The 50198-nt window shown below is 68.5% G+C and carries 43 protein-coding genes and 2 pseudogenes; 16 read left to right on the top strand and 29 right to left on the bottom strand.

The features are described 5' to 3' along the window. The 18 genes and pseudogenes from JWP65_RS02880 to JWP65_RS02795 form a co-directional block, all read right to left on the bottom strand. The coding region (locus tag JWP65_RS02880) for an isovaleryl-CoA dehydrogenase (protein WP_299760161.1) at positions 1-1399 on the bottom strand (1399 nt) is incomplete at its 3' end. Positions 1400-1419: 20 nt separating this feature from the next. Next, a complete protein-coding gene (locus tag JWP65_RS02875) occupies positions 1420-2436 on the bottom strand; it encodes an NADP-dependent oxidoreductase (protein WP_299760159.1) in 1017 nt (338 codons plus the stop codon). Between the two features lie 15 nt (positions 2437-2451). Further along, on the bottom strand, positions 2452-2877 hold the full coding sequence (locus JWP65_RS02870) for a PaaI family thioesterase (protein ID WP_299760156.1): 426 nt from the start codon (positions 2875-2877) through the stop codon (positions 2452-2454). 4 nt (positions 2878-2881) lie between these two features. Then, entirely contained in the window at positions 2882-3673 is a 792-nt protein-coding gene (locus JWP65_RS02865; RefSeq protein WP_299760154.1) for an SDR family oxidoreductase, read from the bottom strand. 19 nt (positions 3674-3692) lie between these two features. Next, positions 3693-3848 (bottom strand): hypothetical protein, encoded by a 156-nt coding sequence (locus JWP65_RS02860; protein ID WP_367280466.1) that lies wholly within the window; start codon positions 3846-3848, stop codon positions 3693-3695. A gap of 77 nt (positions 3849-3925) precedes the next feature. Further along, positions 3926-5086 (bottom strand): annotated as a pseudogene (locus tag JWP65_RS02855) (acyl-CoA dehydrogenase). A gap of 13 nt (positions 5087-5099) precedes the next feature. Further along, positions 5100-6275, bottom strand: coding sequence for an acetyl-CoA C-acyltransferase (locus JWP65_RS02850; RefSeq protein WP_299760152.1), 1176 nt, complete (start codon positions 6273-6275; stop codon positions 5100-5102). Positions 6276-6303: 28 nt separating this feature from the next. Beyond that, a complete protein-coding gene (locus JWP65_RS02845; RefSeq protein ID WP_299760150.1) occupies positions 6304-6576 on the bottom strand; it encodes a hypothetical protein in 273 nt (90 codons plus the stop codon). A gap of 80 nt (positions 6577-6656) precedes the next feature. After that, positions 6657-8756 carry a 3-hydroxyacyl-CoA dehydrogenase NAD-binding domain-containing protein gene (locus JWP65_RS02840; protein WP_299760148.1) on the bottom strand — a complete coding sequence of 700 codons (2100 nt, stop codon included), beginning with the start codon at positions 8754-8756 and terminating at the stop codon, positions 6657-6659. A gap of 153 nt (positions 8757-8909) precedes the next feature. Then, positions 8910-9605, bottom strand: a complete 696-nt coding sequence (locus JWP65_RS02835) for an ABC transporter ATP-binding protein (protein ID WP_299760146.1) — start codon at positions 9603-9605, stop codon at positions 8910-8912. Beyond that, on the bottom strand, positions 9605-10384 hold the full coding sequence (locus JWP65_RS02830; RefSeq protein WP_299760144.1) for an ABC transporter ATP-binding protein: 780 nt from the start codon (positions 10382-10384) through the stop codon (positions 9605-9607). The genes JWP65_RS02835 and JWP65_RS02830 overlap by 1 nt, the downstream gene beginning before the upstream one ends. After that, positions 10381-11682 carry a branched-chain amino acid ABC transporter permease gene (locus tag JWP65_RS02825; protein ID WP_299760142.1) on the bottom strand — a complete coding sequence of 434 codons (1302 nt, stop codon included), beginning with the start codon at positions 11680-11682 and terminating at the stop codon, positions 10381-10383. The genes JWP65_RS02830 and JWP65_RS02825 overlap by 4 nt, the downstream gene beginning before the upstream one ends. 1 nt (position 11683) lies before the next feature. Beyond that, complete coding sequence (locus JWP65_RS02820) at positions 11684-12637, bottom strand: branched-chain amino acid ABC transporter permease (protein ID WP_299760140.1); 954 nt, start codon at positions 12635-12637, stop codon at positions 11684-11686. A 131-nt stretch (positions 12638-12768) separates the two neighbouring features. Next, positions 12769-14409: a 3-(methylthio)propionyl-CoA ligase gene (locus JWP65_RS02815; RefSeq protein ID WP_299760138.1), complete on the bottom strand. Its 1641-nt coding sequence runs from the start codon at positions 14407-14409 to the stop codon at positions 12769-12771. A 67-nt stretch (positions 14410-14476) separates the two neighbouring features. Beyond that, complete coding sequence (locus JWP65_RS02810; protein WP_299760136.1) at positions 14477-15655, bottom strand: hybrid sensor histidine kinase/response regulator; 1179 nt, start codon at positions 15653-15655, stop codon at positions 14477-14479. 8 nt (positions 15656-15663) lie between these two features. Beyond that, entirely contained in the window at positions 15664-18177 is a 2514-nt protein-coding gene (locus JWP65_RS02805) for a response regulator (RefSeq protein ID WP_299760134.1), read from the bottom strand. Beyond that, positions 18171-18578, bottom strand: a complete 408-nt coding sequence (locus JWP65_RS02800) for an N-acetyltransferase (protein WP_299760132.1) — start codon at positions 18576-18578, stop codon at positions 18171-18173. Before JWP65_RS02800 ends, JWP65_RS02805 begins: the two co-directional genes overlap by 7 nt. After that, on the bottom strand, positions 18575-18880 hold the full coding sequence (locus tag JWP65_RS02795) for a hypothetical protein (protein WP_299760130.1): 306 nt from the start codon (positions 18878-18880) through the stop codon (positions 18575-18577). Before JWP65_RS02795 ends, JWP65_RS02800 begins: the two co-directional genes overlap by 4 nt. Positions 18881-19012: 132 nt before the next feature. On the opposite strand from JWP65_RS02795, the gene JWP65_RS02790 reads away from it, so the two are divergent. Genes JWP65_RS02790 through JWP65_RS02770 form a run of 5 tightly spaced genes read left to right on the top strand, consistent with a single transcriptional unit; the run spans position 19013 to position 22549 of the window. After that, complete coding sequence (locus JWP65_RS02790) at positions 19013-20503, top strand: YdiU family protein (protein ID WP_299760128.1); 1491 nt, start codon at positions 19013-19015, stop codon at positions 20501-20503. Then, positions 20500-20919, top strand: a complete 420-nt coding sequence (msrB, locus tag JWP65_RS02785) for a peptide-methionine (R)-S-oxide reductase MsrB (RefSeq protein ID WP_299760126.1) — start codon at positions 20500-20502, stop codon at positions 20917-20919. The genes JWP65_RS02790 and msrB overlap by 4 nt, the downstream gene beginning before the upstream one ends. A 1-nt stretch (position 20920) precedes the next feature. Continuing rightward, positions 20921-21475 (top strand): septation protein A, encoded by a 555-nt coding sequence (locus JWP65_RS02780; protein ID WP_299760124.1) that lies wholly within the window; start codon positions 20921-20923, stop codon positions 21473-21475. Continuing rightward, positions 21472-21738 carry a BolA family transcriptional regulator gene (locus JWP65_RS02775; RefSeq protein WP_299760122.1) on the top strand — a complete coding sequence of 89 codons (267 nt, stop codon included), beginning with the start codon at positions 21472-21474 and terminating at the stop codon, positions 21736-21738. Before JWP65_RS02780 ends, JWP65_RS02775 begins: the two co-directional genes overlap by 4 nt. A 31-nt stretch (positions 21739-21769) precedes the next feature. Continuing rightward, positions 21770-22549, top strand: a complete 780-nt coding sequence (locus JWP65_RS02770) for a peptidylprolyl isomerase (protein ID WP_299760120.1) — start codon at positions 21770-21772, stop codon at positions 22547-22549. Between the two features lie 142 nt (positions 22550-22691). Here the strand turns inward: JWP65_RS02770 and JWP65_RS02765 are convergent, their stop codons facing one another. The 3 genes from JWP65_RS02765 to JWP65_RS02755 form a co-directional block, all read right to left on the bottom strand. Continuing rightward, positions 22692-23195 carry a hemerythrin domain-containing protein gene (locus tag JWP65_RS02765; RefSeq protein WP_299760118.1) on the bottom strand — a complete coding sequence of 168 codons (504 nt, stop codon included), beginning with the start codon at positions 23193-23195 and terminating at the stop codon, positions 22692-22694. A gap of 40 nt (positions 23196-23235) precedes the next feature. Then, positions 23236-25665 carry a catalase gene (locus tag JWP65_RS02760; RefSeq protein ID WP_299760116.1) on the bottom strand — a complete coding sequence of 810 codons (2430 nt, stop codon included), beginning with the start codon at positions 25663-25665 and terminating at the stop codon, positions 23236-23238. Between the two features lie 104 nt (positions 25666-25769). Beyond that, positions 25770-26507: a heparan-alpha-glucosaminide N-acetyltransferase gene (locus tag JWP65_RS02755; RefSeq protein ID WP_299760114.1), complete on the bottom strand. Its 738-nt coding sequence runs from the start codon at positions 26505-26507 to the stop codon at positions 25770-25772. A gap of 186 nt (positions 26508-26693) precedes the next feature. Between JWP65_RS02755 and JWP65_RS02750 the strand changes: the two genes are divergently transcribed. Next, complete coding sequence (locus JWP65_RS02750) at positions 26694-27494, top strand: metal-dependent hydrolase (RefSeq protein WP_299760163.1); 801 nt, start codon at positions 26694-26696, stop codon at positions 27492-27494. A gap of 3 nt (positions 27495-27497) precedes the next feature. Further along, positions 27498-27866 (top strand): annotated as a pseudogene (locus JWP65_RS02745) (ABC transporter substrate-binding protein); the annotation flags it as partial. On the opposite strand, the gene JWP65_RS02740 reads toward JWP65_RS02745, so the two are convergent. From JWP65_RS02740 to purL, 3 genes are read right to left on the bottom strand one after another with little or no spacing between them, the layout of a single operon-like run. Next, a complete protein-coding gene (locus tag JWP65_RS02740; protein ID WP_299760112.1) occupies positions 27853-28839 on the bottom strand; it encodes a tripartite tricarboxylate transporter substrate binding protein in 987 nt (328 codons plus the stop codon). The pseudogene JWP65_RS02745 and the gene JWP65_RS02740 sit on opposite strands and share 14 nt — an antisense overlap. Then, a complete protein-coding gene (locus JWP65_RS02735; protein ID WP_299760111.1) occupies positions 28836-29249 on the bottom strand; it encodes a chorismate mutase in 414 nt (137 codons plus the stop codon). The genes JWP65_RS02740 and JWP65_RS02735 overlap by 4 nt, the downstream gene beginning before the upstream one ends. Next, positions 29246-33274, bottom strand: a complete 4029-nt coding sequence (gene purL, locus JWP65_RS02730; RefSeq protein ID WP_299760110.1) for a phosphoribosylformylglycinamidine synthase — start codon at positions 33272-33274, stop codon at positions 29246-29248. Before purL ends, JWP65_RS02735 begins: the two co-directional genes overlap by 4 nt. A 107-nt stretch (positions 33275-33381) precedes the next feature. Here purL and map point away from each other — a divergent pair, with 107 nt between their 5' ends. Together map and JWP65_RS02720 are read left to right on the top strand one after the other, a co-directional pair. Further along, the gene (gene map, locus JWP65_RS02725) at positions 33382-34185 is read left to right on the top strand and encodes a type I methionyl aminopeptidase (protein ID WP_299760109.1); all 804 of its coding nucleotides are present in this window, start codon (positions 33382-33384) and stop codon (positions 34183-34185) included. 7 nt (positions 34186-34192) lie between these two features. Continuing rightward, the gene (locus tag JWP65_RS02720; protein WP_299760108.1) at positions 34193-36817 is read left to right on the top strand and encodes a [protein-PII] uridylyltransferase; all 2625 of its coding nucleotides are present in this window, start codon (positions 34193-34195) and stop codon (positions 36815-36817) included. A 23-nt stretch (positions 36818-36840) separates the two neighbouring features. Here JWP65_RS02720 and JWP65_RS02715 read toward each other — a convergent pair whose 3' ends face one another. Beyond that, a complete protein-coding gene (locus tag JWP65_RS02715) occupies positions 36841-37083 on the bottom strand; it encodes a hypothetical protein (RefSeq protein ID WP_299760106.1) in 243 nt (80 codons plus the stop codon). Positions 37084-37308: 225 nt separating this feature from the next. Between JWP65_RS02715 and JWP65_RS02710 the strand changes: the two genes are divergently transcribed. Continuing rightward, positions 37309-38298: a tripartite tricarboxylate transporter substrate binding protein gene (locus JWP65_RS02710; protein ID WP_299760104.1), complete on the top strand. Its 990-nt coding sequence runs from the start codon at positions 37309-37311 to the stop codon at positions 38296-38298. Between the two features lie 265 nt (positions 38299-38563). Next, positions 38564-38896 carry a hypothetical protein gene (locus JWP65_RS02705; protein WP_299760102.1) on the top strand — a complete coding sequence of 111 codons (333 nt, stop codon included), beginning with the start codon at positions 38564-38566 and terminating at the stop codon, positions 38894-38896. Here the strand turns inward: JWP65_RS02705 and def are convergent. Next, the gene (gene def, locus JWP65_RS02700) at positions 38812-39351 is read right to left on the bottom strand and encodes a peptide deformylase (RefSeq protein WP_299760100.1); all 540 of its coding nucleotides are present in this window, start codon (positions 39349-39351) and stop codon (positions 38812-38814) included. The genes JWP65_RS02705 and def overlap by 85 nt on opposite strands. A gap of 50 nt (positions 39352-39401) precedes the next feature. Here def and JWP65_RS02695 point away from each other — a divergent pair, with 50 nt between their 5' ends. After that, positions 39402-39812 (top strand): YbaN family protein, encoded by a 411-nt coding sequence (locus JWP65_RS02695; protein ID WP_299760098.1) that lies wholly within the window; start codon positions 39402-39404, stop codon positions 39810-39812. 51 nt (positions 39813-39863) lie between these two features. Here JWP65_RS02695 and ligA read toward each other — a convergent pair whose 3' ends face one another. From ligA to smc, 3 genes are all read right to left on the bottom strand, one after another. Next, on the bottom strand, positions 39864-41930 hold the full coding sequence (gene ligA, locus JWP65_RS02690) for an NAD-dependent DNA ligase LigA (RefSeq protein ID WP_299760096.1): 2067 nt from the start codon (positions 41928-41930) through the stop codon (positions 39864-39866). Between the two features lie 5 nt (positions 41931-41935). Beyond that, positions 41936-42961 (bottom strand): cell division protein ZipA C-terminal FtsZ-binding domain-containing protein, encoded by a 1026-nt coding sequence (locus JWP65_RS02685; protein WP_299760094.1) that lies wholly within the window; start codon positions 42959-42961, stop codon positions 41936-41938. Between the two features lie 94 nt (positions 42962-43055). After that, complete coding sequence (smc, locus tag JWP65_RS02680; protein ID WP_299760092.1) at positions 43056-46571, bottom strand: chromosome segregation protein SMC; 3516 nt, start codon at positions 46569-46571, stop codon at positions 43056-43058. Between the two features lie 168 nt (positions 46572-46739). Between smc and JWP65_RS02675 the strand changes: the two genes are divergently transcribed. From JWP65_RS02675 to dapD, 4 genes are all read left to right on the top strand, one after another. Then, a complete protein-coding gene (locus JWP65_RS02675) occupies positions 46740-47624 on the top strand; it encodes a DUF72 domain-containing protein (RefSeq protein WP_299760090.1) in 885 nt (294 codons plus the stop codon). A gap of 153 nt (positions 47625-47777) precedes the next feature. Beyond that, complete coding sequence (locus JWP65_RS02670) at positions 47778-48050, top strand: hypothetical protein (protein ID WP_299760088.1); 273 nt, start codon at positions 47778-47780, stop codon at positions 48048-48050. A 48-nt stretch (positions 48051-48098) separates the two neighbouring features. Beyond that, the gene (gene dapC, locus JWP65_RS02665; RefSeq protein WP_299760086.1) at positions 48099-49313 is read left to right on the top strand and encodes a succinyldiaminopimelate transaminase; all 1215 of its coding nucleotides are present in this window, start codon (positions 48099-48101) and stop codon (positions 49311-49313) included. Continuing rightward, a complete protein-coding gene (gene dapD, locus JWP65_RS02660; RefSeq protein WP_299760084.1) occupies positions 49310-50134 on the top strand; it encodes a 2,3,4,5-tetrahydropyridine-2,6-dicarboxylate N-succinyltransferase in 825 nt (274 codons plus the stop codon). Before dapC ends, dapD begins: the two co-directional genes overlap by 4 nt. Positions 50135-50198 lie beyond the last annotated feature (64 nt).

Genomic DNA, 50198 nt, shown 5'->3' with positions numbered 1-50198 from the left:
CCAGCGCCGGGTGCGCGCCGCGCGCCGGCGCCAGTTCCTGGGCCAGGGCCGCCGCCGCGTCGGCCTTGCGCAAGGCGCGCAGCAGGTCCAGCGCCATGATGTTGCCGGCGCCTTCCCAGATCGAGTTGAGCGGCATCTCGCGGTAGATGCGGGCCATGATGCCCTGCCCGCCCTCCTCCACGTAGCCGTTGCCGCCCAGGCATTCCATCGCCTCCTGGGCGAAGTGGCTGCCGCGCTTGCAGATCCAGAACTTGGCGACGGGCGTGAGCAAGCGCGCCATCGCGGCTTCGTGGGCGTCGCCGGTCCGGTCGAAGGCGCGCGCCAGGCGGATCGCCAGCGCAGTGGCGGCTTCGCTTTCCAGCGCCAGGTCGGCCAGCACGTTGCGCATCAGCGGCTGCTCGATCAGCCGCTTGCCGAAGGCGGCGCGCTGCCGCGTGTGGTTCAAGGCAATGGCCAGCGCCTGCCGCATCAGCCCGCTGGTGCCGAGCGCGCAGTCCAGCCGCGTCATGGTCCCCATCTCGAGGATTTGCGGCACGCCGCGGCCTTCCTCTCCCACCAGCCAGGCCGAGGCCTGGTGGAACTCGACTTCGGAGCTGGCATTGGCCTTGTTGCCCAGCTTGTCCTTGAGGCGCTGGATGCGGATGGCATTGCGCGCGCCATCCGGCAAGACGCGCGGCAGGAACAGGCAGCTCAGGCCCGAGGCGGTCTGGGCCAGCACCAGGAAGGCGTCGCACATCGGCGCCGAGAAGAACCACTTGTGGCCGGTGACGCTGTAGCGCGGGCCCCAGGCATCGGTGCCGTCCGGTTCGGCGCGGGTGGTGTTGGCCCGCACGTCGGAGCCGCCCTGCTTTTCCGTCATGCCCATGCCCATGGTGACGCCGGCCTTGGCGTGCCAGGGCTTCAAGGCAGGGTCGTAGTTGCGGCTGGTGAGCTTGGGGCCCCAGTCCGCGAACAGCGCCGGGTTGCCGCGCAGCGCCGGCGTGACCGCGTAAGTCATCGAGATCGGGCACAGCACGGACGGCTCCAGCTCGGTGAACAGCATGAAGCCTGCCGCCCGCTGCACGTGCGCGTGGCCGCCTGCCGCCCAGGGCGTGCCGTGCAGGCCAGCCTGCACCGCGGCCTGGATCAGCGCGTGGTAGCTCGGGTGGAACTCCACCTCGTCCAGGCGCCGGCCGAAGCGGTCGTGGGTCTGGAGCTGCGGGCCGTGGACGTTGGCCAGCCTGGCATGGGCCTGCATCTCCGCACTGCCCAGCAAGGCGCCGAGTCCGGACAGCGCGCCGGTGTCGAGCGCCGGCGCGTTGAACCGCAGCGCATCGCGCAGGGGGCGGTTGGTCTCAAGCAGGTTGTAGTCGACCAGCGGCTGCGGCTGGTTGAACACTTCGTGGGTGAGCTCTGGCACGGCGGCTGCTCCGGAAAAAATCAGCCGACCTTGACCAGCTGCTTGCCAAAGTTCTTGCCCTTGAGCATTCCGAGGAACGCCTCCGGCGCGGATTCCAGGCCTTGCGCGACCGACTCGCGCGGGCGCAGCTTGCCGGTGCCGACCAGCATGCCCAGTTCCTGCAGCGCTTGCGGCCAGACCTCCATGTGTTCGCTGACGATGAAGCCCTGCACCAGCAGCCGGTTGGTCAGGATCAGCTGCGGATAGGTCAGCGGGATCGGCTGGCCGTCGTAGCCGGCGATCATTCCGCACAAGGCGATGCGGCCGAAGGCGTTCATGCGCAACAGCACCGCATCCATCACCATGCCGCCGACGTTCTCGAAGTGGCCGTCCACGCCCTTGGGACAGGCTTCCTGGAGCGCCTTGGACAGCGAGTGCGCATCCTTGTGCAGCTTGTAGTCGACGCAGGCATCGAAGCCCAGTTCCTCGACCACGTAGCGGCACTTGTCGGGCCCGCCGGCGATGCCGACGGCGCGGCAGCCGCGGGCCTTGGCCAGTGCGCCCAATGCGCTGCCGACCGCGCCGGAGGCGGCGCTGACCACGACGGTCTGGCCGGCCTGCGGCTGGATGATTTTCTCCAACCCGTACCAGGCGGTCACGCCCGGCATGCCGACGGCGCCGAGATAGTGCGACAGCGGCACGTGCGTGGTGTCGACCTTGCGCAGCACGCCCGGCTGGTTGCCGTCGACCACGCTGTACTCCTGCCAGCCGCCGAAGCCCACCACCTGGTCGCCCGGCTTGAACTTCGGGTTGCGGCTCTCGACCACCTCGCCGGCCGTGCCGCCCTGCATCACCTGGCCCACGGGCTGCGGCGCCGTGTAGCTCTTGGCGTCGTTCATGCGCCCGCGCATGTACGGATCCAGGCTCAGGAACCGGTGGCGCACCAGCACCTGCCCCTCCTGCAGCGGCGCCGTCTGGCCGGTGACCAGCTTGAAGTTGCTTGCCGTGGCCTCGGCCTGGGGCCGGTTGTCCAGGTGGATCTGCTCGTTCTGGGGCATGGGGAACCTCGCCTGTCAGTCGGTGGAAATGGCGCTTTGCGGGCCGGTGGGCTGGCGCTTGACGTACTTGAAGGTGCCGGTGGCATGCGCGCAGGCGTTGCCCTGGGCGTCGTAGATCGTGCCTTCGGTGAACGCCATGGACCGGGTGCGGTGCAGCAGGCGGCCGCGCGAGACCAGCTGGCCGACGCAGGGCCGCATGAAGGACGTCTTCATCTCGATGGTGACCACGCCGATCTCCAGGTCGATGCTGCGCGCGGCGGTGGCCAGCGTCACGTCCAGCATGGTCATCACGGCGCCGCCGTGGGTGACCATGAAGGAGTTCATGTGCTCGGGTTTGGGCAGGTAGCGCAGCTCGGAGGCGCCGCCTTCCATCAGCACCAGCTCCAGGCCGAGGTGGCTGACGAAGGGAATCTCGACGCCGAACAGATTGGGGGCGGCCACGGCCTCAGCCCCCGCTGACCACGCTGACGCCGCCGTCCACCGCCAGCCACTGGCCGGTGATGTGCTTGCCGGCGTCGGAGGCCAGCAGCACCGCCGTGCCCTTGAGGTCCTCGTCGTCGCCCAGCCGTCCCAGCGGCGCGTGCTTCGCCATGTTCTCCTCGCCCATGCGCTCGAGCAGGCCCTGCGTCAGCTTGCTGGGAAAGAACCCCGGGCAGATCGCGTTGACTGTGATGCCGTAGCGGCCCCACTCGCAGGCCAGCGCCTGGGTGAAGGTGATGACCGCCCCCTTGGACGTGTTGTACGCCAGGGTCTGCATGCCTTGCGGGTTGCCGCCCAGCCCGGCGATGGAGGCGATGTTGATGATCCGGCCGCGCTGGCGCGGGATCATGCTTTTCTTGGCGACGCGCTGGCTCAGGATGAAGTAGCCGCGCACGTTGAGGTTCATCACCTTGTCCCAGCCGTCCAGCGGATGGTCTTCGGCCGGTGCGCCCCAGGCGGCCCCCGCGTTGTTGACGAGGATGTCGACGTCACCCATGCGCTCGAGCGTCTGGTCGGCCAGCTTGTGGATGTCGCCCTCGCGGCCACAGTCGGCGGCGATCCAGCGGGCGTCGATGCCGGCGGCCTGCAGGTCGGCCGTTGCCACTTCCAGGTCGTCCGCCTTGCGCGACGTCAGCATGATCCGGGCGCCGGCTTCGCCGAGCGCGTGCGCCATCTGCAGGCCGAGCCCGCGCGAGCCGCCCGTGACCAGCGCGGTCTTGCCTTCCAGGTTGAACAATTGCTGCACGGTGCGCGTCATGCGGGAAGTCTCCTTTGGGTCATGCGTCGGATTGTGCGCCTGGGGCCGCGGGCGCTTCGACCAGGCGCGCGCGCACCAGGATCAGCACCGCGCCGACTGCCGCGGCCAGGCCGCCGACGACCACCAGCGACCAGCCGACCGCGTCGTCGAATCGCTGCGTCGCCAGGCCCAGCACCAGGACGAACAGGCCGCCGAAGATCAGGCTCCAGATCAGCGCGTGCAGGCGCGCCAGGTTGCGGGCAGTGGTGGTTTTCAGAAAGCCTCCTCGGGCATGGTGGCGCAGGTCGGGTTACGGTCTCCACCACGCGCAGCCAGGCCGGGACCCGGGGCAACTCGTAGTGGAAGAAATAGCGGGCGCCGCGGCTGCGGCCTTCGTCGGCCGGCCGCGTGCTGTCGGCGGGCACCACCAGCAGCACGTCCAGCCAGGCCCAGGCGATCACCAGGTGCCTGAAGGCCTGCATGTAAGGCACGGCCTTGGCCAGCGCTTGGGCCAACTGGCCGCTGGCCCAGGCGGCCTGGGTGGCCGCGAGCACGCGCTGCAGCGCCTGAGCGAGCGCCTTGGCGTGCTCGGCCAGCTGCGGCTGCGGGATCGCGCGCTCGACGGTGGAGTCGATGCGGCCGGCCAGCAGTTGCAGGCCCTTGCCGTCCTCCATCACCACCTTGCGCCCCCAGCAGATCGGCCTTGGGAACGATGAACAGCGAGATGCCGCGCGTGCCCGCCACCAGCTTGCCGTCCGGCCCCGGGATCTCGGCCGGCACCAGGTGGACGATGTTCTCGGCCAGCTCGTGCTCGCCGGCCGAGAACCACATCTTGTCGCCCTCGAGGCGAAAGCGTGGGCCCAGCGGGTCGGCTGCGAAGCCGCGGCCGTCGGGCGTCGCGCCGGTCGTGATGCCCGACGGCGAGGAGCCGGCCTGCGGCTGCGGCAGGCACATCGTGCCGGCAAAGCGGCCGGCGAACTCAGGGCGGGCGAAGGCTGCCTTTTGCGCCCGGGTGCCGTGCACCAGCAGCAGGTTGGCATTGCCCTTGGTCAGCAGGCTGGCGTCGATGCTGACCGAAGCCGTGGCGAAGAAGGTGCCGGCCGCCGCCTCGATCGTGTAGGGCAGCTGCATGCCACCCTCCCCGTCGTCTTGCGCCGCGCCGATCATGCCGGACGCGACGTAGGCCAGGTGCGCCTCGTGCGTCGCCTGCGTCGCCTGCGGCAGGATGACTCTGTCACCGGCCAAGCGTGGCTCCTCGGTGTCGACCAGGAGATTGAACGGCGCGTATTTCTCGCGCGCGATCCGCTCGCAGGTGTCGAGAACCGCGTCGAAGGTCTCGCGCGAATGGTCGGCAAAGCGCGGCCCCTGGGCAAGGCGACCAGCCTGCAACCAGTCATTGAGCAGGAAGTCGAGGGTGGGACGAAGGCAAGACATACCTTCCCTGCGCTCACAGAACCTCGAAGACGCCCGCCGCGCCCATGCCGCCGCCGATGCACATCGTCACCACCACGCGCTTGGCGCCGCGCCGCCTGCCTTCGATCAGCGCATGGCCGGTCAGGCGCTGGCCCGACACGCCGTACGGGTGGCCCACCGCGATGGCGCCGCCGTTGACGTTCAGGCGATCCGCCGGGATGCCCAGCTTGTCGCGGCAGTACATGACCTGCACCGCGAAGGCTTCGTTCAGCTCCCACAGGTCGATGTCCTGCACCGTCAGGCCCAGCTTCTTGAGCACCTTGGGCACGGCGAACACCGGGCCGATGCCCATTTCGTCGGGCTCGCAGCCGGCCACGGCGAAACCCAGGAAGCGGCCCAGCGGCTTGAGGTTGTTGCGGGCGGCGTACTCTTCGCTCACCACCACGCAGGCGCCGGCGCCGTCGGAGAACTGGCTGGCATTGCCGGCGGTGATCACGCCGCCGGGCAGCGCCGGCTTGATGCCGCTGATGCCTTCCTTGGTGGTTCCTTCGCGCAGGCCTTCGTCCTTGCTGATGGTCAGGTCCTTGGTGACCAGGCCCAGCACGGCATCGGCGACGCCGGCCTTGACGGTGATCGGGGCGATCTCGTCGGTGAACTTGCCGGCAGCCTGGGCGGCCACGGCCTTCTGCTGGCTGGCCGCGCCGTATTCGTCCATCGCATCGCGGCCGATGTTGTAGCGTTTTGCCACCTGCTCCGCCGTCTGCAGCATCGACCAGTAGATCTCCGGCTTCTTGCGGTCCAGGTTCATGTCGCGCAGCATGTGCTGGTTCATTTCCTGCTGCACGCAGGAAATGCTTTCCACGCCGCCGGCCACGAACACTTCGCCTTCGCCGGCAACGATGCGTTGCGCCGCCATCGCGATGGTCTGCAGCCCCGACGAGCAGAAGCGGTTGACGGTCATGCCCGAGACGGTGACCGGCAGGTCCGCCATCAGCGCGATCTGGCGCGCGATGTTGGCGCCGGTGGCGCCTTCGGGGTTGGCGCAGCCCATGATGACGTCCTCGACGGCGTCGACCGGGATGCCGGCGCGCTGCACGGCGTGCTTGACGGCATGGCCGCCGAGCGTGGCGCCGTGCGTCATGTTGAAGGCGCCTTTCCAGCTCTTGGCCAGCGGCGTACGGGCGGTGGAGACGATGACGGCGTTGGTCATGGGAGGCCTTTCTGGGGGAAGTACGTGGTCAGGGCGCCGGCGCGTTCAGGTTGCGCAGCAGCTGGTGATAGAAGCGGACGATCCCGCCGAGGTCGGCGACCGCCAGCCCTCGTTGGTGCGGTGCGGCCGGGGCAGATCCTCGGCTTGACCCGCACCGGGGAGAACCAGTAGATGTTTGTCGGCGATAGGGCGCCGGCGCGACCCGCACCTGGCGCGAACCCTGGCGCCTGGTGTCGACAGCCACGGCTGCCAGCGGCAACCGCAGCAGGGCAGCGAGGGTGAGGAAGATGCGTTTGTCCATGGGGTGGAAAGGCGGGCCCTGGATCCCCGCCTGCGCGGGGATGACGGGCCATGGCGCCGCTGGTGCGAAGCCGGGGCCCGTCAGCTGAAGGTCTTGCCTTCGCTGGCCAGGCGCGCCAGCAGCGGCGCGGGTTCCCAAAATCCAGCGTCGTCGTTCGGGTTGCGCTGGAAGCGCTTCATGGCCTGCACCACATTGAACAGGCCGACCTGGTCCGCATACAGCATCGGGCCGCCGCGGTGGATCGGGAAGCCGTAGCCGGTGATGTAGACCATGTCGATGTCGCTGGCGCGGGCGGCAATGCCGTCTTCCAGGATGCGCGCCCCCTCGTTGACCAGCGAGAACACCAGCCGCTGCACGATCTCCTCGTCGGAGATCTTGCGCGGGGTGATGCCCAGCGACTTGCGGTGCTCGGCGATCATGTCCTCGACCAGCTTGGACGGGATCGCGTCGCGCTTGCCTTGCTGGTAGTCGTACCAGCCGGCGCCGGTTTTCTGGCCGAAGCGGCCCAACTCGCACAGCTTGTCGGCGCTGCGGCTGTACTTCATGTCGGCGCGCTCGGCGGCCCGGCGCTTGCGGATCGCCCAGCCGATGTCGTTGCCGGCCAGGTCGCCCATGCGGAACGGGCCCATGGCGAAGCCGAACTTCTCCACCGCGCGGTCGACCTGCTGCGGCGTCGCGCCCTCGTCCAGCAGGAAGCCGGCCTGGCGGCTGTACTGCTCGATCATGCGGTTGCCGATGAAGCCGTCGCAGACGCCGGACACCACGGCCGTCTTCTTGATCTTCTTGGCCGTGCTCATGACCGTGGCCATCACGTCCTTGCCGGTCTTGGCGCCGCGCACCACTTCCAGCAGCTTCATCACGTTGGCCGGGCTGAAGAAGTGCAGGCCGACCACGTCTTGCGGCCGCTTGGTGAACCCAGCGATCTTGTCGATGTCCAGCGTCGAGGTGTTGGAGGCCAGGATCGCGCCCTTCTTCATCACCTGGTCAAGTTTTTCGAACACCTTCTGCTTGACGCCCATTTCCTCGAACACGGCCTCGATCACCAGGTCGGCCTGGGCGATGTCCTCGTAGGCCAGCGTGGTGTTGAGCAGTCCCATGCGCTGGTCGTACTTGTCCTGCTTGAGCTTGCCGCGCTTGACCTGCGACTCGTAGTTCTTGCGGATGGTGGCCAGGCCGCGGTCCAGCGCTTCCTGCTTCATCTCCAGCATGGTCACCGGGATGCCGGCGTTCAGGAAGTTCATGGCGATGCCGCCGCCCATGGTGCCGGCGCCGATCACGGCCACCGCCTTGATCTCGCGCTTGGGCGTGTCTTCCGGCACGTCCGGAATCTTGGCGGCGGCGCGTTCCGCCATGAACAGGTGGCGCAGCGCGCGCGACTCGGGCGTGAACATCAGCGCCGTGAAGATCTCGCGCTCGTGGCGCATGCCGTCGTCGAACTTCATCTTGGTCGATGCTTCGACCGCATCGACGCACTTGCCTGGCGCCGGGAAATTCTTGGCCATGCCCTTGACCATGTTGCGCGCGAACTGGAAGTAGGCGTCGCCCATGGGGTGCTTGCTGGGCAGGTTGCGCACCAGCGGCAGCGGCCGGGCGTCGGCGACCGAGCGGGCGAAAGCGATCGCCTCTTCCTGCAGGCCTTCGGCAGACGACGCCATCTTGTCGAACAGCTTCTGGCCCGGCAGCTGGGCCAGCATTTCGGCCTTGACCGGCTCGCCGCTGACGATCATGTTCAGCGCCGGCTCGACGCCCAGCGCACGCGGCAGCCGCATCGTGCCGCCGGCGCCGGGGATCAGGCCCAGCTTGACTTCCGGCAGCGCGATGTTGGCGCCGGGCGCCGCGATGCGGTAGTGGCAGCCCAGGGACAGTTCCAGCCCGCCGCCCATGGCCACGCTGTGGATGGCGGCAACCACCGGCTTTCCAGAGTTTTCGCAGGCCAGGATGACGGACAGCAGGTTCGGCTCGGCCGTCGCCTTCATGGAGCCGAACTCCTTGATGTCGGCGCCGCAGGAGAAGGCCTTGCCCGCGCCGGTGATGACGATCGCCTGGACGGCCGGATCGGCGTTGGCCTGCTCCAGCCCGGCGGTGATCGCGGTGCGCGTTGCGTGGCCCAGCCCGTTGACGGGCGGGTTGTTCATCGTGATCACGGCGACGTCGCCGTGCACCTTGTATTCAGCCGTCATGCTGGTTTCCTTCGAATGAGAAAAGAACGGTCGTTCGTTTCGGGGATTGTAGGTGGGCGTTGCTGCCGTGCAATCACTGCCTGTCGGCTGCGGGACACGGAATCCTGCCGTCCCGGGCTCCCACCCGGGCTCAGCCTCGCAGTTGCGCGGGTGTCAGACCTCCAGCCATTCCTTCCGAATATAGGCGTCGGCGCGCAGGCTGTCAGGGGTTCCCTGAAACACGATGCTGCCGTGCCCCATCACCAGCGTGCGGTCCGAGATCGCCATGGCGATGGTCAGCTTCTGCTCGATCAGCAGCACCGACACGCCGCGCGCCTTGAGCCTCTTGAGGTACTCGCCCACCAGCTCCACGATCTTTGGCGCCAGGCCCTCGGTCGGCTCGTCGATGATGATCAGCTCCGGGTCGCCCATCAGGGTGCGGCACAGCGTCAGCATCTGCTGCTCGCCCCCCGAGAGCACGCCAGCCTCGGTGTGCTGCCGCTCCTTCAGCCGCGGGAACATCGCGTACATGTCACCGAAGCTCCAGCGGCCTTTCTGGCCGGCTTTCTTTTGCCCCAGCATCAGGTTCTGGTGGACGGTGAGCCGGGGGAAGATCTCGCGGTTTTCCGGCACGTAGCCGATGCCCAGGTGGGCGATCTCGTACGGCTTGCGGCCCTGGATCGCCTGGCCGCGCCAGCTGACGTCGCCGGCGCATTCCACCATTCCCATCACCGCCTTGGCCGTGGTGGAGCGGCCGGAGCCGTTGCGCCCGAGCAAGGCCACGATCTCGCCCTGCCCCACTTCGAATTGCACCCCATGCAGCACGTGGCTCTTGCCATAGAAGGCATGCAGGTTCTTCACGGTCAGCATCAGTGACCTCCTTCTTGCTGCGCGGCGACGGCGGAGCCCAGGTAGGCTTCCTGCACCTTCTGGTCGGCCCGCACCTGCTGCGGCACGTCGAAGGCGATGACTTCGCCGTAGACCACCACCGCGATCTTGTCGGCCAGGCCGAACACCACGCCCATGTCGTGCTCCACCGTCAGCAGCGTCTTGCCCACAGTCACTTCCTTGATCAGCTCGATGAAGCGGGCGGTTTCGCCGCGGCTCATGCCGGCCGTCGGTTCGTCCAGCAGGATCACGTTGGCGCCGCCGGCGATGGTGACGCCGATCTCCAGCGCCCGCTGTTCCGCGTAGGTGAGGTTGGTGGCCAGGACGTCGCGCTTGCGGCCCAGTTGGATCATCTCCAGCAGTTCCTCGGCCCGCTGGTTGACGTCGTCCAGCTTGGACAGGAAGCGCAGGAAGGTGTAGCGATAGCCCAGGCTCCACAGCACCGCGCAGCGCAGGTTCTCGAACACGCTCAGGCGCGGAAAGATGTTGGTGATCTGGAAGCTGCGCGACAACCCCATGCGGTTGATCTCGAACGGCTTCTTGCCATCGATTCGCTTGCCGTTCAGCAGCACCTTGCCGCTGCTGGGTTCCAGCCGCCCGCTGATCAGGTTGAACAGGGTCGACTTGCCGGCGCCGTTGGGGCCGATGATGCCGATCCGCTCGCCGGCTGCCACCTGCAGGTCGACGCCGCGGATGATGTCGGTCTTGCCGAAACTCTTGCGCAAGTCTTTCAGCTCCAGCGCCCATGTCGCTGCGCTCATAGTGCCTCCCGGTGCTTGATCTCGCGCTCGATTTCTTCCTGGATGGTGTCCCACTGTCGCAGGAAGCTGCGACGCGTCAGCTCGAACAGCCCGAGGCTGGCGAGCAGCAGGAAGACGGCGCCGGCCCAGGTGTCCAGCGAACGGGTGTCGAGGCTGGCGCCCAGAAAGGGGACCACCGGCCCGAGCGCCGCGTTCAACTGGATGTGGTAGATCATCTCGACGATCGCGGCCACGCCCAGCACGGCGAACAGCGCCGTGCCGGCCAGCGCCAGGTACGCCACCCACAGCGTGCGCAGCTTGCCGTAGGCCGCCACCCGCACGTTCATCATGATCAGGCTGGCCACGCCGCCGGGCGCATACATCACCATGAACAGGAAGATCAGGCCCAGGTACAGCAGCCAGGCCTTGCTCAACTCCGACAGCAGGATGGAGGCGAACACCAGCAGCACGGCGCCGATGATGGGGCCGAAAAAGAAGGTGGCGCCGCCCAGGAACGTGAACAGCAGGTAGCCGCCCGAGCGCGCCGCCGCCAGGCTGTCGGCGGCGTTGACGATCTCGAAGTTGATCGCCGCCAGCCCGCCGCCGACGCCGGCGAAAAAGCCCGAGACGATGAAGGCGAAGTAGCGCACGCGCTGGGTGTTGTAGCCGATGAACTCGACCCGCTCAGGGTTGTCGCGCACCGCGTTCAGCATGCGCCCCAGCGGCGTGCCGGTGAAGGCGTACATCGCGGCGGTGCAGACGAAGCAATAGGAGGCGATGAGGTAGTACACCTGGATCTGCGGCCCGAAGGTGATGCCCAGGAACGGCTGGCCGTAGACCCGGTTGGTGGTGACGCCGCCCTCGCCGCCGAAGAAGCTGGGGAACATCAACGCCATCGAGGCGACCAGCTCGCCGATGCCCAGCGTGATCATGGCGAAGGTGGTGCCCGACTTCTTGGTCGTCACGAAGCCGAGCAGCGCCGCGAAGAACACGCCGGCCAGGCCGCCCACGAGCGGGATCAGCACCAGCGGCACCGGGATGGCGCCCTTGGACGCCAGGTTCATCGCGTGGATGGCGATAAAGGAGCCCAGGCCGACGTACACCGCGTGGCCGAAGCTAAGCATGCCGCCCTGCCCCAGCAGGATGTTGTACGACAGGCAGATGACGATCAGATAGCCGATCTGCGACAGCATCGTCAGCGCCAGGCTGCTCTTGAACACCAGCGGGGCGACGACCAGCGCCAGCGCGAACAGCGACCAGATGGCGCAGCGGGCTGCGTTCAGCGGCCTGAAGCTGTAATGGGTCTTGGTGCGTGCCATCTCAGTCTTCCCGCTTCCCGAGCAGGCCACTGGGCCGGAAAATCAGGATCAGCACGAGCAACAGGTACGGCAGGATGGGCGCCACCTGCGAGATGGTCAGGGACATCAAGGGGTAGCCGAAGTCGCCTTCAGTGAGGTTGACGCCCAGCGGCCGCAGCATGCTGGCCGCCGAATGGTCCAGCGCCACCGCGAAAGTCTGCAGGATGCCGATCAGCAGCGAGGCCAGGAAGGCGCCGGCCAGCGAGCCCATGCCGCCGACCACCACCACCACGAAGATGATGGAGCCGACCGAGGCGGCCATCGCCGGCTCGGTCACGTAGGTGTTGCCGCCGATCACGCCGGCCAGCCCTGCCAGCGCGGCGCCGCCGCCGAACACCAGCATGAACACGCGCGGCACGTTGTGCCCGAGCGCTTCGACCATGTCGGGATGCGCCAGCGCGGCCTGGATCACCAGCCCGATCCGCGTGCGCGTGAGCAGCAGCCAGACGCTGGCCAGCATCATCAGCGCCACCAGCATGATGAAGGAGCGCGACCTGGGAAATTGCGTCCCGAACAGCGTGAACAGCGGGCCCTGCAGCTGCGTCGGCAGGCCGTAGGGCACGGTGGAGCGGCCCCAGATCAGCTGGACCAGCTCCAGGATCAGGTACGACAGGCCGAAGGTCACCAGCAGTTCCGGTACGTGGCCGAACTTGTGCACGCGGCGCAGCGCGTAGCGCTCGAACAGCGCGCCCAGCGCGCCCACTGCCAGCGGCGCCAGCAAGAGGGCCGGCCAGAAGCCGACCACGCCGGAGATGGTGTACGCCAGGTAGGCGCCCAGCATGTAGAAGCTGGTGTGGGCGAAGTTGAGCACGCCCATCATGCTGAAGATCAGCGTCAGGCCAGAGCTGAGCATGAACAGCAGCAGGCCGTAGCTCACGCCGTTCAACAGCGAAATGGTCACGAACTCGGAAAACATACCCCTCCAGCAGTCTGCAAAAAAAAAGCCCGAGCGGTCGGGCCTGCCGTAGCGGCGCCTCTGCTCAGGGATCGCCCCTGAGGCCCCGGCTGCATATCGCGCAGGTGACAGGCAAGAGTTGGCGCCGCCGGTCACGCTGGCAGCTTGTAGTCCTTGAGCGTTTCGCGCAGCCGGGTCTTGAGCATCTTGCCGGTGGCACCCAGCGGAATCGCCTCGACGAATACCACGTCGTCGGGCACCTGCCACTTGGCGATCTTGCCTTCGTAGAACCCGATCAGCTCCTCGCGCGTGACTTCGGCGCCGGGGCGCCTGACGACGGCGACGATCGGGCGCTCGTCCCATTTCGGGTGCGGCATGCCGACGCAGGCTGCCATCTGCACCCCCGGATGGGCCATGGCGATGTTCTCGATGTCGATCGAGCTGATCCACTCTCCGCCCGACTTGATCACGTCCTTGCTGCGGTCGGTGATCTGCATGTAGCCGTCGCCGTCGATGGTGGCGACGTCGCCGGTAGGGAACCAGCCGACCCCGTCGGCATCCTTGACCAGCGGATCGCCGCCCTCGCCCTTGAAATACTCGCGCAGCACCCACGGCCCCTTGACGTACAGGTCGCCGAAGGTCCTGCCGTCCCAGGGCAGCTCCTGGCCCTGGTCGCCGACGATCTTCATGTTGACGCCGAAGATGGTGCGGCCCTGTTTCAGGCGCAGCTTCATCTGGTCTTGCGCGGGCAACGCCAGGTGCTTGTTCTTCAAGGTGCACAGCGTGCCCAGCGGGCTCATCTCCGTCATGCCCCAGGCGTGCAGCACCTCGACCCCGTAGTCTTCGCGGAAGGCGGCGATCATGGCCGGCGGGCAGGCCGAGCCGCCGATCACCGTGCGCTTGAGCGCGGAAAAGCGCAGCCCGGCCGGCTTCATGTGGCCCAACAGCATCTGCCAGACGGTGGGCACGCCGGCGGCATACGTCACCTGCTCGGCCTCGATCAGTTCGTACACCGACTTGCCGTCCAGGGCCGGGCCGGGGAACACGAGCTTGCAGCCGGTCAGCGCCGCCGAGTACGGGATGCCCCAGGCATTGACGTGGAACATCGGCACCACCGGCAGCACCGAGTCGCGCGCCGACAGGCTCATGACGTCCGGCAAGGCGGCGGCGTAGGCGTGCAGCAGGGTCGAACGGTGGCTGTAGAGCGCGGCCTTGGGGTGGCCGGTGGTGCCACTGGTGTAGCACATGCTCGAGGCCGAGTTTTCGTCGAAGGTTGGCCAGCGGTAGCTGGTGGACTGGCCGCCGATCCAGTCTTCGTAGCAAAGCAGGTTGGGCACGCCGCTGTCCGCCGGCATCTGGTCGGCCTCGCACAGCGCCACGTACTGGCGGATGCCTGGGCACCTGGCGTGGATCGCCTGCACCAGCGGCAGGAAGGTCAGGTCGAAGCACAGCACCTGGTCTTCGGCGTGATTGGCGATCCAGGCGATCTGCTCCGGGTGCAACCGCGGGTTCAGGGTGTGCAGCACGCGGCCCGAGCCGCTGACGCCGAAGTACAGCTCCAGGTGGCGGTAGCCGTTCCAGGCCAGCGTCGCCACCCGGTCGGAAAACAGCAGCTGCATGCCGTCCAGGGCATGCGCCACCTGGCGCGACCGCCGCGCCGCCTCGCGCCAGCTGTAGCGGTGGATGTCGCCTTCTACCCGCCGCGAAACGATTTCCGTGTCGCCATGGTGGCGCTCCGCGTGCTCGATCAGCGACGAAATCAGCAGCGGTTGGCTTTGCATCAGGCCCAGCATTCGGTCTCCTGTGTTGTTGGCTACGCGATGACCGAAATCCTAACCGGCCCGGCCCGGGGCGTCGGCGTTATCCGGTGCTGCCCGCGGCCAGTGGCTGGAAGAACAGCGCCACTGCGGTGCCCTGCCCCGGCACCGACTGGATGTCGATGCTGCCGTTGATGGCCTGCATGACGCGGTGGCAGAACAGCAAGCCCATGCCGTTGCCGCCGGTGCTTGCCCGGGTGGTGACCGGCTCGCGGGTCAGCTTGGCCAGCACCTCCGGGGGGATGCCGGGGCCGTTGTCGCGAAACAGTATCCAGGCGCGCCGGCCCGGCAGGGCCCGCTCGTCGCAGCCGACTTCGATGCGCAGCTGCGGCGACGGCCGCCCGCGCAGCGCCAACAAGGCGTTCTTGGCCAGCGTGCACAGCACCAGGTACAGCAAGTCGCGCCGGCCGGGCAGGTGGAAGTCGTGCTGCACGTCGCTGCTGACGCAGCCGCGCTCGTTGGCTTCGAACGGAAATTCGTCCAGCAGCGCGCCCACCAGGCTGCTGGCGCTGACCGATTGCGGCACGGCGCCCGGATAGGCGTCGCGCGCCGACTGCACGAAGGTGGACACCAGCGACTGGCAGTACAACGCGCGGCGCTCGGCCCGCTCCAGCGCCGCGACGATCTCGCCCGGATGGTCTTCGGTGAAGTACGCCACGCCGGCGGCGGCGTCCGGCGGCGTCGGCAGCTGCCGCGCCGCGACGGTGCCGATCAGGCCGCGCACGGTCGCCAGCGGCGTGTTCAGTTCGTGCGCCAGGAAGCCCAGCGCCTCGCGCAAGGCCGCCACCCGGCCTTCGTTGACCATCCGCTCCAGGGTCTGGGTGCGGTACAGCGCCAGCGCCTCACGCAAGGCCTCGCGCGTCGCGTTGCCGTCCAACGGCTTTTCCAGGATGCGCAGCACCTTGCCCTGGTTGACCGCGGCGATCGCCACGTCCTTCTCGGCGTAGGCGGTCGCCAGCAGGCGGATCACGTGGCGGAAGTCGCGCTGCACCGCCCGCAGCAGCTTCATGCCGTCGCGCTCGGGCATCCGGTAGTCGGTGACCAGCACACCGAACTCGCTGCTGCGCGCGCCCAGCATGGCCAGAGCCTCGTCGGCGCCGCCGGCCGTGACCACCTTGAACTCGTCACCGAATTCGCGGGCGAACCACTTGCGGGATGTCGGTTCGTCGTCGACGAACAGGATGCCGGGCGCGGCGCCGGGAAGCTCGGGTGGCGCTTGCATGGACGGGTTCAAGCGTTCGAGCGGAACTCGGTCTCGCAGTAAGCCTTCAGTGCACTCTCGGTGCGGGCCGCCAGGGCCTGGAGTTCGGCCAGCCAGTTCTCGCCGGCTGGCCATTGGCCCTGCTCGAGCAAGGGAACGTAGATCCGCCGCACGTGCTGGTACAGCGCCTGGGCACCGGCCTCACCGCTCATGCCCAGCAGCGAGTGCAAGGCACCGAGGCTGAGCGGCTGGTCGTCGGCGCGGCCCGCCTCCTGCAGTGCCAGCACCAGCTTGGCCATCTCGGGGACGTAGTCCTCGAGCAATTCCTCCACCATTCCCAGCCGCCGATAGCTCTCCAGCCGCTGCAGGTTCAGCAAGCCGGCGTCGGGCACCGGCGGCGGTCCCTGCGCCAGCGGTTGCGTAACGGCCGGACTGGCCACCGCGCTGCCGCCCAGCAGGCGCACCAGCGTTTCGTACAAGTGGGCCGACTCGACCGGCTTGACCAGGAAGCCGTCCATGCCGGCGGCGCGGGCCGCCGCCACCGCCTGCTCGTCGGAGTGCGCGGTGAGGGCCACGACGGGTAAAGTCGACCAGGCTGCGCTGCTCGAGCGGATGGCCTGGGCCGTCTCCAGGCCGTCCATGCCCGGCATGTGCAGGTCCAGGATGATGGCGTCGAAACCTTCCAGCGCGTTCAGCTGGTCGAGCACGGCCTGGCCGTGCTCGGCCTCGATCACCGTCGCCGCCGCATTGCGCAGGTAGGCCGCCACGGCCTTGCGGCTGAAGGAGCTGTCGTCGGCCAGCAGGATCCGGCGTCCGGCCAGCCGGCCCGGTGCGTGGCGCCCCAGGCCGCGCGGCTGCTGCACCGACTGCTGCAGCGCCGCCAGCAAGGGCAGCTGGGCGCAAGGCTTGCTGATGAAGCCGTCCATGCCGCCCTTCAAGGCCTTGGCGCGTGCCAGGTGGGCCGGCTCGCTGGAGTACGCGACGATGCGCGCGTCCTGGTTGATGCCCGGGTCGTTGCGGATCTTCTCGGCCACGGCATAGCCGTCCAGGCCGGGCATGTGCAGATCCAGCAGCACGATGTCGTAGGCACGGCGCGTCAGCAGGTCGATGGCTAGCTGGCCGTCGGCCGCCTCGTCCAGTTCCGCCGTCACGGCCAGCGGGCCCAGCTTGTGGCGGGTGGCCATGCGCTGGACCGCGTCGTCCTCGACGATCAGCACGCGCTTGCCGGCCAGCACGGCGCGCGCCTCGGCCACGGCGTCGCGCCAGTGCGCCTCCCGCTCCTCCTCGCTGATGCCGGGAAAGCGCATGGTGAACTCGGTGGACTGGCCGGGCACCGAGACGCACGAAATTTCGCCGCCGAAGGCGCGCATGACGCGCTGGCAATAGGCCAGCCCAAGACCGGTGCCGCCCGACTTGCCGACCGAGCGGAACGGCTCGAACAGGCCGTGCAGCGCATCCGGTGCGATGCCGGGGCCGTTGTCGTGCACCTTCACTTGCTGGTTGCCGATCGTGATCGTCACCCGCGTTTGCGGGTACGGCGCCAGGTAGTACAGCGCGTTCTTGATCAGGTTGAACAGCACGAACAGATAGGCCGTCTCGTCGCCCTTGAAGGTGAAGTCGTCGGCCACGGTGACGGTGACCTTGTCGCGCGCTGCGTCGTTGTCGTAGCTGTATTCCTCGACGGCCTGGTGCACCACCTCGGCGGCCGACAGGTGACGGAAGGCGGACGCGTCGATCGGCCGCGCGCTGACTTCGTCCAGCGTCATCGAGATGACCTGCAGCCCCCGCTGCACCGCCTGCTCGCCGCGCGCCAGGTGCCGGTACAGCTGCTGCACCTGCTGCGCGTCGAGCTTTGCCGTCTGGCGCGCCGCGCCCGGCGCCGGCAGCACCTCCTGCATGCCTTCCAGGCTGTGCTTGAGCTGGGCCAGCGGGTGCCGCATCTCGTGGGCGATGGAGCCGGCCAGCGCCTGAGTGGCCCGCAGCTTGCGCTCGGCGTCGATCTTGTCGGTGTTCGACTTGAACAGGTTGCCACCGATCACAATCAGCGCGAAGGCCGGCAGCTGCGCCACCAGGTCCATCGGCACCTGCGGGTCGGGCGTGGTCGCCCAGTAGATCGCCGCGGCCAGCCCGGTGCCCGCCGCCAGCATCACCAGCGTGTTGCGCCAGTCGGTCAGCAACACCAGGAAGCTCAGGACGATGAAGGCGTTGGAGATGTTGGCGACACCGCCGCTGCGCTGCAGGGCCACCAGCACGGTGAAGCACGGCAGGCTGTAGAGCACTACCACGTACGAGACGCGGATGTAGTACGGCTTGAGCTTCTCGGGCCAGTAGTCGCGCAGGCCGAGAATGGCGAACAGGATGATGGCCAGCGCGCGCTCGCCCAGGTCGGCGGTGAGCGACGCATCGGGTCGCGTGAACCGCATGAAGTAGAAGATGCAGTACGTGATGGCGCCGAGGACGCCGATGGCCTTCAGCCGCGACGGGCCATAAGCGTGGTAATCCTCATAGTGCTTGAACAAGCCGCGCGCCAAGCCCATCAGCATGGCAACACCATGGAGGCTTCCTGCATCGCCAGGATTTCCTCGGCCATGCGTTTTTCGGCGTCGCCGGCGACCAGCGCCCGCAACATGTCCGGCGTGCGGCCGTGGATTAGCGAGTAGCTGCCCTCTGCGTCTTGAGCCGCGTCCTTGACCAGGACGCTGAAACCGAAGCGCCGGTACAGGCGGCTGAGCACCGGCGTGCAGGATGCGAACACGTTAACCACGGGCATTTGCTTCATCAGGTGGACCAGCGGCAGCAACAGGCAGCGCTTGAGGGCTTCGGGACTGCTCCGGTAGCGGGGATCCAGCACGAGGCGGCCGACCTCCCAGCTCGCGTCCAGGAGTTCGTCGGCAACACCGTGCCGGCGGACCAACGCGTCGCACGGGGCCAGGCCCTCGTTCATGGGAAGGTAGCGGATGGTACCGATGTACTCGCCGTAGCGCACGAAAGCGCCGACCACGCCGATTTCGTCTCTTTTTTTTCGCGCATGGCAAAGCCGGCGTCACCCACCGCGGACGCGGGCAGCGCGATCTGGTTGCGCAGGTGCTGGATCTGACTGATTTCGTGGGCGCCACGCAGGCAGCGGAACGCCACCTCGTGCGCCTGCAGCTCGGTGGCCGCCGTGGGTGGCGGCGCGGCCAGCATCGCCCGCAGGCTGGCTGGCAGCATCGTCGGCGAGCGCTGCGCCCCGGATACTTCGTTCATCACTGACTTTCTCCCTGAAAGCGGTCCCGTGGTCGGAACTCTGCAGGCTGGAATTATCCCGTTCTGGTGTCGAAACGCAACCGTCTGTATCCCGCTCGAGGCCCGTGTTCGAACCAGCGTCGACAATCAGGCATGGATCAAGCCGTAGCAGCACCCTCGCGGGCGCTGGACCTGGGCCTCGCGTGGAAGCACAGCTTCTCCGGGCTGGGGCCAGCCTTCCGCACCGACCTTAGCCCCACGCCGCTGGCCGCGCCGTACATGGTTTCACTTAATACGAAGCTATCAACTCAGCTCGGCGTGGACGCGCAATTGCTCTCTTCGCCCGACGGCGTGGCCGCGCTGGCGGGCAGCCTGCCGCTGGCCGGCCAGCGGCCGCTGGCCTCGGTTTACAGTGGCCACCAGTTCGGCGTCTGGGCCGGCCAGCTCGGCGACGGCCGCGCCATCCTGCTGGGCGACATCGAGACGCCGCAAGGCCCGCAGGAGCTGCAGTTCAAAGGCAGTGGCCTCACCCCTTATTCGCGTATGGGCGATGGCCGCGCCGTGCTGCGCTCCAGCATCCGCGAATACCTGTGCTCGGAAGCGATGCACGGGCTGGGCATTCCCACCACGCGCGCTCTGAGCGTGACCGGCTCGCCGCAACCCGTGCGCCGGGAAGAAATCGAGACCGCCGCGGTGGTGCTGCGGGTGGCGCCCAGCTTCATCCGCTTCGGCCACTTCGAGCATTTTTCGGCGCGCGAGCAATATGGCGAACTACGCCGGCTGGCCGACTACGTGATCGACCAGTTCTACCCGGAATGCCGGCTCACCGAGCGCTTCGCCGGCAACCCCTACGCGGCGCTGCTGGAGCGGGTGAGCGAACGCACGGCCGCCATGGTGGCGCAGTGGCAGGCGGCGGGTTTTTGCCATGGGGTGATGAACACCGACAACATGAGCATCCTGGGGCTGACCATCGACTACGGGCCGTTCCAGTTTCTCGATGCCTTCGTGCCCAACCACGTGTGCAACCACAGCGACGAGCAAGGCCGCTACGCCTTCAACCGCCAGCCCAACGTGGCGTACTGGAACCTGTTCTGCCTGGGCCAGGCGCTGCTGCCGCTGGTGGGAGAGCAGGAGCTGGCCCTGGCCGCGCTGGAGTCGTACAAGACCGTGTTCCCGCGCGAGCTGCAAGCGCGCATGCGCGCCAAGCTGGGCCTGGCCGACCAGCAGGACGGCGACCGCGAGCTGGTCGAGGACATCCTGAAGCTGCTGGCGGCCGACCGGGTGGATTACCCGATCTTCTGGCGGCGGCTGTCGCACTTGGCCGCGGGCAGCCCGGCGGAGCCGGTGCGCGACCTGTTCATGGACCGTGCGGCCGCCGACACCTGGCTGCACAGCTGGCTGGCCCGGCTGCCCGCCGACCGATCCGCCGCCGGCATTGCGATGCTGGCAACCAACCCCAAATACGTGTTGCGCAACCACCTGTGCGAGCTGGCCATCCGGCAGGCGAAACTCCAGGACCATTCCGAAGTCGAAACCCTGCTGCGCCTGGTGCAAGCGCCGTACGACGAGCACCCGGACCAGGAGGCCAAGGCCGGTTTTCCGCCCGACTGGGCGGCCCACATCGAGATCAGCTGCTCTTCATGACCTACCCCATCCACAAATCCGAAGCGCAATGGAAGGCCGTGCTGGCCGAAAAAGGCGCCGAGCCCGGCGCCTTCGAGGTGACACGCCATGCCTCCACCGAGCGCCCCTACAGCGGCAAGTACGAGCGGGTCTGGGCCGACGGCAGCTACCACTGCATCTGCTGCGGCAACAAGCTGTTCGACGCCGCCACCAAGTTCGACGCCGGCTGCGGCTGGCCCAGCTTCTCGCTGGCGGTGCCCGGCGCCATCAAGGACATCCGCGACGCCAGCCATGGGATGATCCGCACCGAGACGGTGTGCGCCCAGTGCGGCGCGCACCTGGGCCACGTCTTTCCCGACGGCCCGGAACCGTCCGGCCTGCGCTATTGCATGAACTCCGCCTCGCTGGACTTCCAGCCGGACACCAGGAAAGCCTGAATTGAAACTGCTGCTCGACTTCTTCCCGATCATCCTGTTCTTCGCGGCGTTCAAGCTGTGGGACATCTACGTGGCGACGGGCGTGGCGATCGTCGCGACCATCCTGCAGATCGGCTGGTTGCGCTATTCCACCGGGAAGGTCGAGCCGATGCAGTGGCTGAGCCTGGGCATCATCGTGCTGTTCGGGGGCGCCACCATCCTGGCCCACGACGACACCTTCATCAAATGGAAGCCCACCGTCCTGTACTGGCTGATGGGCGGCACGCTGGCCGCCGGCCTGCTGGTGTTCCGCAAGAACCTGCTCAAGTCCCTGATGGGCGCGCAGATGCAACTGCCCGACGCCGGCTGGCGCGCCATGACCTGGAGCTGGGTCACCTTCTTCGCCGTGATGGGCGTGCTCAACCTGTGGGTGGCGTTCAACTTCGACACCGACACCTGGGTCAACTTCAAGCTGTTCGGCGGCCTGGGCCTGATGGCCGTCTTCGTGATCGGCCAGGCGCTGTTCCTGAACCGCTACATGAAGGAAGGCAAGGAAGCGGGAGCCGGCGACTCGTGAGCACCGGCATCACGGCCGAGGCGCTGCACCAGCGCCTGTCGCAACTGCTGGCGCCCACACGGCTCGAGGTGATCGACGAAAGCGCGGCGCACATGGGCCACGCGGGCTCGGACGGCACCGGCGCCGGCACCCATTTCCGCGTGCGCATCGCGTCCCCCCTTTTTACCGGCAAGGCCAAGGTGGCCTGCCATCGCCTTGTGTATGATGCCCTGCGCGAATTTCTGGACCACGGGCTGCACGCCCTGGCGATCGAAACGCTCTGAAACCGACTCTCTCCTGCCCTAGGGAAACCCCATGAAAAAAATGCTCCTGACCGCGCTCGCCGCGGCCACCCTCGGCCTGGCCCTGCCTGCCGCGGCCCAGAACGTCGCCATCGTCAACGGCAAGCCGGTGCCGACCGCGCGCGTCGACATGCTGGCTGCGCAGCTGGCCAAGTCCGGCCGGCCGATTCCGCCCGAGATGCAGGGTCAGCTCAAGGACGAGGTGATCGCCCGCGAGGTGTTCATGCAGGAAGCGCAAAAGCGCGGCCTGGACGCCAGCGACGACTACAAGTCGCAGCTGGAGCTGGCCCGCCAGACCATCCTGATCCGCGAGCTGTTCGCCGACTACCAGAAGAAGAACCCGGTGACTGATGCCGAGATCAAGGGCGAGTACGACAAGTTCGTCGCCGCCAGCGGCGGCAAGGAATACAAGGCGCGCCACATTCTGGTGGAAAAGGAAGACGAGGCCAAAGCCATCATCGCGTCGCTCAAGAAAGGCGGCAAGTTCGAAGACATCGCCAAGAAGTCGTCCAAAGACCCGGGTTCGGGCGCCAACGGCGGCAACCTGGACTGGGCCGCGGCCAACAGCTACGTGCCGGAGTTCTCGCAGGCGATGGTCAAGCTGAACAAGGGCCAGACCACCGACGTGCCGGTCAAGTCGCAGTTCGGTTTCCACATCATCCGCGTCGACGATGTGCGTGAAGCGCAACTGCCCAAGCTGGACGACGTGCGCCCGCAGATCGCCCAGCAACTGCAGCAGCAGAAGCTGGCGGCGTTCCAGGAATCCTTGCGCAAGTCGGCCAAGGTGGAGTGAGTCTCGCGGGGTGTGCAGCTTGCTGCGCCCGGCCTCACGCGAACGCAGCGGTGCGCAAGCAAGCTTGCACACCCCACGAATTGCCGAAGCTGAGATGAAAAAGCGGCAGCAGGGCCGCTTTTTCTTTGCGCGGGGCTTCTGCCTAAGCCAGCTGCCCTTCCAGCTCCTGCTGCCTTTCCTTGAGCTGCGCCCCGAGCGCGTCGAGGTCCAGGCCTGACACTTTTGCCTTCGGAAACAGCTGGTCGCGCTCTTCCTTCACGTGATGGTCGATCGCCCGGGCCAGCGCCGCCACCAGCGTGTCCATCGCCGCATCGGCCGCCGGCAGGGCCTCGATCTGCGCGATCAGATCCTTGGCTTGCTGGTGCTCGGCTTGCGCCTCGTCCAGCAGTTGCGGCTCGTCGATCGCGCCGCGCAGCGCCGGATAGAAGATTTCTTCCTCGATCGTGGCGTGGATCGTCAGTTCGCTGCGGATCTTCTGCGCGAGCGCCAGCCGCTGGTCCGGCAATCCAGCAGCGGCCTGGCTGCCCACGCCGGTGCCGGCGGCGCCGGCGTGGGCCTGGCGCGCGTATTCGACGAACAGGTGCTTGACGGCGACATGGTCCGCATCGAGCAGGTCGCAGGCGTTTTTGGCTACGAGTTGGGGCATGGTCGGTTTCCTGGTTGTGCCTGGGTTCGTTGAATCGGGTTCAGACCATCGGCGGGTCCATCTCCCGGCCGAAGTGGCGATGCCTGGCCATCGCGGCGATGAAGGCTTCGGTGCCGGCCTGGGCGTCGCCGGCATCGACGACGATCAGGCCGGTGCCGCCTTGGATGAGGCTCTTGTCCATGGCCAACGGCACGCCCGCCTTGACCAGCAGCTCGCGCGAGGCGCCCAGCACCAGGATCGGTTTGCAGTGGCGGAACTGGTCCTTGATGAACTCGGCGGTGTGGCCGTCCTGCGCCAGGGCGGCGACCGCCTGCGCGCCGTCGGGCAGCACCAGAGCGTCGAACAGGAAGCCAGGCTCGTTTTCGAGCGAGGCGTCGGCGTCGAGCATGACGCCGGCCGCGGTCTTGAACGGGCCGATGCGGGGGCCGACCAGGCGGCCGACGGCGCCCTGCTCCAGCAAGGCGGCCTGCAGCTGCTGGAGCGCCTCGCCTTCCACACCGGCCGCCACCAGGATGGCGACCTTGCGGCCCTTGATCGAGCCGTCCCCCGGCCGCGCCAGCAGCGACAGCGCCGGCGACCTGGTCACTTCGGGCGGGGTGGGGTTGGGCAGTGCGCGCGGCAGCGGTGCCGGCATCGGGTCCATGCCCAGCCCATCGGCGACCTGCCTGGCCAGCCACTCCGAGGCGTTGCGTAGCGAGGCCACCATGCGCTCGCGCACCGCCGGCACCGTCACCTTGCTCAGCTCGAAGCGGTAGGCGTTGGCGATGTGGCATTGCTCGACCGGCGTCTGGCTGTCGAAGAACAGCGTCGCCTGGGTGTAGTGGTCGGCGAACTTCTCCGGCTTGGCCCGCACCTTGCCCTGCTCCTCGTCGGCCCGGATGCGCGCCGGCACCGAGACGAAGCCTTGCGCGGCGCCGGCCTGGAACGGGCAGCCGCCGGCCAGGGAGTTGGGCTCGTAGCTCACGCGGCCGCGGTGGATCGCCTGCCGGTGCATGCCGTCGCGCTGGTTGTTGTGCACCTGGGCGATCGGCGAGTTGATCGGGATCTCGTGGAAGTTGGGCCCGCCCAGGCGCGAGATCTGGGTGTCGACGTAGGAGTGGATGCGGCCGGCCAGCAGCGGGTCGTTGGAGAAATCGATCCCGGGCACCACGTGCGCGGTGCAAAAGGCGACCTGCTCGGTCTCGGCGAAGAAGTTGTCCGGGTTGCGGTTCAGCACCATCCGGCCCACCGGGATCAACGGCACCAGTTCCTCGGGGATGATCTTGGTCGCGTCCAGGATGTCGAAGCTGAACTGGTCGGCCTGTTCCTCGGTGAAGATCTGGAACGCCAGCTCGTATTCGGGGAAGTTGCCGGACTCGATGCGCTCCCACAGGTCGCGCCGGTGGTAGTCCGGGTCGGCGCCGGAAATCTTCACCGCCTCGTCCCAGACCAGCGAATGGGTGCCGGCCATCGGCGTCCAGTGGAACTTGACGAACACCGACTCGCCGGCCTCGTTGACCAGCCGGAAGCTGTGCACGCCGAAGCCCTGCATGGTGGCGTAGCTGCGCGGGATGGCGCGGTCCGACATCACCCACATCAGCATGTGGGTCGACTCGGGCATCAGCGAGACGAAGTCCCAGAACGTGTCGTGGGCGCTGGCCGCCTGCGGCATCTGGTGGTGCGGCTCGGGCTTGACCGCGTGCACCAGGTCGGGAAATTTCATCGCGTCCTGGATGAAGAACACCGGGATGTTGTTGCCCACCAGGTCCCAGTTGCCTTCGTCGGTGTAGAACTTGACGGCGAAGCCGCGCACGTCGCGCGCCGTGTCCTTGGAGCCGCGCTCGCCCTGCACGGTGGAAAAGCGCACGAACACCGGCGTGATCTTGCCGGCTTCCTTGAACGGGGCGGCCTTGGTGTATTGCGTCTGCGGCGCGTAGCACTCGAAAAAGCCGTGCGCGCCCGACCCGCGCGCGTGCACGATCCGCTCGGGGATGCGTTCGTGGTCGAAGTGGGTGATCTTCTCGCGCAGGATGAAGTCTTCCAGCAGGGCCGGACCGCGCACGCCGTACTTGAGCGAGTTCTGGTTGTCGGCGACGGCCACGCCCTGGTTCGTGGTCAGCACCTGGCCACTGGAGTCGACCCGCACGCGGTCGAGTGGTTCGATGGTCGAGTTGCGGCCTTCGGGCGCCATGCTGCCCGTCTTTTCGGTGCCGAACGCTTCCGTCAGCGTGCTGGCCGTGGGCAGGCGCGACGGTGGGGCGACGGTCGCGCCCGGCAGCGGGTTGACGCCGTTGGCAAAGCCGTGCTCGGCCGCCTTGTTGGCGCTGTTGTCCATGGCTCGCGCAACCTGTTCGGTTTCGAACTTCTGTCGCGCCGGAATGTCCTCCGCAGCTGCGGGATCGATCTTGGCGGGGCCGCTGTCGGTGTTGCGGGCGGCGGATTTGACCGCGGATTTGCGCCCAGGCGCGGCTGGCTTCGTGTTCTTTGGCATGGCTGGAATGTGGCGACGTTGGACGGCGGATTGCCGTGCGTCACAGTAGAGGGTCGCTTCCAGCCGAGCTTGTAGGCCGATGCCGACAGCGGGATTTATCGGCGCTATCGGGCCAATAGCATTGCGCCGATGAGCAAGGGCTGGTGCAGCATGTACCAGCCCAGGCTCCAGCGGCCGAGCCAGGCCAGCGGTCCGGCCGCCGTCGCGATCGGACCGCCGACCAAGTCGGGACGCCGCAGCAGCAGCCACTGCCCGCACGCCAGCCCCCACCACACCACGCCCAGCCACGGCAGCAGCGGGACGTAGTCTTCGGTCAGGGGGCGGCGCGAAACCAGTCCCAGCCAGTTGTAGCCGCCCTGGTTCAGGAACTCCAGTGCCGGCCAGGCCGCGTGCGCGGCGCGGGCAATGAACGGCGCGGCGATGGCCAGAGCGCCGGCCGGCCACAGCCAGCGGCCGCCGCCGGCCGTCAGGCGCACCACCACCAGCATCACGGCGATCCCGTGCAGCACGCCAAAGAAGATGAAGCTGCGCGGGAACATGAACCACGAGCCGGCCGTCACCAGCAGGGCGCAACCCGCCACCTGGGCCCAGCGGCGCCAGAACCGACGCCAGCTCTGGCCTTGCGCCACCGCCACCGCCTGGCCCAGCCCGGCGCAGAACAGGAACAGGCTGACGATCGCCGTGCGCTGCCAGGTCCAGAACGGGTCGCGCTGGAAGTCTTCGCCGATCCAGCCGAAATGGTCGAGGTCGAAGCAGAAGTGAAAAGCCGTCATCCAGACGATGGCGGCGCCGCGCAAGGCGTCGATGCGGTCGAAGCGGCGGCTGGCGATGGCGGTTGGCACGGCCGCCAGTGTAGGTGCCACGGCGGGCTTGCCCCGTTGACGGCGCCGGCGCGCGCCGTTCCAATCGCGCAGTGCCGGCCCCCGCCCCGGGGCTGGATGCCAACCAGAAGGATCGATGCAATGAAGCTATTTTCGCTGCTACTCACCGCCGCCTTGGCGCTTGCCGGCTGTGCCGGGCCCACCACGATGCAGTCCTCGACCACGCCGCAGGCCTTGCCGCCGGGCCAGCTGGCCGCCGGCAAGACCGAGGTGCTGTGGCTGGGCCAGGCCAGCGTGCGCATCACCACGCCGGGCGGCAAGGTGATCATGATCGACCCCTGGCTGACGTCCAACCCGAAGACGCCCGCCTCCTTCAAGCAGCTGCCGGCGCTGGGCAAGATCGACCTGATCCTGGTCACGCACGGCCACTTCGACCATTTCGCCGATGCCCCGGCGCTGGCGCGGATGCACAGGGCGCCGATGTACGGCCCGGCCGGCATGAGCCAGACGGTGTCCACGCTCGGCATCCTGCCGGCGGAACTGGCGCCGCATTTTGGCAAGGGCGGCACCATCGCGCCGTTCGGCCCCGCCGGTCCCAGGATCACGGCCGTGCGCGCCGAGCACTCCTCCGAGCTGGCCTACAAGAATCCGGCCACCGGCAAGGAAGAAGTGCACGTCGGCGGCGAGCCGGTGAGCTTCATCGTCGAGATGGAAAACGGCTTCAAGATCTGGCACATGGGCGATACCGCCGTGTTCGGCGACATGCGCATGATCGGCGAGATGTACAAGCCGGACGTGGTGCTGATTCCGATCGGCGGCCACTTCGTGATGAACCCGGCCGACGCCGCGATGGCCGTGCGCGACCTGATCAAGCCCAGGTTCGCGATTCCCATCCACTTCGGCACCACGCCGCAGCTGGCCGGCACGCCGGCCCAGTTCGATGCCGCGCTGGGCAACACCGGGCCGCGCATGCTACTGCTGGAACCGGGCCAGAAGTTCGACTTCTGATGGAAGCAGGCGGCGCTGGTGCGGGCGCCGACCTCGCCCGAAGTCGTGAACGTGTTCCTGGCGCAGAACCTGGACGTCGCCGCGGGGTCAGGCAGCAGCTGGAGATGGATGCCCAGCGGGCAGGCGGGGTGCGGCTGCTGCCGGGGCGCTTCATGGTGATCAACCAGGCCATGGGCGTGGCCAAGGGGCCGAACCGCGGCGCAGGCCTGGCTGAGCGGCTTCATCGAGGAGATGAAGGCCGGCGGCTTCGCCGGCAACGCGCTGCAGCGGCACGGGATCGAAGGCGCGGCGGTGGCGCCCGCCGGCCAAAGCCTGAGCCTGTCGTCACCCCCGCCTGCGCCGGGGCGACGAGTTTTTTTTACTCCGCCTTGATCCCCGCCCGCTTGATCACCGGGCCCCACTTGGCGCGCTCGGCGCGCATGTAGGCGGCGAACTGCTCGGGCGTGCCCGGCTCCGGCTCCATGTACTGCGCGCGCAGCCTGGCCAGCACGGCAGGGTCGCGCATCGCGCCGACGAAAGCCTGGTTCAGCTTGGCCAGCACCGGCGCCGAAATGCCGGCCGGCGCCACGATGCCGATCCAGGCGCTGCCGTCCAGCGGGATGCCCGATTCGCGCAGCGTCGGCACGTTGGGCAGCTGCGGCAGCCGCTTGGCCGTGGAAACGGCCAGGATGGTCATCTTGCCGGCCTGCACCTGCGGCATGACGGCCAGCGGCGCCAGGCTGACGATGTGGGTGTCGCCCTGCAGCACGCTCAACACGGCGGCCGGCGACGAGGCGTATGGCACCTGCACCACATAGCTGTTGGTCAGCGCCTTGATCGCCTCCACGCTCAGCTGCGACAGCGTGCCGACGCCCACCGAGGCGTAGTTGTACTTGCCGGGGTTCTTGCGCAGCAGGGCCATCAGCTCCTGGATGCTGTTCACGCCCAGCGCCGGGCTGACCGCCAGCACGTTGCCCTGGTGCACGCCAAAGGTGATCGGCTGCAGTTCGGTGAACGGGTCGTAGCCCAGGTTGGGATAGATGATGGTGTTGTTCACCAGCGGCCCCGTGATCGACACGCCGATGGTGTAGCCGTCCGGATTCGCCTTGGCCATCATGCCGGTGGCGATGTTGCCGCCGGCGCCGGCGCGGTTCTCCATCACGATGGGCTGACCCAGCGTCTTGCTGGCGTGCTCGCTGACCAGGCGGGCGAACACGTCAGGGGTCGAGCCGGGGCCGAACGGCACCAGCATGCGGATCGGCCTGGCCGGATAGTCGGCCTGGGCGCGAGTGGCCGTCCAAGGGCCGGCCAAGGCGGCAGCCGAGGTGGCGGCCAGGGTTTTGAGGAGTGCGCGTCTTTGGGTCACTGGGAGTCTTCCTTGGAAGCGGGGTTGATCTCTTCGGTGTGGCCGAAGTAGCTTTGTTCGCAGCCGATGTACCCGGCGACCAGCGCCCGGTAGGCCGCTTCCACGACGCCGGGCAAGCCGTCGAAGCCGCCGTTGAAGTCCGGTGCATGGCGCCGCGCCAGTTCGCGCACGTGCTCGAACACCTGGGCCTGGCGCGCCGGCGCGCTGACCTGGAAGGCGTCGCGCTTGAATCTGGCGGCGTCCTTGACCAGCATCGCGCGCTCGGCCAGCAGGCGCACGATCTGGTCGTCGATGCGGTCGATGCCGGCGCGCACGCCAGCCAGGTTGGCGGCCAACGGCCGGTAGCCCGGGTCGCGAAAGCGCCGTACCGGGGCGCCCTGGGCATCGGGTTCGCGTTGCTCGGCCATCATGCGACCCACTTGCGCGCGTTGCGCCAGATCTGCATCCAGGGGCTGAAGCCCGACGGATCGGCCGAGGTCCACGACATCTGGATGTTGCGGAACACGCGCTCCGGGTGCGGCATCAGCGCGGTGAAGCGGCCGTCCGCCGTGGTCACCGCCGTCAGGCCGCCGGCGCCGCCGTTCGGGTTGAACGGGTAGCGCTCGGTCGGCTGGCCATGGTTGTCCACGAAGCGCATGGCGCGCAGCACCTGCGCCTCGTCGCCGCGCTGGCTGAAGTCCGGGTAGCCCTCGCCATGCGCCACCGCAATCGGCAGCCGGCTGCCCGCCATGCCAGCCAGGAACAGGCTGGGCGACTCCAGCACTTCCACCATCGCCAGCCGCGCCTCGAAGCGCTCGCTGCGGTTGGTGGTAAAGCGCGGCCAGGCCTGCGCCCCGGGGATGATGTCGGCCAGCTCGGCGAACATCTGGCAGCCGTTGCACACGCCCAGCCCGAACGTGTCGCCGCGGCCGAAGAAGGACTGGAACTGCTGCGACAGCGCCGGGTTGAAGGTGATGCTGCGGGCCCAGCCGATGCCCGCGCCCAGCGTGTCGCCGTAGCTGAAGCCGCCGCAGGCGACCACGCCCTGGAAGGCCGCCAGGTCGTGCCGGCCGGCCTGCAGGTCGGTCATGTGGACGTCGACGGCGTCGAAGCCGGCCTCGGTGAAGGCATAGGCCATCTCCACGTGGGAGTTGACGCCTTGCTCGCGGAGGATGGCGACCTTGGGGCGGGAGGTCAGGAGCGCTGGCCCGCCGCCTCCATCCCCGCCCTCGCGCAGCGGGTGCGGGAGTCCCGCGTTGCTCCCTCCCCTTTCGGGGGAGGCTTGGGTTGGGGGCAGCCCCGGCAGGAAAACATGCAGCCCCGGATCCGTCGGATCCCCCACCGCCGCATGCTCGCTGTCGGCGCACACCGGGTTGTCGCGCTGCTGGCAGATCTTCCAGCTGACGCTGTCCCAGACCTGCTGCAGGTCCGCCAGCTTGCCGCTGAAGACTGACCTGGCGTCGCGCCAGACCTGCACTTCGCCCTTGCCCATCTCGATGGTGGAGGCCGCCGGCCGGGTCTTGCCGACGAAGTGACTGAACTTCGACAGGCCGTGCGCGCGCAGCACCTGCATCACGTCGTTGCGCTCGGCGGTGCGCACCTGTAGCAGCACGCCCAGTTCCTCGCTGAACAAGGCCTTGAGCGTCAGCTCCTCGCGCCGGGCGCTCACCTGCGTGGCCCAGTTCTTGGCGTCGCCGTATTCGGCGCGGCTGTCGCTGATGCCGTCGCCCTCGGTCACCAGCAGGTCCACGTTCAGCGCGATGCCCACGTGGCCGGCGAACGCCATCTCGCAAGCGGCCGCCAGCAGGCCGCCGTCGCTGCGGTCGTGGTAGGCCAGGATGCGGCCTTGCGCGCGCAGCGCATTGACGGCATCGACCAGGTTCACCAGGTCTTGCGCCTCGTCCAGGTCGGGCACCGCGCCGCCGGGCTGGTCCAGCACCTGCGCCAGGATGCTGCCGCCCATGCGGTTGCGCCCGCGCCCCAGGTCGACCAGCACCAGCGTCGTGTCTTCGCTCGCCTCCAGCTGCGGCGTCAGCGTGCCGCGCACGTCCGCCACGCTGGCGAAAGCTGTCACCACCAGGCTGACTGGCGAGGTCACCTTCTTGACCGCGCCGGCGTCGGTCCATTGCGTGCGCATCGACAGGCTGTCCTTGCCCACGGGGATGGAGACGCCCAGTTGCGGGCACAGCTCCATGCCGACGGCGCGCACCGTGTCGTACAGGTCGGCGTCTTCGCCCGGTTCGCCGCAGGCGGCCATCCAGTTGGCCGACAGCTTCACCCGCGGCAGCTCGATGGGCGCCGCCAGCAGGTTGGTGATGGCCTCGGCCACAGCCATGCGGCCCGATGCCGGCGCGTTCACCGAGGCCAGCGGCGTGCGCTCGCCCATGCTCATGGCCTCGCCGGCGAAGCCCTGGTAGTCAGCCAGCGTGACTGCGCAGTCCGCCACCGGCACCTGCCAGGGGCCGACCATCTGGTCACGATGGGTCATGCCCCCGACGGTGCGGTCGCCGATGGTGATGAGGAAGCGCTTGGAAGCCACGGTGGGGTGGCTCAGGACGCGGATCACGGCGTCCTGCAGCTTGACCTCGGTCAGGTCCAGCTCGGGCACCTCGCGCTGCACGCGCTGCACGTCGCGGTGCATCTTGGGCGGCTTGCCCAGCAGCACGTCCATGGGCATGTCCACTGCGTCGTCGTCCGGCGGGCCCTCGACCACCAGCTGCCTTTCCTCGGTCGCCACGCCCACCACCGCGAACGGGCAGCGCTCGCGCTCGCAAAAGCCGCGGAACTGCTCCAGCGACTCGGGGGCGATCGCCATCACGTAGCGTTCCTGGCTTTCGTTGCTCCAGATCTCGCGCGGCGACAGGCCCGACTCTTCCAGCGGCACCTGGCGCAAGTCGAAGCGGGCGCCGCGGCCAGCGTCGTTGGTCAGCTCGGGAAAGGCGTTCGACAGGCCACCGGCGCCGACGTCGTGGATCGCCAGCACCGGGTTGCGCTCGCCCAGCTCCCAGCAGCGGTTGATGACTTCCTGGGCGCGCCGCTCGATCTCCGGGTTGCCGCGCTGCACCGAATCGAAATCGAGTTCGGCCGTGTTGGTGCCGGTCGCCATCGACGACGCCGCGCTGCCGCCCATGCCGATGCGCATGCCCGGGCCGCCCAGCTGCACCAGCAGGCTGCCGGGCGGGAACGGGATCTTGTGGGTCAGGCCGGCGTCGATGAAGCCCAGGCCGCCGGCGATCATGATGGGCTTGTGGTAGCCGCGGGCCACACCGGCCACTTGCTGCTCGTACTCGCGGAAATAGCCCAGCAGGTTGGGCCGGCCGAATTCGTTGTTGAAGGCGGCGCCGCCCAGCGGCCCTTCCGTCATGATCTGCAGCGGGCTGGCGATGTGGTCGGGCTTGCCGAACTGGCCGTCCCACAGCCTGGAGACAGTGAAGCCGGTGAGGCCAGCCTTGGGCCGGGCGCCGCGGCCGGTGGCACCTTCGTCGCGGATCTCGCCGCCGGCGCCGGTGGAGGCGCCCGGGAACGGCGAGATCGCCGTCGGGTGGTTGTGCGTCTCCACCTTCATCAGCACATGGTGGGTGGCTGCGGTCTTGGTGTAGTGGCCGCCTGCGGCCGGCACGAAGCGCTCCACCGCATGGCCTTGCATCACCGCCGCGTTGTCGGCATAGGCGACGATGGTGTGTTCCGGGTGCAGCTGGTGCGTGTTGCGGATCATGCCGAACAGGCTCTTGTCCTGCGCCACGCCGTCGATGGCGAAAGTGGCGTTGAAGATCTTGTGGCGGCAGTGCTCGCTGTTGGCCTGGGCGAACATCATCAGTTCGACGTCGGTCGGATTGCGCCGCAGCCCCTGGAACGCCTGCACCAGGTAGTCGATCTCGTCGTCGGCCAGCGCCAAGCCGAAGCGGCGGTTGGCTTCCTCCAGCGCCGCGCGGCCGCCAGCCAGCACGTCCACGTGCTCCATGGGCGGGGCCTGCAGCTCGGTGAACAGGCGGGCCGCATCGCAGCGATGCGGCACGATGCTTTCGGTCATGCGGTCGTGCAGCAGCGCCGCGGCCGCCCACAGCTGCTCCTGCTCCAGCGTCGCCTTGCCCAGCCAGCCGGACTGCGTCGCGAGCCGGTATTCCACCACCCGTTCGATGCGGCGCAGCGCCAGCCCGCAGTTGTGGGCGATGTCGGTGGCCTTGGAGGCCCAGGGCGAAACCGTGCCCAGCCGCGGCGTGACGACCAGCAGCGTGCCGTCGGCGCCGCCGGCGTACGGCTCGCCGTAGGTCAGCAAGGCCGCGAGCTGCTCGCGCTCCCTGGCGGCGGGCGCGTGGTCGGTGGCCACCAGGTGCACGTAGCGCGCCTGGATGCCGGCGATTTTCGGGTGCGCCGCTTGCAGGCGCGGCAGGAGTTGCTGGATCCGGAAGTCGCTGAGGGCTTGGCCGCCCTCGAACTCGGTGATGTGCAGGGACACTGTTGGAAACCTGGTCTTGGAGGAGTGGCTTGCCGGTCGCTGACTGGGACTCGGCACCCCGGCAATTCTAACTGCGCGGGTTTCCACCCTCTGGGATAATCCACAGCATGGGTATCACGTACAAAGACGAACAAGGCATCCAGGGGATGCGGACCGCGTGCCGGATGGCCGCCGAGGTCCTGGACCACCTCACCGAGCACATCAAGCCGGGCATCACCACCCGGGAGATCGACCGGCTGGCGTCCGAGCACATGAAAAAGCAGGGCTCGATTTCGGCCACGCTGGGCTACCAGCCGTCCGGCTACCCGCCCTACCCGGCGTCGCTTTGCACCTCGGTCAACCACGTGGTCTGCCACGGCATCCCCAACGACAAGCCGCTCAAGAAGGGCGACATCTGCAACGTCGACGTCACCGTCATCAAGGACGGCTGGTACGGCGACACCAGCCGGATGTTCATCATCGGCGACGCCTCCATCGCCGCCAGGCGCCTGGTGAGCGTCACCTATGACGCCATGTGGCATGGCATCGTGCAGGTCAAGCCGGGGGTGCGGCTGGGCGACGTCGGCTGGGCGATCCAGAAGTTCGCCGAAAGTCACAGCTTCTCGGTGGTGCGCGAGTTCTGCGGCCACGGCATCGGCAAGAACTTCCACGAAGAGCCGCAGGTGCTGCACTACGGCAAGCCCGGCACGCTGGAGGAGCTCAAGCCGGGCATGACGTTCACCATCGAGCCCATGATCAATGCCGGCCGGCGCGACGTGAAGGAGTTCGGCAACGACGGCAGGACCATCGTCAACAAGGACCATTCGCTGTCGGCCCAGTGGGAGCACACCGTGCTGGTGACCGACACCGGCTACGAAGTGCTGACGCTGTCGGCGGGAAGCCCGGCGCCGCCAGCGTTCGTGAAGGGGTGAAGGCCGGATGAACCCGGCCGCCGCGCTTCCGGCCGCACCCGCCGCCGAAGTCCAGGCGGTGCGGGGGGCGTTTCGCGTGCGCAAGGCGGCGCTGCTGGGCGCGTTGCGCTCGGAAGCCGGCACCACCCGCGGCATCCGGCCTCTGCTGCAGGCCTTTGCCGCGGTCGCCGACGACGCCCTGATAGCCCTGTGGCAAGGCGCCGGCATGCCGGCCGGGGTGGCGCTGGTGGCAGTGGGCGGGTTCGGCCGCGGCGAGCTGTTTCCCTATTCCGACGTCGACGTGCTGGTGCTGGTTCCCGACGGCATTGCGGTGGGCCACGATCCCGACCTCAAGCGCCGGGTGGAAGCCTTCATCGGCAGCTGCTGGGACTGCGGGCTGGAAATCGGCTCCAGCGTGCGCACGGTGGAGGAATGCGTGGCGCAGGCCGCCGGCGACGTCACGGTGCAGACCAGCCTGCTCGAGGCGCGCCTGCTGACCGGTTCGCGCAAGCTGTTCGCCGGCTTTCAGGAGCGCTTTCGCGCCACCGTCGACGCCCGCGCCTTCTTCGTCGCCAAGACGCTGGAGATGCGCCAGCGGCACAACAAGTTCGAGAACACGCCTTACTCGCTGGAGCCGAACTGCAAGGAGTCGCCGGGCGGGCTGCGCGACCTGCAGGTGATCCTGTGGGTGGCCAACGCCGCCGGCTTCGGCAAGACCTGGGACGAGCTGGCGCGGCGCGGCCTGGCCACGGCCTTCGAGGCGCGCCAGATCAAGCGCAACGAAGCGCTGCTGGGACTGATCCGGGCCCGCTTGCACATGGTGGCGCAGCGGCGCGAAGACCGGCTGGTGTTCGACCTGCAGACCGCAGTGGCCGAGACCTTCGGCTACAGGGCCACCATGCGCCTGGACGGCCGGGTGCTGCAGCGGGCCAGCGAGCGGCTGATGAAGCGCTACTACTGGGCGGCCAAGGCCGTCGCCCAGCTCAACCAGATCCTGCTGCTGAACATCGAGGAGCGGCTGAACCCGGCGGCGCAGGAGCCGCATCCCATCAACGGGCGTTTCTTCGAGAAGGCCGGCAACATCGAGGTGGCGAGCGACGACCTGTACCTGCGGCAGCCGCAAGCCATCCTCGAGACCTTCCTGCTGTACCAGACCACGCCGGGCGTGAAGGGCCTGTCGGCCCGCACGCTGCGCGCGCTCTACAACGCGCGCAAGGTGATGGACGCAAGCTTTCGCAACGACCCGGTCAACCACGCCACCTTCCGCGCCATGCTGATGCAGCCCAAGGGCATCACCCATGCCATGCGGCTGATGAACCAGACCTCGGTCCTGGGGCGCTACCTGTGGGTGTTCCGCCGCATCGTCGGCCAGATGCAGCACGACCTGTTCCACGTCTACACGGTGGACCAGCACATCCTGATGGTGCTGCGCAACGTGCGCCGCTTTTTCCTGGCCGAGCACGCCCACGAGTACCCGTTCTGCAGCCAGCTGGCCGCCGGCTGGGACAAGCCGCACATCTTCTACATCGCGGCGCTGTTCCACGACATCGCCAAGGGCCGAGGCGGCGACCACAGCGAGCTGGGCGCGCGCGAGGTGCGACGCTTTTGCCGCCAGCACCGGATCGACCCGGAGGACTGCGCGCTGGTCGAGTTCCTGGTCAGGGAGCACCTGGCGATGAGCCAGGTGGCACAGAAGCAGGACCTGGGCGACCCGGCCGTCATCGAGGCCTTCGCTGCCCGGGTCGGCAACGAACGCTATCTCACCGCGCTGTACTTGCTGACGGTGGCCGACATCCGCGGCACCAGCCCCAAGGTGTGGAACGCCTGGAAGGCCAAGCTGCTGGAGGACCTGTACCGTTACACGCTGCGCCGCCTGGGCGGCCGCGCGCCTGACCCGGCGGCCGAGATCGAGGCGCGCAAGCGCGAGGCGCTGGTGCAGCTGCAGCTGCTGGCCGAGCCGTTCGAGGGGCACAAGAAGCTGTGGGACACGCTCGACGTCGGCTACTTCATGCGCCACGAGGCCGGCGACATCGCCTGGCACACGCGCCACCTGTCACGCCACGTGGGCAGTGCCAAGGTGATCGTGCGCGCGCGCATGTCCCCGGTGGGCGAAGGCCTGCAGGTGCTGGCGTACACGCCGGACCAGACCGACCTGTTCGCCCGCATCTGCGGCTACTTCGACCAGGCCGGCTTCAGCATCCTGGACGCCAAGATCCACACGGCCAGCAACGGCTGGGCGCTGGACACCTTCCAGGTGGTGACGGCGATGCTGCCGGAGCACTACCGCGAGCTGTGCAGCATGGTGGAGAGCGACCTGTGCGCTACCATCACCGCCGCCGGGCCGTTGCCGGCGCCCAGTCGCGGCCGCGTGTCACGCCGGGTGCGCAGCTTCCCGGTGCCCCCGCGGGTGGAGCTGCGGCCCGACGAGAAGGCGCAGCGCTGGCTGTTGTCGATCTCGGCCAGCGACCGGGTGGGGCTGCTCTATTCGGTGGCGCGGGTGCTGGCGCAGCACAACCTGAACCTGCAGCTGGCCAAGGTCAGCACGCTGGGCGAACGGGTGGAAGACACCTTCCTGATCGACGGGCCGGAACTGCAGCACAGCCGGCAACAGATCGAGATCGAAACCGAGCTGCTGCAGGCAATCAGTTCCTGACAGGCGAGGGAGCCGAACCGCGGTCAGCGTTTCGTCATGCGGCTCTTGCTGTCGCGCATCGGGCCGACCGTGCGGCGCATGAGTTTCAGCAGCACCAGCATGACGGCCGCGCCGGCGACACCGGTCATCAGCGCCATCCCGCTGAAGCCGGGAGCCACGGTGCCGGTTTCGCTCAGCACCGAAGGCAGGAACTCGCCGCCGATGAACGCGCCGAAGATGCCCACGCAGATCTCTTCGATGCGCACGGTCTTGCCGTTGCTGCCCATGATGGTGCCGGCCAGCAGGCCGACGACCGCGCCGACGGCGCACCAGATAAGGGGATTGATGACTGCTCCACGCCATGGAGGCCATGGATGTCCGATGGTGACAGCTTCCGGCTTCGGGCCCTGAGTTTATTTCCTACGCAATTCACTTAAAGCCGCGCCAGTGGGGCTCGGTACCATCGCCACCACGGCCGAGCAAGGCCGTTTCGCATTTCAAGAGGGATCCCCATGTCGAAGACCACCGCCCGCCGCGGATTCGTACTGCTGGCGCTCGCCGCCGCCGCCACCACCGCTTTCGCGCAGAAAACCGCTCCCGCCGTCGCCTGGCCGACCAAGCCGGTCCGCATCATCGTCGGCTTCCCCGGCGGCTCCACGCCCGACCTGGTCGCGCGCACCATCGCCGAGCCGCTGTCGCGCGCGCTCGGCCAGCCGGTGCTGGTGGAAAACCGCGTCGGCGCGGGCGGCAACATCGCCGGCGACATCGTGGCCAAGGCGACCGACGACCACACCATCGGCGTGATGATCAACGGCAACATGACCATCGCCAAGATGCTGAACCCGGCGACCCCGTTCGACCCGCTCAAGGCCTTCCAGCCGCTCAGCCTGATCGGTACCGCCCCGCTGCTTCTGACCGCACCCGCCGACGCGCCGTTCAAGAACGCGCAGGAGTTCTTCCTGGCGGCGCGCAACGGCGGCACCAAGTGGAGCTACGGCTCGCCAGGCATCGGCACGGTCGGCCACATCGGCATGGAACTGCTGGCCACCAAGACCAACATCACCCCGGTGCACATTCCCTATCCGGGCAACCCGCAGGTGATCCAGGCGCTGATGACCAACCAGATCCAGCTGTCGCTGCTGCCCCCGGCGCTGGCCGCCGCGCAGATCCGCGCCGGCAAGCTCAAGGCCGTGGGCGTCACGTCCCTGAACCGCAGCCCGCTGGTGCCCGACTACCCCAGCCTGAACGAGCAGGACGTGCGTGGCTTCCAGCTGGAAATCTGGACGGCCGCCGCCGCCCCGGTGTCGATGCCCAAGCCGATCGCCGCCAGGCTGTCGCAGCTGATCTCCGAGATCACCCGCTCGCCCGACGTGCGCGGCAAGCTGTTCCAGCAAGGCTGGCAGGTGGCCGGCACCTCCGCCGAAGGCCTGGCCAACCGCATCAAGTCCGACACCGCCATGCTCGGTGGCGTGATCATGATGCGCGGCATCACGGCGCAATGACATCACCTGAAAATCGCTCAAAGCGATTTTTTCAGGTGACTTGATCAGCGTGGAGAGGACCGCAAAGCCGCCTCCTCTCCACCAGGGCAACCAGTCCGCGCCATGCGCAGCCCGGTTTTCGATTCGTGAAGTCCAGGCCAGCGCCCTGGTCGGCGTTTCCTCAGGCCATTCACCAGTGCCATCGGTCACCGCGGCGGGCCGCACTGGCGCACTGGTCCTGCCTGCCCGGCAGGCGCACCCTCACCAGGCATCGCAGGAGATGGCCATGGTGATCCTGATCGCGCAACTCGCAACAGCCCTGGGCCTTGCCCTGGGCTGCGCCCTGCTGGACGTCTGGTGGGGTGGCGCCGGCCCGCTCGCCTTCGAGCTCTGGCTCACCTGGTTGCCCGCGCTCGCCGTCGGCGCCGTGTTGCCCACGGGCGCAAATGGCCTGCTGCTGGTCGCCCTGGTGCTGGCTGCCCAGCATCTGTTGCTGGTGCGGCTGCTCGTGCTGGTTTGGGCGAGGCTGCGGCCTCAGTCGTCGTCGCCGGCGTCCAGCCCCGGGAACAGCACCTCGGTGAAGCCGAACTGGCTGAAATCGCGCACCCGCATCGGGTAGAGCTTGCCCAGCAGGTGGTCGCACTCGTGCTGCACCACCCGCGCGTGGAAGCCCTCGGCTTCCCGCTCGATCCGCCGGCCTTGCGGGTCGAACCCCGTGTACAGGATCCGGCGGTAGCGCGGCACCACGCCGCGCAGCCCGGGCACGGACAGGCAGCCTTCCCAGCCGTCTTCCTGTTCCTCACCGATGGGCATGACCACCGGATTGATCAGCACGGTGCGCGGCACCACCGGGGCCTCGGGGTAGCGCGGGTTGGGCGCGTCGGTGCCAAAGACCACCAACTGCAGGTCCACGCCGATTTGCGGCGCGGCCAGCCCGGCGCCGCTGGCGGCCTGCATGGTGTCGTGCATGTCCACCAGCAGCGCGCGCAGCTCGGGGGTATCGAACGCCTCGACCGGTTTCGCCAGGCGTAGGAGGCGCGCGTCCCCCATCTTCAGAATTTCTCGTACAGCCATGCGCACGAGCATACCGCCGCTGCCCGGCCGCAGCTGGTATCTTCTGGCCCATGGATCCAGGCGCGCCAGAACCCCTCCCGCAACTGACGGGCGCTGCCCGCTACGCCATGCTGGCATTGGCCGGACTGTTCCTGCTGCTGGGCGTCGTTGGCCTGTTCCTGCCGGTGATGCCGACGGTTCCATTCCTGCTGGTGGCGGCCTGGGCGGCGGCGCGCTGCTCGCCGGCCCTGCACGACTGGCTGCACAACCATCCGCGCTTCGGCCAGCAGCTGTGCGACTGGCGCGACGGCGGCGTGGTGCCGCGCCGTGCCAAGGTGCTGACCACCGCGATGATGTCCTGCAGCACGGTCTTCATGCTGGTGTTCGTGCCGCAGAAATGGGCGGTGGGCATCACCATCTCCATCATGGCGCTGGTGCTGGTGTGGCTGTGGCGGCGGCCGGAGTGCAAATCGCCCCCGTGAGACAGAACGTCAAGCGGTGGTCGTGCTCCGGTGCGCAGCAAGCTGCACACCTCACGAAGGGGCCAGCAGCGCCCGCAAGCCTTCTTCGTCCAGCACCGTCAGCCCCAGCGCCAGCGCCTTGTCCAGCTTGCTGCCCGCCTCGGCCCCTGCCACCACGTAGTCGGTCTTCTTGCTGACCGAGCCGGCCACCTTGGCGCCGGCCGCCTCCAGCATGTCCTTGGCCTCGTCGCGCGACAGCGTTGTCAATGTGCCGGTCAGCACCACCGTCTTGCCGGCCAGCGGTTTGGGCGTTTGCACCGCCGGCTCGCCTTCCGGCCAGTGCACGCCGCAGGCGCGCAATTGCTCGATCACCTCGCGGTTGTGCGGCTGCTGGAAAAACGCGTGCACGCTTTCGGCCACGATGGGGCCGATGTCGGGCACCGCCAGCAACTGCTCGACGCTCGCTTCCATGATGCCGTCGAGCTTGCCGAAGTGGCGCGCCAGCTCGCGTGCCGTCGATTCGCCCACATGCCGGATGCCCAGCCCGAACAGGAAGCGCGGCAGGCTGGCGGTCTTCGACTGCTCCAGCCCGGCCAGCAGGTTCTGCGCCGATTTCTCGCCCATCCGCTCCAGGTCGACCAGGTTGCCCAGCCCCAGCTTGTACAAGTCGGGCAAGGTGCGGATCACGCCGGCTTCGACCATCTGGTCGACCAGTTTTTCGCCCAGACCCTCGATGTCCATGGCGCGGCGCTGGGCGAAGTGCAGGATGGCCTGCTTGCGCTGGGCGCCGCAGAACAGCCCGCCGGTGCAGCGGTAGTCGGCCTCGCCTTCCCCGCGCAAGGCTTCCGAGCCGCAGACCGGGCAGCTGCGCGGCATGGTGAATTGCAGCGCCCCGGGCAGGCGCCTGTCCGGCACCACGGCTACCACTTCGGGAATCACGTCGCCGGCGCGCCGCACGATCACCGAGTCGCCCACCCGCACGTCCTTTCGGCGCGCTTCGTCCTCGTTGTGCAAGGTGGCGTTGGTGACGGTGACGCCACCCACGAACACCGGCGCCAGCCGCGCCACCGGCGTCAGCTTGCCGGTGCGGCCGACGTAGATGTCGATGGATTCCACCGTCGTCACCTGCTCCTGGGCGGGGAACTTGTGGGCCACGGCCCAGCGCGGCTCCCGGGTGACGAAGCCCAGCTTCCTTTGCAGCGCCAGGCTGTCGACCTTGTAGACCACGCCGTCGATGTCGAACGGCAGGCTGTCGCGTTCGCGGCCCACGCCCTGGTGGTAGGCGATCAGGTCGTCGGCGCCGTGCGCCACCGTGATGCGATCCGACACCGGCAAGCCCCAGGCCTTCATGGCCCGCAGCACTTCGTGGTGGCGCTCGAAGGCCGGGCCGCCCTGCTCCGGCGCCGTGATTTCGCCCCAGCCATAGGCGAAGAAGCTCAAAGGCCGCTGGCGCGCGATGGCCGGATCGAGCTGGCGCACCGCGCCGGCGGCGGCATTGCGCGGGTTGACGAAAGTCTTTTCGTTCTTCGCGCCCTGTGCGATCTTGGCCCGCTGCAATTCGTTCAGGCGCTCGAAGTCGGCGCGCGACATGAAGACTTCGCCCCGCACCTCCAGCACGGCGGGCCAGCCGCTGCCCTTCAGGCGCAGTGGAATCTGGCCGATGGTGCGGATGTTCTGCGTCACGTCCTCGCCCACCGCGCCGTCGCCCCGCGTTGCGGCCTGCACCAGCTTGCCGCCTTCGTAGCGAAGGTTGAGCGCCAGCCCGTCGAACTTCAGTTCCGCGATGTAGGCGACCGGCGGATCGTCGTCCTTCAGGCCCAGCTCGCGCCGCACGCGGGCATCGAAATTGCGCGCGCCGGTCGGCTCGATGTCGGTCTCGGTGCGGATCGACAGCATGGGCACGGCGTGCCGCACCTTGGCGAAGCCTTCCAGCGTGGCGCCGCCGACCCGCCGGGTCGGCGAGTCGGGCGTTGCCAGTTCCGGGTGCTGCGATTCCAGCTCCTGCAGTTCGCGCAACAGCTTGTCGTATTCGGCGTCCGGCACTTCCGGCGCATCGAGCACGTAGTACTGGTGGTCGTGGTGGTGCAGCAGCTCGCGCAATGCGTCCGCCCGCTCCTGGATGCGTGCCGCAACCGCCATGAGACTCAGGAGAACAGGCGCCGCGCCTGCGGCGAGCCGGCCGACAGGTCGCGCGCATCCAGCGTGTCGTACAGGCTTTCCAGGTCGGCGCCGATCGCGTCCAGCGCCTCCGGCGGGATCACCCGGCCGTCGTCGTCGGTGATCACGCCGTCCATGGCGGCGGCCAGCGCAATGGCGGCGTCGCGCATCCGCACGAACGGCTGCTCGGCGCGCGGCACCTGCGGCACGTCCAGGCTCAACGTCAGGTCGCGGATCGCGGTCTGGGTCGGGTCGTCGGCCATCGCCGCCTGGGTCGAGAACGCCAGGCCCAGGATCGCCGGGCCGCCGGCCGCGCCGGCCGGCAGCACCATGCGGCCGGGGATGGCGCCGACCACGAAGCCGCAGCGGCTGGCGTGCTGGTGCACGTAGCCTGGGCTCCAGGCGGCGTTGCGGGCGCGCAAGGTGAAGCCCAGCTGGGCGTCGTGCGTGCTGGCGAACTGGTCCAGTTCGCGGGCTCGCGCCACCTCGTCGCGCATCTCGGGAAAGTCCGCCGCGCCGTTGATCGCATCGGCGAAGGCCTGCGCCTTCATCACGAACTCGGAGTACTCGATTTCGTTGAGCGCGCCGTTGCGGTTGGCCAGTTGCACGCCAGCCTGGAAGCCGGCGTAACGCTGGCCCCCGCGCGGGGTTTCCCACTCGCCGCTGGCGTCGTTGCGGCCCTCGATGGCAAACGGCTTGCTGCCGGCGCGCCGGGTCGGCGGCATGGCGGCCAGCGCCGCCTCGCCGGAGACCGGGCCGTCCACCGCGATGCTGGCCAGCACGTCGATCAGGCCGTCCAGGCCCGGTTTTTTCTCCGGCAGCGGCAGCGGCGTCAGCGGCGCGTCGTCGAACACCGGCTCGCTGCGCTCGGGCGCGCCGGCCTGCTCGGGCGCCACGGCTGCGGCCTCGGGCTGGCGCGGCGTGTTGCGTCGGGTGGTCCAGGCGTTCCAGCCGACCAGGATGGCGAGCAACAGCCCGCCCAGGACGGCCAGGCCGATCGTGAACCCGCTCATTCGGAAACCTCCCCCCGGTTTGTCCGCTGCGCGTCCTGCGCCTCCGCCCTCCGCAAGCGGAGGGGGCGAGCGCCTTCGGGCCGCCGTGCGGCGCTCATGCCAGCTCGGCCATCGACTTGGCGGCCTCCATGTCGACCGCGACGATGCGCGAGACGCCCTGCTCCTGCATGGTCACCCCGATCAGTTGTTTGGCCATTTCCATCGCAATCTTGTTGTGGCTGATGAACAGGAACTGGGTTTCCTTGCTCATGCTGCTGACCAGCTTGGCATAGCGCTCGGTGTTGGCGTCGTCCAGCGGCGCATCCACTTCGTCCAGCAGGCAGAACGGCGCCGGGTTCAGCTGGAAGATGGCGAACACCAGGGCGATCGCCGTCAACGCCTTCTCGCCGCCCGACAGCAGGTGGATGGTCTGGTTCTTCTTGCCGGGCGGCTGCGCCAGCACCTGCACGCCGGCGTCCAGGATCTCCTCGCCGGTCATCACCAGCCGCGCGTTGCCGCCGCCGAACAGCTCGGGGAACATCCGCCCGAAGTGCTCGTTGACGGTCTGGAAGGTGCTGCCCAGCAGCTCGCGGGTTTCGCCGTCGATCTTCTTGATGGCGTCTTCCAGCGTGCTCATGGCTTCGTTCAGGTCGGCCGATTGCGCGTCCAGGAACTGCTTGCGCTCGCGCGCCGTGCTCAGCTCCTCCAGCGCGGCCAGGTTGACGGCGCCCAGCGCCGCCACTTCGCGGTGGATGCGGTCGATGTCGCCCTGCATGCCGCCCAGCCGCACGTTGCCTTCGGCAATCGACCTGGCGACCGCCTCCAGGTCGGCCTGGTTGTCGGCCAGCAGCTGGGTGTATTGCTCCAGCCCCAGCCGCGCCGCCTGTTCCTTGAGCTGGAACTCGGTGATGCGCTGGCGCAGCGGGTCGAGCTCGCGCTCCAGCTGCAGCCGGCGCTCGTCGCTGGCGCGCAGCTTGGCCGTCAGGTCGTCGTATTCGCTGCGCTGGGCGCCCAGCGACTGCTCGCGCGCGGACTTGAGCTCCAGCGCGGTCTGCAGCCCGGCCTGCGCGGCGGCGTCGGTCAGCCGCGTCAGTTCGACCTGGGCCCGTTCTTCCTCGGCCGCGAGCGAGCCCGTCTGCTGGGTGGCGGTCTCGATCGCCCGCTGCAGTTCGCCGCGCCGCGCCTGCAGGGCGCGCTGGGCAAACTGGGCTTCTTGCGCCTGCCGCTCCAGGCTGCGGTGCTGCTCGCGCGCCTGAGCCAGCTTGCGCTCGACCTCGATCACGCGTTCATCGAGCTGGGCATGGCGCTCCTGGCTGTCGGCCAGCTGCATGTCCAGTTCCTCGAAGCGGCCCTCGGCGGCGACGCGGCGCTCCTGCAACTCCTCCAGCAAGGCGTCCACTTCGGCCAAGTCGCCGCTGATCTGCTCGCTGCGGGCGCGGGTCTGTTCGGCCAGCTGCGTCAGGCGCAGCGTCTCGACCTGCAGCTCATGGGCGCGCCCCTGGTGCTCGGCGGCCTCGCGCCGGGCCGTGGTCAGGCGCTGCGCGGCGTCGCTGTACGCTGCTTCGGCCCGCACCAGGGCGGACCGCGCTTCTTCGGCGATCAGCGACTGCGCGCGCAGCTGCTTGTCCAGGTTCTCGATCTCCTGCTGGCGCGCCAGCAAGCCGGCCTGCTCGGAATCTTGCGCATAGAAGCTGACGCTGTGCGCCGTCACCGCATGGCCGGCCTGGACGAAGATCGCCTCGCCCGGCTGCAGCCGGTCGCGCGCGGCCAGTGCCTCTTCCAGCGTGCCAGCGGTGAAGCAGCCGTGCAGCCAGTCCGACAGCAAGGCCTTCTGGCCGGCATCGTTCAGGCGCAGCAGGTCGGCCAGGCGCGGCAGCGCGCCGGCCGCTGCCGGCACGGCGGCCGCCGGCGGATGGTAGAAGGCCAGCTTGGCCGGCGGCGGGTCGCCGGCGAAGGCGCGGACCATTTCGATGCGCGAGACTTCCAGCGCGCCCATGCGTTCGCGCAGCGCCGCTTCCAGCGCGCTTTCCCAGCCTTGCTCGATGTGGATGCGGCTCCACAAGCCTTGCAGGCCGTCCAGGCCATGCTTGGCCAGCCAGGGCTGCAGCTTGCCGTCGGTGCGGACCTTGTCCTGCAGCGCCTTCAAGGCCTCCAGCCGGGCCGACAGCTCGGACTGTCGGGCGCTCTGGGCATTGACGTCCTGCTGCCGGGTGCGACGGTCTTCGTCCAGCTGCGGCACCTGTTCCTGCAATTCGTGCAGGCGGGCGTCGGAAGTTTCGGCGCTTTCCTGCGCGGCGGCCAGCTGGGCCTGCAGCTTGACCAGCCGGGCTTCGTCCGGCGCGGCCAGCGCGTTGCGGTCGACCACCAGCCGCTCGCGCCGCTGGTTCAGCTGGCGCGATTGTTCCTCGATGTTGCGCTGGTCGGCGGCCAGCACCTGGATCTGCTGCTGCACCTGGCCGACGGCGCTGCGCTGTTCGGAGGCGCGGGCCTGGGCCTGGCGCTGCGCCTCTTCCAGGTCGGGCAGCTGCGTGTCCTGCTCTTCCAGCTGGGCGGCCAGCAAGGTGGCGCGCTCCTCGGCGTCGACGCTCATCGCGGCCAGGTTCTCGGTCTCGGCCAGGGCTTCGTCCTTGCGATCGGCCCATTGCGCGGCCTGCTCCTTGAGCTGCAGCAAGCGCTGCTCGACCCGTTGCCGGCCTTCGACCACGAAGCGGATCTCCGCTTCCAGCCGCCCCACTTCGGCGCTGGCTTCGTACAGCTGGCCCTGGGCCTGGTTGACCTGGTCGCCGGCCGCATAGTGGGCCTGGCGCACCGTCTCGAGTTCGCTCTCGATGCGGCGCAGGTCGGCCATCCGCGCTTCCAGGTCGTTGACGGCCTTGTCGGCATCGGCCTTGACGCGGCCCTGGTCGACCTCGGCTTCCGAGCGCTTCAAGAACCACAGCTGCTGCTGCTTGAGCGTGACGTCGGCCTGCAGCTTGTTGTAGCGGGCGGCGACTTCGGCCTGCTTTTCAAGCTTTTCCAGGTTGGCGTTGAGCTCGCGCAGGATGTCTTCCACCCGCGTGAGGTTCTCGCGCGTGTCGTGCAGCCGGTTCTCGGTCTCGCGTCGGCGCTCCTTGTACTTGGAGACACCGGCGGCCTCTTCCAGGAACAGGCGCAGCTCCTCGGGCTTGGACTCGATGATCCGGCTGATGGTGCCCTGGCCGATGATGGCGTAGGCGCGCGGGCCCAGGCCCGTGCCCAGGAACACGTCCTGGACGTCGCGCCGGCGCACCGGCTGGTTGTTGATGTAGTAGCTGGAGGTGCCGTCGCGCGTCAGCACGCGCTTGACCGCGATCTCGGCGAACTGGGCCCACTGGCCGCCGGCGCGCTGGTCGGGGTTGTCGAACACCAGTTCGACCGACGCGCGCGAGGACGGCTTGCGGGTGGTGGTGCCGTTGAAGATCACGTCCTGCATCGACTCGCCGCGCAGCTCGCTGGCGCGGGACTCGCCCAGCACCCAGCGCACGGCGTCCATGATGTTGGATTTGCCGCAGCCGTTCGGGCCGACCACCCCCACCAGCTGGCCGGGCAGCAGGAAGTTGGTCGGATCGGCAAAGGACTTGAAGCCGGAAAGCTTGATGGAAGTGAGACGCACGACCCCTCGCCTTTGATGCTGACGCGAATGAGAACGCCGGCTGGCAGCCGGCGTCCGATGCGGGAAATCATAACCGCTGGCCCGGCAGGGCCGGTGCCCGCCTGTTACAGCAATCCCCCGTGGCGCCCGGGTTCTGGCACAAACGGTGAAAACACCCTCCCGCACCCCATGCCAGGCAGGATCCTGATCGGCGTTTCCGGCTGGCGCTACCCGCCCTGGCGCGGCCATTTCTATCCCGAGGGCCTGGTGCAGGCGCGCGAGCTGGAACACGCGGCGCGCGCCTTCCCGTCGCTGGAGCTGAACGGATCCTTCTATTCGCTGCAGCGGCCCTCCAGCTACGCCATGTGGGCGGAGCAGACGCCGCCGGGCTTCGTGTTCGCCGTCAAGGGTAGCCGCTACATCACCCACATGCTGCGGCTGCGCAACGTGCGGGTGGCGCTGGCCAACTTCTTCGCCTCCGGCCTGTTCGCGCTGGGCGACAAGCTCGGGCCGATCCTGTGGCAGTTCCCGCCCAACCTGCAATACGACCCGGCGCTGTTCGAGGCGTTCTTCCGGCTGCTGCCCCGGACCACCCTGGCGGCGGCCGAACTGGCGCTGGAGCGCGACGGCCGGCTGGAGGGACGCGACTGCCTGCAGGTGGACCGCAGCCGGCGCCTGCGGCACGCGATCGAGGTGCGGCACGCAAGCTTCGTCACCCCCGACTTCATCCGCCAGCTGCGCCGCCACCGCATCGCCTGGGTCGTCGCCGACACGCCCCGACCCTGGCCGCTGTACGAAGACGTGACGTCCGACTTCGTCTACATGCGGCTGCACGGCGCCACCGAGCTGTACAACAGCCGCTACACCACCGAAGAACTGGAACGCTGGGCGCGCCTGATGGCCGCCTGGGCCGCGGGTGGCCAGCCGGCGCACGCGCGGCTGATCGCGCCGGGCGAGCCGCCGTCGCAGCGCACCCGGCGCGACGTGTTTTGCTACTTCGACAACACCGACAAACGCCATGCGCCGGACAACGCGCGGGAGCTGATGGCGATGCTGGAGGGCCCCGCTGCCTAGAATCGGCTGCCACGCCCTCCCGCCGCCGCCTCCTTGCCGCCGTTCCGCTCGCCCTGCCGGGGGGCTGCGCGGCGCGCTTCTACGACGACCGCGCGGACAGCACGCCGCGGCTTCTGCGTCGGGCCTCAGGCGCTGCCAGCCGGCGACATCGCGTTGCGCCATCCCCAGCCGCGGCAGGCGCACGTCGAGCGGAGGCACGCCTTCGTGGGCGCGCCGGTCGGCACTCGCTACAACTTCATGGGCTTGATGCTGCAGGCGCCGTTCTTGACCGAGCGGCGCTTGTGCGAGCTGGCCCTGACGCCCGCACTGGTGCGCGAGTTCTGGCTGCACGCGTGGGCGCCGTGCAGCTCGGGCTCGGTCGCAGTGACCGCTTTTTTTGCTCTCCGTTCGTGCTGGCGGCGTACCGGCGAGCCGGGCTGCCGCTGACGAACGCCGATCCCCGGGCGTCCTTGCGGCGGCGGGGATAATCCCCGCATGAATCCCCTGTTATCCCGCCTGCAGCCCTACCCATTCGCGCGGCTGCGGGAGCTGTTTGCCGGCGTTACGCCGAACCCGGCCTACCGCCACATCAGCCTGGGCATCGGCGAGCCCAAGCACCCGACCCCCGCTTTCATCAAGCAGGCGCTGGCCGCCGCGCTGGAAACGCCAGGCCACGACCTGGCGGGGTATCCACCGACGGCCGGCACGCGCGAGCTGCGCACCGCCTGCACCGGCTGGGTCCAGCGGCGCTACGGCATTGCGCTGGATCCGCAAACGCAGGTGCTGCCCGTCAACGGCTCGCGCGAGGCGCTGTTCGCGTTCGCCCAGGCCGTGATCGACCCGACGCGGCCGGCGGTGGTGGTCTGCCCCAACCCGTTCTACCAAATCTACGAAGGGGCGGCGCTGCTGTCGGGCGCGCAGCCGTACTACGTCCCCAGCGACCCGGCGCGCAACTTCGCCATCGATTGGGACAGCGTGCCCGAGGCGACCTGGGCGAAGACGCAGCTGCTGTTCGTCTGCTCGCCCGGCAACCCGACCGGCGCGGTGATGCCGCTGGACGAGTGGCGCAAGTTGTTCGCGCTGCAGGACAAACACGGCTTCGTGATCGCCTCGGACGAGTGCTACAGCGAAATCTACTTCCGCGCCGAGCCGCCGCTGGGCGGGCTGGAGGCGGCGGCGCAACTCGGTCGCACAGACTTCAAGCAGCTGGTGGCCTTCACCAGCCTGTCCAAGCGCAGCAACGTGCCCGGCATGCGCAGCGGTTTCGTGGCTGGCGACGCTGGCCTGCTGCAGCAGTTCCTGCTGTACCGCACCTATCACGGCAGCGCGATGAGCCCGATCGTGCAGGCTGCCAGCGCCGCGGCCTGGAGCGACGAGGCGCACGTGGTGGACAACCGCGAACAGTACCGCCGCAAGTTCGCCCAGGTCACGCCGCTGCTCGAGCCGGTGCTGGACGTGCGGCTGCCCGACGCCGGCTTCTACCTGTGGGCGGGGGTGCGCGGAAGCGACACGGCGTTCGCCCGCGCCCTGCTGGCTCAATACAATGTGGTCGTGCTGCCGGGCAGCTTCCTGGGGCGCGAGGCCCACGGGGCCAACCCCGGCGCCGGCCGCGTGCGCATGGCGCTGGTGGCCGACACCGCCGAATGCCTGGAAGCCGCGCAGCGGATCGTGCAGTTCGTTCAAGATACCCGAGACCAGAGTCCCCAATGACCCAGCAACTCCAGCAGACCATCGATACCGCGTGGGACGACCGCGCCAACCTGTCGCCCGGCAAGGCGCCCAAGGAAGTGGTCGAGGCCGTCGATCACGTCATCTCCGAGCTGAACGTGGGCAAGCTGCGCGTGGCCACCCGCGAAAGCGTGGGCAAGTGGACGGTGCACCAGTGGCTCAAGAAAGCCGTGCTGCTGTCGTTCCGGCTGAACGACAACGTGCTGATGAAGGCCGGCGACCTGGCCTTCTTCGACAAGGTGCCGACCAAGTTCGCCCACCTGTCGGCCGAGGAAATGGCCGCCACCGGCGTGCGCGTCGTGCCGCCCGCGGTCGCTCGCCGGGGCAGCTTCATCGCCAAAGGCGCGATCCTGATGCCCAGCTACGTGAACATCGGCGCCTACGTCGACGAAGGCACCATGGTGGACACCTGGGCCACGGTCGGTTCCTGCGCGCAGGTCGGCAAGAACGTCCACCTGTCCGGCGGCGTCGGCCTGGGTGGCGTGCTGGAGCCGCTGCAGGCCAACCCGACCATCATCGAGGACAACTGCTTCATCGGCGCCCGGTCCGAAGTCGTGGAGGGCGTGATCGTCGAGGAGAACTCGGTCATTTCGATGGGCGTGTACCTGGGTCAGAGCACCCCGATCTACGACCGCACGACCGGCGAAACGACCTACGGCCGGATCCCGGCCGGCTCGGTGGTGATCTCCGGCAGCCTGCCCAAGGACGGCGGCAAGTACAGCCTGTACGCCGCCATCATCGTCAAGCGCGTCGATGCCCAGACCCGGGCCAAGACCTCGCTCAACGACCTGCTTCGCCCCTGACCGGGGCCATCCCATGCCGAAGGTGGATTCATGAGCACGATGGAGCGGATCCTTCGCCTGATGG

This window comes from Ramlibacter sp. (genome assembly GCF_028292805.1).
Taxonomy (GTDB): Bacteria; Pseudomonadota; Gammaproteobacteria; order Burkholderiales; family Burkholderiaceae_C; genus Ramlibacter.
Note: the sequence above shows the minus strand (reverse complement) of the source record. Positions and strands in the feature narration are given on the sequence as shown.

Excerpts from the sequence above, each read along its gene's own strand:
- JWP65_RS02760 (WP_299760116.1), bottom strand. The coding sequence starts at position 25,665 with ATGCCAAAGAACACGAAGCCAGCCGCGCCTGGGCGCAAATCCGCGGTC.
- JWP65_RS02675 (WP_299760090.1), top strand. The coding sequence starts at position 46,740 with ATGCCAGGCAGGATCCTGATCGGCGTTTCCGGCTGGCGCTACCCGCCC.
- def (WP_299760100.1), bottom strand. The coding sequence starts at position 39,351 with ATGGCTGTACGAGAAATTCTGAAGATGGGGGACGCGCGCCTCCTACGC.
- map (WP_299760109.1), top strand. The coding sequence starts at position 33,382 with ATGGGTATCACGTACAAAGACGAACAAGGCATCCAGGGGATGCGGACC.
- JWP65_RS02815 (WP_299760138.1), bottom strand. The coding sequence starts at position 14,409 with ATGCTGGGCCTGATGCAAAGCCAACCGCTGCTGATTTCGTCGCTGATC.
- JWP65_RS02795 (WP_299760130.1), bottom strand. The coding sequence starts at position 18,880 with ATGAACGAAGTATCCGGGGCGCAGCGCTCGCCGACGATGCTGCCAGCC.
- JWP65_RS02800 (WP_299760132.1), bottom strand. The coding sequence starts at position 18,578 with ATGAACGAGGGCCTGGCCCCGTGCGACGCGTTGGTCCGCCGGCACGGT.
- dapC (WP_299760086.1), top strand. The coding sequence starts at position 48,099 with ATGAATCCCCTGTTATCCCGCCTGCAGCCCTACCCATTCGCGCGGCTG.
- JWP65_RS02710 (WP_299760104.1), top strand. The coding sequence starts at position 37,309 with ATGTCGAAGACCACCGCCCGCCGCGGATTCGTACTGCTGGCGCTCGCC.
- JWP65_RS02845 (WP_299760150.1), bottom strand. The coding sequence starts at position 6,576 with ATGGACAAACGCATCTTCCTCACCCTCGCTGCCCTGCTGCGGTTGCCG.
- JWP65_RS02865 (WP_299760154.1), bottom strand. The coding sequence starts at position 3,673 with ATGACGCGCACCGTGCAGCAATTGTTCAACCTGGAAGGCAAGACCGCG.
- JWP65_RS02770 (WP_299760120.1), top strand. The coding sequence starts at position 21,770 with ATGAAAAAAATGCTCCTGACCGCGCTCGCCGCGGCCACCCTCGGCCTG.
- JWP65_RS02750 (WP_299760163.1), top strand. The coding sequence starts at position 26,694 with ATGCAGTCCTCGACCACGCCGCAGGCCTTGCCGCCGGGCCAGCTGGCC.
- JWP65_RS02715 (WP_299760106.1), bottom strand. The coding sequence starts at position 37,083 with ATGGGCAGCAACGGCAAGACCGTGCGCATCGAAGAGATCTGCGTGGGC.
- JWP65_RS02835 (WP_299760146.1), bottom strand. The coding sequence starts at position 9,605 with ATGCTGACCGTGAAGAACCTGCATGCCTTCTATGGCAAGAGCCACGTG.
- JWP65_RS02695 (WP_299760098.1), top strand. The coding sequence starts at position 39,402 with ATGGATCCAGGCGCGCCAGAACCCCTCCCGCAACTGACGGGCGCTGCC.
- JWP65_RS02720 (WP_299760108.1), top strand. The coding sequence starts at position 34,193 with ATGAACCCGGCCGCCGCGCTTCCGGCCGCACCCGCCGCCGAAGTCCAG.
- JWP65_RS02850 (WP_299760152.1), bottom strand. The coding sequence starts at position 6,275 with ATGACCAACGCCGTCATCGTCTCCACCGCCCGTACGCCGCTGGCCAAG.
- JWP65_RS02735 (WP_299760111.1), bottom strand. The coding sequence starts at position 29,249 with ATGATGGCCGAGCAACGCGAACCCGATGCCCAGGGCGCCCCGGTACGG.
- JWP65_RS02875 (WP_299760159.1), bottom strand. The coding sequence starts at position 2,436 with ATGCCCCAGAACGAGCAGATCCACCTGGACAACCGGCCCCAGGCCGAG.
- JWP65_RS02790 (WP_299760128.1), top strand. The coding sequence starts at position 19,013 with ATGGATCAAGCCGTAGCAGCACCCTCGCGGGCGCTGGACCTGGGCCTC.
- dapD (WP_299760084.1), top strand. The coding sequence starts at position 49,310 with ATGACCCAGCAACTCCAGCAGACCATCGATACCGCGTGGGACGACCGC.
- JWP65_RS02840 (WP_299760148.1), bottom strand. The coding sequence starts at position 8,756 with ATGACGGCTGAATACAAGGTGCACGGCGACGTCGCCGTGATCACGATG.
- JWP65_RS02825 (WP_299760142.1), bottom strand. The coding sequence starts at position 11,682 with ATGGCACGCACCAAGACCCATTACAGCTTCAGGCCGCTGAACGCAGCC.
- JWP65_RS02820 (WP_299760140.1), bottom strand. The coding sequence starts at position 12,637 with ATGTTTTCCGAGTTCGTGACCATTTCGCTGTTGAACGGCGTGAGCTAC.
- JWP65_RS02685 (WP_299760094.1), bottom strand. The coding sequence starts at position 42,961 with ATGAGCGGGTTCACGATCGGCCTGGCCGTCCTGGGCGGGCTGTTGCTC.
- ligA (WP_299760096.1), bottom strand. The coding sequence starts at position 41,930 with ATGGCGGTTGCGGCACGCATCCAGGAGCGGGCGGACGCATTGCGCGAG.
- JWP65_RS02830 (WP_299760144.1), bottom strand. The coding sequence starts at position 10,384 with ATGAGCGCAGCGACATGGGCGCTGGAGCTGAAAGACTTGCGCAAGAGT.
- JWP65_RS02810 (WP_299760136.1), bottom strand. The coding sequence starts at position 15,655 with ATGCAAGCGCCACCCGAGCTTCCCGGCGCCGCGCCCGGCATCCTGTTC.
- JWP65_RS02765 (WP_299760118.1), bottom strand. The coding sequence starts at position 23,195 with ATGCCCCAACTCGTAGCCAAAAACGCCTGCGACCTGCTCGATGCGGAC.
- JWP65_RS02805 (WP_299760134.1), bottom strand. The coding sequence starts at position 18,177 with ATGCTGATGGGCTTGGCGCGCGGCTTGTTCAAGCACTATGAGGATTAC.
- msrB (WP_299760126.1), top strand. The coding sequence starts at position 20,500 with ATGACCTACCCCATCCACAAATCCGAAGCGCAATGGAAGGCCGTGCTG.
- JWP65_RS02705 (WP_299760102.1), top strand. The coding sequence starts at position 38,564 with ATGGTGATCCTGATCGCGCAACTCGCAACAGCCCTGGGCCTTGCCCTG.